Below are 57,671 nucleotides of genomic sequence, written 5' to 3' on the forward strand. Positions count from 1 at the left end.
GCGACGGTTACTGCCGGTACATTGACCAGCGTGCTCGGCGCAACCATTACCGCCGGTACGATTAACAGCGTGCTTGGCACAACAATCACTGCCGGTACACTCTCGTCAGCCGGTACTGTAACCAACTTGCTCGACGGTACCATTTCCAGCGTGCTCGGCGCGACGGTTACTGCAGGTACATTGACAAGCGTGCTCGGAGCGACGATCACCGCCGGTACACTCTCTTCTGCCGGCACCGTAACCAACTTGCTCGACGGTACCATTTCCAGTGTGCTCGGCGCGACTATCACAGCCGGTACGATCAACAGCATCCTCGGCGCGACCATTACCGGAGGGACGCTCAGCAGCGTGACCTCGATTTCGCAGCGGAACTTCATCGAGCTGGCAACGACCGGAATCACGACGGCGGATGCCTATACGCCGCTTCCGGCGAATACGACGAGCGTGCTCGGAACGTATTCCTATTTCATCGTCAATACCGGCGCGAACCCCGTGAATACCCGGGTCGAAGTCAGCGCCGACGGCGCGAACTATTTTATCGATACCACGGGCGACAATCCGCTGCCGGCAGGCTCCGTCGACGTAATCGTTCCGGCGCGCTTCCTCAAATACACCCGCTTGTCCTACCAGTCGGCAACGCCGGGGGCAGCTTCGTCCATTGATGTCTACTTCGATGCCCAAGGAACCTAACCCGTAACCGACGCATAAGATGAAAGATCAACCGGAGTACATGGCACGCCATGTGCTCTTCTTTTTCGTCCCGGGTCCATTTGCAAGGAGGATACGATATGCCTACACCGACGCTCGGAATACTTCTCATCGTGAAAAATGAAGCCGATCTGCTCCCGCGCTGCCTGGAATCCGTTTCGGCGGCAGACGAACTTATCGTGGTCGATACCGGCTCAACGGATCACTCTGCCGAAATCGCAGCGTCCTGCGGGGCGAAGATCCTGCACCATGCGTGGGCGGAGGATTTTTCAAAAGCACGCAACGCCGGGCTGGAGCTGGCCTCCACCGACTGGGTGCTCGTCCTGGATGCCGATGAAATCCTCGTGACGCCCGTCGCTGAGATCAAAGACATTTTAGCCGCTACGCCTCTCCTGGCGTGCACGGTGCGCATCGAAAACCATTTTGGGCCGAATCGCGAAGACCGGATCATTCACACCGCAGTCCGGCTGTTCCGCACCGGATACGGCTTCCGCTACAGCGGCAGGATTCACGAAAGCGTGGAGCCGTCCATCATAGGCAGCCATGGAATAGGCGCGATCGGCTTTTCTGCGGTCCACCTGGTTCATACGGGCTATCTTCCGGAACGGATGGAGCACACGCAAAAGCTTGCCCGCAACGAACGGCTGCTGCGCCTGGCGCTGGCCGAGAACCCGGACGATCCGTTTACCCGTTACAATCTCGCGGTCCATTGCTGCCAAACCGGCCATCTGGAAGATGCCGAACAGCTGCTTACCGACACGCTGGCCCGGGCCCCCATGCAAGCTTCTTACCGGCCAACGATGGTCCGCGACTTGGGAAAAATCGAGCTGGCCACCGGAAAAATTCCGCAGCTCCGCAACCTCCTGGCCGATGAGCTGCCGCGTTATCCCGACTATCCGGATTTGCACGTAATGGAGGGGCAGGCCCTGGAGAGCCAAGGGCTGCTGGAACGCGCCTTTGAAAGTTATGGACGGGCGGCCGACTGCGGAAGCAGCAACAATCCGGGCGAAAAATACGCACTGGAGCTCGGCATGGCCACCTTCCGCCCGCTCCACCGGATGGGCGTCCTTGCCCGGAGGCTGGGCCGGCACGAGGAGGCGGCGCGGCTGTTCCACCGCAGCCTTCTTGGTCATCCGCTGTACGTGCCGGCGCTGACGGGCATCGCCGATGTATTCATTCATCTTCATGCGGCCGACACGGCCATTGCCGGGCTGCTGACCTCCCTGGTTGGGACGGATTCGGCAGCAGGCTGGGCCTCCATGCTCGAAGCGCTCGATTCGATTGGCGCCTATGAGGCCATTTCGGCTTTGCCGCAGCCGCCGATGGATTTGGAGCCGCAAGCTTGGGCCAGAATCATTGCCGCCCGGATCGGGACGAATAAATATGCAGAAGCCGACGGCATGCTCGGCAAGATGTTAACTTCACGGACTGCGGATTTCGCAAACCACGCGCATAGGCTGGTCTGGCTGGAGTTATATGCCCTATCCCGATGGGACCGCGGGCTGGCTATGGAGCCGGTACCGGCCGGAGAACTCCCGGGCTTGGAAAAAACCTTCCTGCACATCGAACAAACGCTGCTGCACGGACCCACTTTACCGGAAGACCACCATTCAGGTTCGCCTCCTGCCGAATTTGTCGCCGGTTTGATCCGCCGATCCGTGAAGCTACGCAGGTATACGCTTGCCGCGGCACTGGCCGACCGTTTCCCGGGTCACCTGGCCGGTTTGGCCGAAGCGCTGTATGAGGCGGGCCGGCGGGCGGAAGCCGGAGAGCTGATAATTACCCTGGCCCGGGAAGACCAATTATCCTGCCGTCTCTGCCACTACCTCGGGGAAATGCTGCTGGACAAAGGCCATTATGCAGAAGCGGCCGGATGGTTTCAAAGGGCAAGCCGCGACCGGCCCGAAGCCGAAGGCGATGCATCCCGGATGGCGCTGGCGTTTTGTTATTTACAGCAGGCAGAGCAGGATTTGCGCGAAGCCGTGCAGCGCTTGGGCAACGACGGCGGCGGTTCTGCGCTGACCGAAGAAATAGAGTCCACGCGGCAGGCCATTCTTTTGCTGAACCGCATCCCCTGGCACACCGAATGGAGCAGCTGCCAACGGCGGGAGGGGAGTACGCCATGAACACACGGCCCAAACTGCCGATTTCCTTATGCATGATTGTGAAAAATGAAGCGGACACGCTGGCCCGCTGCCTGAAAAGCGTCGCCGGCGTGGCCGACGAGCTGATCGTCGTCGATACCGGCTCGACGGACGGAACCGCTGAGATTGCCCGGCGCTTCGGCGCGGACGTGGTGGATTATCCCTGGAACGGCGACTTCGCCGCCGCCCGCAACGCGGGACTCCGCCGGGCGAAAGGCGCCTGGATTCTCGTGCTGGATGCCGACGAAGAGCTGGACGAAAGCGGAAAAGCGGAGCTTTTGCTGTGCGCGGCGCATCCGGAGTACGAGGCGTTTTTTCTCCGCATCCATAATCACCAGGGAAAAGACCGGACATCGCCGACCATCACCGTGAACCCGATTATCCGCCTGTTCCGCAACCGCCCGGGCCACCGCTTCTGCGGGGCCATCCATGAGCAAATCGCCTCCGTGATCCTTGAACAAAAACCCGGGGCCGCGATGCATCTCAGCGGAGTTGTTGTGCACCATTACGGGTACGCCGCCGAAGTCGTCGCCAAAAAGGATAAAATCAAACGCAATATCGAGCTGCTGCAGAACGAACTGAACCGCGAGCCGGACAACGCCTTCCATCATTTCAATATGGCCGTGGAGCACATGCGGATCGGCGATTCCCGCAAAGCGCTACAGCATATCCGCCGGTCGCTGGAAACCGCTCAAGCGGACAGCAGCTTCATCCATCTTTTGTACAAATACGAAGTGCGGTGCCTGTCAGCGCTTGAAGCGTTCCCCGCGGCGCTGGAGGCCTGCGAACGCGGCATCGCCCTGCTCCCGAATTATCCCGACCTTCATCATGCCCACGGCGTGCTGCAGCTGCAGCTGGGCAATCTTGCCGCCGCCAAAAAAGCGTTTCGGAAGGCCATCGCCATCGGCGACGCGCCGCCGGGTTATCATACGGAAGCCGGGCTGGGCACGTATGCAACGTTAGGCCTTTTGGCGCGGGTATGCGAAGAGACCGGAGCCCGGCAGGAGGCCGCCGCCTTTTATGGGCAGGCAGCCCGGCGGCATCCGCAGCGGCCCTGGCCGCTGGTCGCCCGGATGATCCGCGCTTATAAAGGAAGCGGCCGCGAGCGTGACATTGCCCGCGAGCTGCAGGCCATTTGGAGCAGCGGAACTGGCTCAGGCGGTGGCCCCGTTGAAGCCGATGCCCCTTGGACTCAGGCCGCCCGGCTGCTGATTGAGGAAGGCTGCTTCGCGGCTGCCGCCGACTGGCTGGAAGGGGCGAGCGGCATGGCGGGCGATCCGGCTGAAGCCATGCGGGGCGAGCAGCGTGAAATGACACAAGGATTGCCGGTCGTTCAAGCCGGGGTGACGGACGATCCGCAGGCAGATTTGGTCGCACAGCTGCGGACGGCAGGTGCGGCTGATCCGGCCCTGCTTCTACCGGGAGATGCAGCGGCACTGCTGGAGCATCCCTTTTGGGGCGATAAGGCGCAGGACGATCCTGAAACTACGGCTAAGCTCCAGCGTGCCCGTTCGCTGACGGCGACGGCGAATGCCGTGCTGGCGTCACTGCCGCCCCATTCCGCGTATGCACCGGCTGCGGACCGCGTGCGGCTGGCGCTCCCTTTTTCCCATTCAGACTTGTAGGAGGCTCGCGCCATGGCTCTTCCCGACCTTTCCTTGTGCATGATCGTCCGAAACGAAGCGCGCCATCTCGGCCGCTGCCTGACCTCCGTCCAGGGACTTGTCCGGGAGATCGTCGTTCTCGATACCGGCTCAACGGATGAAACGGTGCAAATCGCAGAGCGCCATGGGGCGCGCATCGTGGAGCGGCCTTGGAACGACAACTTCTCCGAGCTCCGGAATTTGACGCTGCGCCTGGCCTCTTCCGCCTGGATTCTTGTGCTGGATGCCGATGAAGAGCTGCGGGACTGGGATACGGGGACACTGCGGAGGCTGATGGCCGATGAGCGGGTACACGGGTATTATTTGCCTTTTGTGCATTATGTCGGGGCGGGCGGCGACAACGCTTATGTGACCGATCAGGTGTGCCGGTTGTTCCGCAGGCATGAAGGGATCCTGTTCCGGGGGCAGATCCATGAGGAGGTTGCAGGCAGCATCCGGGAGCTTCCCGGCGGAACCGTCGCTTATGCCGATTTGCCGGTGCATCACTACGGGTATTTGAATCGGGAGCTGTCAATGAAAAATAAAACCGGCCGCAATCTCGGCTTGATCGCCGCCGCGCTGCGGCAGGATCCGGACCAGCCGATGCTGCTGTACGCGCTGGGCAGCGAGTATTACCAGGAGGGCCGGTATGGGGAAGCGGCCGATGTTTTGCTGCCGCTGCTGGACCGGATGCCCGCCGACAGCGGTTATGCCGCCGATGTGCAGCTGAAAACGGCATATGCGCTGCAAATGGACGGCCGGATCCGCGAGGCCTTGCGCGTATATGCCGCCGGCGAAGCGCGGTTTCCGGGTTTTACCGATCTGCTGGAGAGCTACGCCGTGCTGCAGCTGGACGAGGGAAAACCGCAGGAAGCCTACCGGCTGCTGCATCAGGCTATCGACGGCGGCAACCGGCGTTTCCTGTATCCCTCCTCCTCGGGCAGCGGGACCTACCGGACGCGCTGGCTGGCGGGCAAGGTCTGCGAGCGCCTGCTGCGGATCGATGAAGCGCTGGAGCATTATGAACAGGCGGTACGGCAGCAGCCGGGCTTCCGCGCCGCCTGGACCGAGCTCGTCCCGCTGGCGCTGCTGGCCAGCAGGGCGGACCGGCTTACCGACCTGATCCTTTCGCTGGGGACGCAGCTGCCGCCAGCCGTGCTCGGCGTTCTCGTTCCTGCGGCGATGAATGCCCGCGCTTTCGAATGCCTTGGGGCGCTGGCGGCGGCTCCGCAGCTTCCGGCGGCGGTGCGGGAGCTTCTCGCCCTATTGCTGGGGGCGGCGGAGGGCAGCCTGCAGTCTGAACGATCCCCGGTCGCGGCGGGGATAATAACGGATCTGGAAGCACTGCTTGCCTTGTATCCGGACGACATCGCTGTCGCCGAGTATTTGTGGGCAAGCGCGCTGGGCTGCGGCGATGACGCCGCCGCGGCCGCTTGGCTGTCCCGGCTGCTTGCAGCCCGGCCGGGACTCGCGGGAATCCACCGCTGGCTGGCGTATGCCCGCCAGCGGAACGGGCCGCCGGCGGCAGGGGCTCCGCCGCCGGTGCCTGCCCCTCCCGATCTGTCGCATGCCGTGCAGCTGCTGCTCCAGATCGGGGCCTGGGACCGCCTGCTGGACCTGCACCGGACGCTGCCGTCCGGTGCGCTCCGCTGGAGCAGGCTGCCCCAGCCTTTATGGTGCGGGCTGCTGCGCGCGCCCGCACCGGTAAAACGGAAGTGGTGCGCCGTGTACGCCGGCGCCCCCTTCCCGATCCACGGCGCCGCCGATGTGGCGGAATGGCTGCTCTATGCTGCCGTCACCTTGTCGGCAGGGGACATTCCGCAGCTTCGCGGCGCCGAGGAAGCCGCGCTCCGCCGGTATGGCGGAGCCGCGGCAGGGATTGCGCTTGCGCTTCGCGGCAAGCGGCTCGCAGCGGAAGCTTACCCGCCGCTGCCGGACTTGTTGGCTTGGCCATTATCCCCGTCTCCGGAATCCCGGATTCCCTCACTGGGCGGGCAGGCCAAGCCGGATGTTCAAACCTTGCCCTTCCTGCCGCTGCATTCCTTGCATCCATCGCTTCCCCGGGGCATACCTTTCGCTGCTCAGGCTCTGCAGCAGTATACACTAGAGAAGGCTTCCTTCCCCATGTTGTATCTGGTACGCATGGCGCTGCGCGAAAGCGGGGAGCAGACGGCTGCAGCCCCGGCCAAACAGCAAGAGTAGCGACGGGCTATTATGATCCACTTTATCTCCCGCGATATTCCGTACATTGCACTTTGTACAACGAAATCGCTCTTTTTCCGGCCAAAAGCCAAACCGTTGCATTTTGTACAACGGATTGGCTTCAAATGCCGGGAAATCAGCAATTTGGGCGAATTCCATTGCACGGAATGCAATGATATCCAAAAACAGCGGTAAATCGGCCTCATCCGTTGCACAAAATGCAACGACTGCCGATTTACCGCTGCCGATTTACCGCTGCCGATTGCGGCTGCCCTCTCACCAACCTGCTCCGCTCATCGCCTATCGCCTATCTTGCGTCCCGTTTCGTTCCCGCCAGACGCTGAGGCGGGGGTGAGGGTCCAGAAGAGAGTTGGTATGTTCCTGTCCGCTGACACCATCTGCGCTTCCCGCTCCTGCACTGCCATATCCCGCCTTCCCACTACCGGCTCCACCATCACCTATGTTTACGCCACCTGTGTTGCCGTAACCTGCGTTACCATCTGCAGCTTTACCGCCACCTATGTTTACGCCACCTGCACTCCCACCTCCTGCTCCGCCGTCACCTGCACTGCCGCCGTCTCCGCCCGGAGCAAAGCGCAGCCAGCGCTCGGCTTTGCGGCGCAGCGCTTCCGGAGGGAGCGCCCAGCCGTAATGCTTGATGCGCAGCTCGGCAAGGAAGCCGGGCAGCGCCGCATAGGACAGCGGCAGCCGCAGGCTGTCCGGGCCGCCGCAGGCTTTTTCGCTTAGGCTGCCATTCAAGTCTCTTCCGTCATTCCCCTGTCCGGCGCTCTCCCCAGGAAAAAAATAATGATAGTCCGGCAAATATCGCACCAGCGTGCGGGTATGCCGGGTATGGCGGTTCCAGTGGTCATCGTCCCGATAATGAGTAGACCCTCCCCAGAAATCGTAAATCCGAAAGCCGACCCAATCATAAACGTCCTGATTGATCAGGCGCCGCATCTCGCGTTTGGCGGCCTCCTCATAAAACTCATCCGGCCTGACCTGCAGCAGCCAATCCGGTCCGGTTGACACGGCCAGCTCCCAAAGCGCCCGGCTCCGCTCCGGTTCGCGCTCCGGCACGCCGCGGCCCGGCGGTTCCAGTCTCGACACTTTGGCGAACGACTGGCACAACCGCACGGCACTGTCTGTGCCGCCGTCGTTCAGGATGACGATGTCGTCGACAAATTCGCTGAGCTCTTCCAGCAGCTGCTCCAAATAACGGCCGGGCTCGTGCTGCAGCCGCAGCATGGCCGTCAGGCGGTTGCCGGAGATTTTACGTAACGGCTGATACGGATTCACCTTATGATCGCCTCCTTAACGCGAATCGGCCGACGCCTATTCATCGGATGACCGTCCCCGCAAACGTTGTACCGCCTCTTCCAGATCGGCCATCTCGGCAAAGAGTGGCCGGGCCTGCCGGTCCGCTCCCGCCGCCCGCAAAAAGCTGCGGATCGCGGCATGCCTCCGGCCATGCAGCAGATTCAGCGTGCCTTCGACAACCGATAGCGGAAACGCCTCTGCGCCCACGGAAGCCTCCGCCAGGCCATCGGCCGGGGAGACCGGCTTCGCATCGCCTGCCTCCGCATCCGCGGCATCGCCGCTTTCCTTGCGCAGCAGCGCCAGCGCCTGCTCCCACTGGTACGCATCGAGATAGCTCTGCAGCAGCAGCGGTCCCGCTTCCGGCAGCGCCGACCGCTCCAGAATCCGTACGACGGCGCCCGCATCTTCATTGACGCGGAACAGCTCTGCCCGCACCAGTTCGCGGTATTCCCCGCCGGCTTCCAGCCAGCGGCGCAGCTCCTCCGCTTTGGCTTTTTCAGCCGACGTAAACGCGGTAATGGCATATTGGGAAACGGCCAGGTCCAAATTGCCGTTTTTCGCTTCGATCGCCGAAAAAAAACGGTAATGCGAATGCAGGCAATCGCGGTGCCCCTGGAGCAGCATCAACTCAAAAGCCTGTTTGGCATACGGCATCGCGGCATATTCGCCCAGCAGATATAGATAGGAAGCCGCCAGATAATGAACCGCCGGCTGTTCCGGCATCTTCACGCACAACGCTTTGTAATACTCCGCGCGCCGGAGAAGCTGGATTTTTCCGTAATCCGCCGCAGCATCCATGCCCCCGGCATCTGCGGCAGCGTTTAACCTCGCATTCTCACCCGCCGGCCGCCATAACCCGGCAAGCATTCCGCGCCAAACGGCCTCATAATCCGCGAGGAACAGCAGGCGCCCCTCCCGGCGCACCAGCCCGTAGGACAGCCGTTCATCCCCGCCGAGATATACGACCCGGGAACGCCGCAGTTGCTGCTCCAGATAGATCCGTTCGGAGACGGTGGCGACGAGATCCGCACGGGCCGCCAGCAGCGAGCTGTATTTATTCCATAATCCGGCCTCCTCGCCCTCCGGACAAGGTTCGATGAACGCCACCGTATAGGCGGGACGGAGGGCCAGCAGCTCGGGCAGCCAATACGGCGAAGAGACCAGCGCGATGCAGCGCTCCGGCCCCAAATTTGCGATTTCCCCGAGAGATGCGGCCTGAATCCCGCTCTGCTGCCGTTCTTCTTCACTGAGGCTTCCGGCAAAAACAACCTCTCCGCGCTCAGGTAAAAGCTCCAGCAGCCGTTTGTAGCGGTAATCCTGCCAGGAGCCGTGGCTCAAGACGATATACTTCATTAAACGCCACCCTCCCCGCTAGCGGATGACTCTCGGACATAACCCACCGTCCAGGCGGCATGGGGAAATAGCGCCAGCCCGCGCCCCGGTTCCGCCGGACCGATCCGGCCGGGCGCGATGCCGCGGCGGTGGGCGATGCGTCCAAGCGGGACCGACCACCGGGTGAGACCCGGCGCCGGGGGAGGTTCGTTTGCCGCGGCTTCGGCCGGCAGATGGACGACAATGTCCATGCCGCTGCGCTGCAGCGCTTCCGCCAGCTGTTGTATATACCCCCGGGGATAACGCTCTTCCGGGGACAAATAGACGACCGTTTCGCTGGCATACAGGGAAGCGATCTGCTCCAGGGCATGCAGCCACGGCGGCTCGCCTCGCACGAAGATCGCCACATCGCGAACGAGATCCTGCACCGCCGGGCTTTCGCCCTCATCGCCATAACTACCCAACGGCGCCACCCGCTCATTGTACGCATCCCGCCCCGGGGCTTCCGGCCCGCAAACCCCGGCTCCCCGGCTGTTACGCACCCACACCCAGCGTATCCGTCCGCCGCCCAGCTCTGCCCGTAGCTGCTGCTGCCGCACCCTGGCGGCTTCATCGCTCCACTGCTCGTCGAAGAACACCACCGCCGCTGCGGTAAAGACGCTTCCCGGCACCGGGCCCAGCGGGACGAAAGGCTGCAGCGGCAGGGAAGACAACTCGGCAGGAAGCGGCGGGAATAATCCGGCTGGCCGCGTGTCCGGCAGCCCCCACTTCGCCAGATAGGCCCGCCGGCCTTCGTCCAGTCCCGCGGCGGTTTCGAGTTCCTGCAGCGTATGCAGGACATGGACATACGCGCTACGGCACAGCGCCAGCGAGAAGCCCAGCTGCCTTGCCCGCAGGCTCCAGTCGGTCAAAATCAGCGAACGCGCGGCCAGCGAAAGATCAAGGCCTCCCACCCGGCCGAACAGTTCCCGGCGGAAGAGCAGGCATGGACCGCCGAGCGCTTCGGCGTAAGACCAATCATCCCCGTCCGCGCTGCGCAGCCCAGCCGCATAAACCGACAGCTCACGGTCGCTGCCGAAGTGGTAACGCCCGCCTTCCTGCGGACGTTCCGCCGCGGAGAGCGGCGCTGCGAGCGCAACTCCAGGATCGTCGATCAGCGGCCAGAGCAGGGCGTCCAACCAGCCCGGGTGTACCATGACCCGGTCTTCCAGCAGCAGGACGTATGAAGTCTCTGCGGCCGCGAGTGCCGCGTTCAGTCCGAAGCCGCGCTCAAACGGAATAAACCGGAGCGCCCGTTCGTCGCCGAATGCTTCCGTAACCGCGGCAAGCGGAAAAGCCGCCTCCATCGAGACGGCAACAACCTTTATGCGAGGTTGCGAATGAAGCAGCAGGAGCCGCAGCGCTTCGGCGGCCCACTGCGCATGGCGAAGCTCCACCACAACCGTAATCCCGTCTTTTGCCGGCAGGGGCAGCATCCCCTCCCGTTCCAGATACCGGTATCTTTTGGCGAGACGCAACAGGGTAACCGAATCGTTTTGCATGCCTGCTCACACTCCTATCCGTGCTACCTATAGTGTATGAGCGCGATTTTCCCGATATCCCAGCAGAATGGGCGGCCTCGTCCGCTGCGTCTACTCTCCGCCGCTGTTTCCGGCGCTTCCCGCGTTATCTTCCCCCGAGTTCGCCGCAGGAGCATTCTCGCCGCCGGGCGCGTTGCCGCTTGGCGCGGTGTTTGTCCCCGCGTCTCCGCCGGCATCCTCTTTTTCGCCGCTGACCGAAGGTGACGGTATAGCAATGCCCGGCGCGCTGCTGCCGTTCTCTCCGACAGGCTTACCCTGATTGTCGTAGTAATACATCGGCACATCCCCGACTACCATCAGGTAGGAGACCGGGATCTCCGTATCGACGACCTGCGGTTCCATGTCAAACGGAATGACGACCGCAACCTCGGTGACGATATGAATATAGACCTCCACCAGAATCATATTGATGCCCGCATTGGTTTGGCGGGTATTCAGCTCCACCTTGACAGCCCCCTGCGGCTCGATTTTAATCGGGATGTCCGGGCCGAACGAAGCGATGAGCGGACTTTCCAGCGCCTGCCCGAGCGGGATATGCTCCGTTTTGTTCTTCAGCTCCTGCAGGGTGGACTGGATCACCTCCGCCGCCTGCGAAGTGATCCGCATATGTTCCTTGTAATTAAGCATAAAGCCGGAGATCTTTCCGGTTTTATCGGTTTTCCAGTCGATCAGCGCCTTGGCGTCGCCCCCGTCGGCTACCTGCGCGGTGATCGCCTTATTGATCGATTCGGTGGCGATCTGCTTGACGCGGATTTGCGCCAGATGGACGATAGGCGGCCGCATATGGCGCTCCACATAGCGGAGCCCCTGAAGTACCGCTAGAATCAGCACCAGGCTAAAGATCAGCCAGAACCTTCCCCGTCTCCGCGGCTTGACGCTCTTCACCACGGACGCGGCCGGTTTGTCCGCGGAACGCCCCGGTTTGTATTTCCGGCCGCTTCGTCCCGGCACGAACCTGGCCTTCGGGGCCGGCGGCCGGAACACGCCGCCGCGCGAAGGCTTTGCCCGGAAGCCCGGACTGCGCCCGGCCGGCTTTGCGAGGCCGCCCCAGCTTATTCTCGGCAGCCGCATCCGGCCGAGGCCCGGCAGCACCGCCCGGCGGCTCCCCCACTTTTTCACTCTGCCCATTTGTCGTCGTCCCTCCCAGCAGCTTGCGCTTACTACAAGGTATTCAGGCATTGGACAAAAAAGAAGAACGCCCGTCCTGTGAAGGCGGCGTTCTTTCCGATTCATATACGTTGCAAGGGGTTCTATTGCTGGATCCGTTTTTGCTTATCCTCCTGCAGATGCGTCCATTGATTGCGGACGAACACCGCAGCCATTACGACGGCAAATACGCCGTACCACAGCAGATAATCGTTCCACTCGTCCTCCGGTACGATCAGCGTCGAACCGATAGTGCCGAACAGCCAGATGTACGATAGATTTCCGAGGATGGTTCCCCAGATATACGAGCTTTGCCGGATCGGCGAAATCGCCGACATGAAATTAATAATGTTGCTGGGCATCACCGGAACCGTCCGCAGCAGCACCAGCGTCCAGCCGCCGTACCTTTCCAGAATCCGCTGCCACTTATCGTAGCGTTTCAGCTTCGCCCGCCATTTGCGGTCAAACCAGCCGTGCAAATACCGCCGGAACCCATAGTACACCAGGATGGCGCCAAGGTTACAGGCCAACCAGCTGATGACCATGCCGCCGATGACATGAAACACGGAAACATGCAGCACAATCAGAATGACCAGCGGGAAAAAACCGAAAATGCTCTGCAATATCGCAAGCGGAACGGTAACGAGCAGGATGTATGGCCCGCTCAGCCCGAGGCTCTGCAGCAGCCAATCGATCCATCCGTTCATCATTTCTGTCATCCACCCGTTCTCCTTTCCCGCGTCCCCCACCGCTCATAAACCTTCTTACGGGATCATAGCACTTCTTAGGGAGGCTGTAAAACAAATTGAACCCCGCACTTTTTATCCATTTATTTCATATCCTTTTGCTTGGTAAAATGTTATATTATCGCAGACAGCTAAATTGTCCTGGGGGGTATTGAGTTCATGGGTTTTGATCCAAATCTGTACAATTCATCCGGGTATTATCCGCCGCAGCGTTCCAAAACCAACGGCAAGGCCATCGCTGCGCTGGTGCTGGGCATTCTCTCGCTGATTGTCCCTTATGTGGGCATTCTGCTCGGCATTATTGCGATCATACTCGCGGCGATTTCCTTCAAGGAGATCCGCAGAAACGGCGAACAAGGCAAAGGCATGGCGATTGCCGGTCTGGTCTGCGCCATTATCGGCACGCTGATTTACGCGCTGCTGTTAATTTTCGTCGTCTTTGCTGTAGCCATGTACGCATAGCCCGAAAGTGCATGATCCTGTTTTATCTATAGCCGTCCGGCGCTTCCTTGCGCCGGACGGCTATTTGCGTGCATGAAAACAGCCTTTTTCAGGCATGCTATTACTTGCTTGGAACATTTTTGCGGGGATGGAGGGAACAGGAATGGAACGATTTGCTCAGTATATAGAGAGCAGACTCGGCCGGCAGCCCGACTTTAAGGCACATCGCTTTATGGTTGACTCGTCCGTTGCGGTTGTATGTGCTTATCTGGAGACGCTCGTCGACAAAGAGCAGCTGCAGGAACTGGTTATCCTGCCCCTTCTGGAGCTGCGGTTCCCGGAACCTGACTCTATGCACCCGATTGCAAGAATTCGCAGTACTTTATCGGGCAATGCTTATACCTTGGAAGAAGATCCCCGGAAATGGATCTCCGGGGTGACCTCGGGCCAATGCCTTCTGCTTATTGAAGGCGACGAATTCGGCTATCTCCTGGATATTTCCAGCTTCCAGCATCGGAGCATTGAAGAGCCGAAAGCGGAGAAGACCGTTCGCGGTCCGGGCGAAGGCTTTACGGAGAATATTATGACCAATGTCTCCCTGATTCGCAGCCGGGTCAAATCGCCGCAGCTTGTTTTTGAATCTTATACCGTCGGAGAAACGACGCAGACCCGGGTATTCCTTGCCTACCTCCAGGGGCGTCCCTCCGAGCAGCGGCTGCAGCTGTACCGCGATCGCCTTTCCTCCATCCAAACCGATGCCGTCTTCGAAAGCGCCCATGTTGAGCAATTCCTGGAAGAGCAAGAACTTACGCCGTTTCCGAAAACGCTCTACACGGAACGTCCCGATGTAGTCGGTTCACATTTAGTCAACGGGAAAATCGCCGTACTCACGGACGGAACACCATATTGCCTGATCGCGCCGGCGACATTTTTCGAATTTTTTATCAGCGCAGAGGATTATTATCAGAAAGCACTGTTTGCGACACTGCTCCGGTGGCTGCGTTTCCTGTCGTTTCTGTTATCGGTCTATACCCCTAGTATCTACATTGCGCTGACCAATTATCGGCAGGAAATCATTCCCTCGGCGCTGCTGATCAATCTGGCGGCCCAGCGCGAAGGCGTTCCGTTTCCCGCTTTCGTCGAGGCAATCCTGATGCTCCTGATGTTTGAACTGCTGCGTGAAGCGGGCATCCGCATGCCGACGGTAACCGGCCAAGCCATCTCCATCCTCGGCGCGGTGGTACTCGGCCAGGCTGCCGTGGAAGCGGGCCTTGTATCGGCGGCGATGGTCATCGTGGTCGGCATTACCTCGATCGCCAATTTTGTTTCTCCGACATTCGGCTTCGGTATGGCTCAGCGGGTACTGCAATTTTTGTTCATGTTTTTGGCAGTGATCCTGGGCTTATACGGCCTGTTTATCGGAACGCTGCTGCTGATTATCCATCTGGTTTCGCTGAAGACCTCAGGGGAACCGTATCTGTCGCCGATTGCACCAACCCTGAGAAATCGTTACCAAGATACGCTTGTCCGTATGCCTTGGTCGAAAATGAAACCGCCAAAGAGGTAGAACCCATGAAACGATACCTTGTCATGAGCATGCTGCTTATGCTGCTGACGGCCCTCCCTTTGTCCGGCTGCAGCGATTTTAATGAAATCAATAATCTCGCCTTAGTGGATATGGTCGGCGCCGATGTTGATGAGGACGGACTTTATCATGTCTACTACCAGATCGTGAATCCTAACGGGGTGGCCGGGACAAAAGCCGGGAGCGCCCGTTCGCCATTGTATACGTTTGAATTCACCGGGCACACGTGGGCTGAATTCGTAAGCGCGGCATCTCAAACGGTACCTAGGCAGCTGTTTGTCAGCCACTTTCAGGCCTATATCATTTCGGAGCGGCTTGCCAAAAAGGGATTGCAGAATTTGCTAAACGTTCTGGAGAACGACCCCGACCGGCGAATGGCTACCGCAGTTTTGATCACAAAAAGCCCTATTCGGGAGATTATGAACACTTATGTTCCCCTTGAATCAAACCCCGGCAAGGAACTGCGCAATATTCAGAAGCTGCAGTATGACGTTACGGGCAAGGGCAACAACAAATCCCAGCTTAGAGTGCTTTTGGAGACCATGGACACGTCCCAGCTTACCTTTATCTCGAATATTATCCTGAACGATCGGAAGCCTTTCACCACCACCAAACGGTTTGAAACCATCGAAGGTAACCGCGGCAATTACAGCTATACCGGCGCCTCAATCATAAAGCGCGGCCGCTGGATCGGGCAGCTGGAATCGGAGCAGTTGGTCACGCTCTTTTTCGCGCGCGGGGAAGCAAAGTCGTTTGTCAAAAGGCTGCAGGGCAAGGATGAAACAGCCAGCGTGCAAATGATCGGCAAACCAAAACGCTCCATCCGATTGGTAATGCGCGAGGGAAAGCCGATACTGCGAATGACGCTCAAACCCGAACTTCGGATGATGAGCCTAAGCACGCCTGGAAAGCTGGATACCGAGAAGATACGGCGGCTCGAGATCGCTTTCGACGAAGAGATGGAGGACGGGATTAAGCAGCTGCTACGGCTTGGAAGCAATCATCACTGGGATCTGCTAGACCTCGAAAACCGGATCAAACACAAATCTGGAAGACAATGGGCAGCACTCAAACGAGAGCCAAACGGCTGGGAGAAGACGGAAATTCAAGTTCATGTACAGTCATCCATCATAAAAGTGGGAATGATGCTGACACCATACCGGGAGGAGTAGCCAAATGGAAGCGAGGTCCATAACAAACAGACAATATTTCCTGATGGTCGTATTCTCAACGACCAGTACAGCCTTTTTCCTGCTCCCCCCCGTATTGATCGCGAATGCCGGTCCGCATGGGTGGATCGTTCCGATATGGACCGGCTGTGTCGGCATTACAGGCACCCTCTTCTGGATGTACCTGGCTACGAAATTCCCAAAGCTGAATCTGATCGAGATTTGTATCCGGATATTCGGCAGATACGCAGGACGGCTATGCGGACTGCTGCTTGCGTTCGAGATGTTTATGACCTGCTGCTGGGTGATCTACAACCTGCAGGATTTCGTGACCAATACCCAACTCAATAAAACCAATGCTTGGGTCATTGATGCGACTTTTTTACTTCTGGCCCTGTACAGTACCGTTAAAGGCATTACGAGCATTGCACGCACAGCTGAAGTTGTTATGCCCATTGTAACGATTACCTTTCTGCTGTTTTTCATGCTGGTGCTGAATACTTGGGATTGGGGGGAATTTACGCCTGCTCTCGAGGTGAACGGGGACGGTCTCTTCCGCAAGTCCAGCCTTATGATCGCTTTTCCGTTTATGGACGCCTTTTCACTCATCATGATTTTCCCGCTAGTCCAAAAAAAACCGGCTATAACCTACCTCAAGGGGACGATTTTCGCAGCCCTCTTCCTTTCCTTTATTACCTTCATCATTACCGGCTCCCTCGGTATTTCCCGGGCTACCCATCTCACTTATCCCTTGTTTACGATGGCTCAGGAACTGGAGGTCAGCGAATTTCTCGAGCATATGGAGTCTACGATTTCCTTGCTCTGGCTTATGTTCATCTATGTGAAGCTGGCATTTACCTTTTACGCCACAGTGGTGGCTTTGTCTTGTATTTTCAATATCGGCAGCCGGGGACTGATTTCGCTTCCGCTGGCCGTTTTGCTGCTCGGCTTTTCCCAAAGCATGCATCAGAATACAATTTATGATATTGAATGGGTTGCGCGTTATTTGCTGATCCATCACACTTTTTATGCCGTTATTATTCCGCTCGTGCTGATCGGCGCGTACTTGGCTTTCCGGAGGCGGCGCTTTGAATGATGCCCTTTATCTTATGCCTGGTTGCAACGGTCTGGGTGTTCACGTACTTCGTCCGAAAACGCCGGCCCCGCCGGGAGCTCTGGTTCTACGTCGGCTTATCGGCCCTCGGATTGACGCAGATCGCGCTGCTTGCCGTAGGCCATCCCCTTTCCTTGACCGCCTTTGTCGCCGGAATTATCGACCTGCTGCTCGGCCGGCGTTAAGCCTGCCTCTCTCTCCGGCCTCCTCAACCGTTGACTTGTTTTCCCAAGATGAATAGACTTATATCGAACCGATATTGGGTCCGGAGGGTGGCTTGGCAATGCAGCTCAACATTAAGAAAATCGCCGAAATGGCGGGGGTATCCGTCTCCACCGTTTCGAAGATTATGAATAACTATAACGATGTTTCGGAGAAAACGAAAAAACGCGTACTCGACATTATCGAAGAGACCGGCTATTCCCCGAACTATTCTGCTAAAGCGCTGGCAACCCGAACCTCCAATCTGATCGGCGTGATCTTCGCCGGCGAGCTGAACGCGGAGTTTACGCATCCGTTTTTCGTCGAAGTGCTGAACGCCTTCAAGAAGCAGATGGGGCTTCTCGGGTATGACCTGATTTTTTTCTCCAACGAAAAGTTCACCGGCGGCGATTATTTCGCCCGTTGCCTGCATTTTCGGGTGGACGGCTGCGTCATGATTTCCGGACAGCATATGGAGCAGGCCATCCGAGATCTCGATGACAGCGATATTCCCTGCATCGGCGTGGATCTCGAGTTAAAGGGGAAAAGATCGGGGTATGTCATGTCGGACAACGTGCAGATGACCTCGAAGGTCGTGGAGCATTTCTACCTGCAGGGCTACCGGGAGCTCGGCTTCATCGGCAGCAGCGCCGACTCGGTCATCTCGAGCCAGCGGGAAGCCGGCTACCTCGGGGCCATCGAACGTTTCGGGCTCGCCCTGAACCCGGATTGGATCGTGCATGGCGACGATTTCTTCGAAACCAGCGGATATGCAGCCATGAAAGCGATGATGGGCCGCGGACGGCTGCCGCGGGCGGTGTTCGCCGCCTCCGACCTTCTTGCGCTGGGCGCGATCCGGGCGCTGAAAGAGCAGCGGCTGCGCATTCCCGAGGACATCGCCGTTATCGGCTGCGACGACATCGAAGCGTGCAAGTATACCACCCCAACCTTGACTACCATCCGCCAAAACAAGGAACGGCTCGGCGTGCTGGCGGCCCATATGCTGTTTGACCTCATTCATAACCAATCCGAAGGCGGGTCGGTCGTCGTCGAACCGTCGCTGATCGTCCGTGAATCCTGCGGCAGCCGCTAGACGGCCCGGGGTTTACTCCTGAATACCGTGCAGCAGCCGGAAGCGCTCCGGGCTCATGCCCGTCAGCCGCTTGAATACCGCGCAGAAATAACTGATGTTCTCAAAACCGGACAAGTTGGCAATGGCATACATTTTATCGCCGCGGCGGCTGAACATCAGTTGCTTGCTCCGGTTGATCCGCTGCTGGTTGATGTACGCCATCGGGCGGATGCCCAGCGTCTGCTGGAACAGCCGGCATAAGTACTGCGGCGATACGCCGGCAACGAGCGACAGTTCCTCCAGCGTGAGCGGACGATGCAGATTCTCCTCAATAAACGTCAGGATCGGCTGCAGCCGTTTCCGGCCGGCCCGCAAACTTTCCTCCTCCAGGAAGCTCCCTTTCAGATCAAGCAGCAGCGCATACAGCCGCTTGCAGCGTCCCAGATACAACATCTGTTCCTCGCGATCCGTATACTCCAGCAGTTCCTTCAGCGCCGGCAGCAGCGCGGGCGCCTTCAACCGGCGGATGCCCGAGCCGTGAATGCCCGCATAAGCGAGGAGTGTGCTGGCTTCCCTTCCGCGAAAAGATACCCATGCCAACTCCCAGACCCGGCTGATTGGCGTATACCGGTGGTATTCGTCGGGATAGAGCACAAACACATCCCCCGGCCCGACGACCCGGCTGCGTCCCCCGACCTCCAGTTCGCCTTTTCCATCCAGCACCTGCATCAGCTGATAATCCGGAAACCCTTCCGGACGGATCACCTCGCTCTGATGGGCCCAGTAGCCGTAAGTCGTAGGGTACAGCGGCAGCGCCGGGCCGTCTTCGGCCTGGATGAATATCATTTGGCTCTCCATGCGTTCCTCCGGTTTCATATTGTGATAGGTTAAGCGAAAATCCTTCTATATTCCTTTATATTTGCAGAAGATATACTATGAATATATTTTGAGTATACTACAAGGGGATGTTTGCTGTGCGTGCAAAATGGAACTATGCGCCGCCACAAAACGGCTATCCGGAATGGAACAACAATCCGGAAATCTTTGAACTAAACCGGCTGAAGGCCCATGCCGCATTCATGTCGTTTCCGGCGGAGGAACAGGCCCGCTCCGGGAAGCCTGAAACTTCGCCAAGATACCGTTCCTTGAACGGAACCTGGAAATTTTCGTTTGCCGAAACGCCGGAGCTTCGTATCGCCGATTTTTACAAGACCGGCTTTGACTGCAGCGGGTGGGCGGAGATTGCCGTCCCGTCGCACTGGCAGCTCCAAGGCTACGATTATCCTCAATACACCAATGTCCGGTATCCGTGGGCGGAGTCGGAGCCGGAGCTGAAGCCGCCGTTCGCCCCGACGCGTTACAACCCGGTCGGTTCCTATATCCGCAGCTTCGAGGTGCCTGCCGATTGGTCCGGCCAACCGGTGTTCCTCAGCTTTCAGGGCGTGGAATCCGCCTTTTACGTCTGGGTGAACGGCGAGCTCGCCGGTTACAGCGAGGATACGTTCACGCCTGCCGAATTCGATATTACGGCCTACCTGACGGAAGGGGAGAACACGCTGGCCGTCGAGGTCTACCGCTGGTGCGACGCCAGTTGGCTGGAGGATCAGGATTTCTGGCGCCTGAGCGGCATCTTCCGCGACGTTTATCTGTACACGGCGCCGCCGGTGCGCGTAACCGACTTCTTCGTGCATACGGAGCTGGACAACCATTATGAGCATGCCGACCTGAAAGTGGAGATTCAGCTTGAGGATTACTTCGCGGCCCGGCCGGACGGCTGCACCCTGGAGGCCCGGCTCTACGACGCGTCGGGGCAACCGGTTTGGGATGATGCGGTGAGCGGACGGTTTCATTTCGCCGCGGGAAACGAGCAAAGCCTGACATTGTCGGGACATGTGAAGAATCCGCAGAAATGGAGCGCGGAATCGCCGTATTTATACACGCTGACACTCTCTCTTCTGGACGGAAACGGGCTGCTGCTGGAAGCGGCCGGCTGTAAGGTCGGCTTCCGCGCCTTCGAGCTGGACGGCGGGCTGATGAAACTGAACGGCAAACGGATCGTCTTCAAAGGCGTGAACCGCCATGAATTCTCCTGCGAGACGGGCCGGGCCTTGGGCCGGGAAGAAATGCTGACCGACATCCTACTGATGAAGCAATACAATATCAACGCCGTGCGCACTTCGCATTACCCCAATCAGCCGGTCTGGTACGAGCTGTGCGACGAATACGGGCTGTATGTCATTGACGAAACGAATCTCGAAACCCACGGCTCCTGGACCTACGGACAGCAGGAACTTGGCGAGATGAACGTACCCGGCAGCCGGCCGGAATGGCGCGAAAATGTGCTCGACCGCTGCAATTCCATGTTCCAGCGCGATAAAAATCATCCGTCCATTCTCATCTGGTCGCTCGGCAATGAGTCCTTCGGGGGGGACAACTTTATCGCCATGCATGATTTCCTGAAGGCAGCCGATCCGGCGCGGCTCGTTCATTATGAAGGGGTATTCCATTACCCGCCGTCCGCAGCCGCTACCGATATCGAATCGACGATGTACATCAAACCGCATGACGTGGAAGCTTATGCCCGGAATCATCCGCAGAAGCCCTACATTCTCTGCGAATACAGCCATGCCATGGGCAATTCGTGCGGCGGGCTGCATCTGTATACCCGGCTGTTCGACCAATATGACATTCTGCAAGGCGGCTTTATCTGGGACTGGGTGGACCAGGCAATCCGTACCCAAACGGAAGGCGGCATCTCCTATCTCGCGTACGGGGGGGATTTCGGCGAATCCCCGCATGACGGCAATTTCAGCGGCAACGGGCTGCTGTTCGCCGACCGGACCGTCACGCCGAAACTTGCCGAGGTCAAGAAATGTTACCAGAACGCCGAATGGACCGCGCTGAACGCCGCCGAAGGCCGTTTTCGGCTGCGCAACCAACATCTGTTCACGGATTTAAGCGAGTTCGACTTGAACTGGGAGCTGCTGCTGGACGGCGTTCCGGCAGCCGGCGGGCGTCTGGAATGTGCCCTGGCCCCGGGCGAAGAGGCAGAGATCGCGCTTCCCGCAGGCCTGCTCCCGTCTTTCGGGCAGCGGGAAGCCCTGCTGACCCTCTCCCTGGCGCTGCGCGAAGGTACGGCTTGGGCCGCAGCCGGCCACGAAATCGCCTGGGAGCAGTTCCTGCTTGCGCCGGGAACTCCAGGCGCAATCCCGGTTGCCGCCGGGGGAGCGCTTGCCGCCTCCGAAGACGGCGGCAAGCTGAGTATCGGCGGCGAGGGCTTCTCCGTCGCCTTCGGCACCGCCACCGGCGACTGGATCTCTTATGCCGCAGCCGGACGCGAGCTGCTGCTGGAGCCGTCCGCGCCGAACTTCTGGCGCGCCGTAACGGACAACGACCTCGGCAACAAGCTGCCGGCCCGCGCCGCCGTGTGGCGGGAAGCCGCGGCCGGACGGCAGCTCGCCGAATTCTCCTGGAGCGCCGAAACCGGCCGTGTGCGGGTGCGTTCGGTTTATCACCTGCCGACCGCGCCGGTCTCCCTGCTGACGCTGGAGTATGAAATCCGCCCGGACGGCTCCGTTGAGGTGACGGAGCAGCTGCAGCCGGGCGGCGATTCACTCCCGGACATCCCCGAATTCGGGATGCGCTTCGTGCTGGACGAGCGCTTCAGCCGGCTCGACTGGTACGGCCGCGGCCCGCATGAGAATTACTGGGACCGCAAAACCGGAGCCAAGCTCGGCCGTTATGCCGGCACGGTCAAGGAGCAATACACGCCGTATCTGCGCCCGCAGGAATGCGGCAACAAAACGGATGTGCGCGAAGCCGCCATCACCTTGCAGGAAGGCGACGGTCCAGGCAAGGGGCTGACCTTCACCGGCAGCCTGCCGTTCGAGTTCAATGCGCTGCCATGGTCCTTCGAGGAGCTGGAAGCCAGCGATCACGGCTACAAGCTGCCCGCTTCGCACCGCAGCGTCGTCAGAGTCAATTACAAGCAGATGGGCGTCGGCGGCGACGACAGCTGGGGCGCTCCGGTCCACGAGGAATTTACGTTGCCGGCCAACCGCGCCTACAGTTTCCGCTTTACGGTGTCGCTGGCGTAAGATCGCGGGGCTCCATCATTTATACTAAAAAAGACAGCTCCACACCGGCATCGGCCGGTCGTGGAGCTGTCTTTTTTGCATCGGCAAATCATTCCGGAGTCCCGCGGCGGCGTCTGCGGGAGCGCACAATCCAGAGGATAACCGCCGCCAGTACAGCAACGATCACCGCAGCTGCGATTGCGATATTCCTTACGTTCGGCACATACACGCTCAGTTCGATGGGCTGCGGATCAGCCAGCGCGATATGCCAGGTCAGCGTGTTTCCGCTTTGGCTGTCCGCATTGTTCGGGCCGTACAGATCGAGCGGCAGCGTCAGCTTGAAATCAAAGGCCAGCGTCCGCACCAGCAGCTTGGCAAGCGGGTTGTCGGACCATTGGCCTGCCGCTTTCTCCAGCATGCCGGTGTAGGCATCCAGCTTGGGCGTCACCGCGACCCGGTATTGGGTGTACAACCAGCGACGGTCCTGCTGCACGTCGGCATCGGCGATATTCAGTCCTTCGATGCCGGCCCCTAGCTGCAGATCCCGCACCGAAGCATAGGATTTGGCGAAGCGGTACTCCACCGTATCGCCATTTCGGGTCTGCTGAAGCGCGATTCCGGCAGCGGCCAGCTTGTCCTCCAGCTTATCTACCGCGCTGCCCGCAAGCGCCGCCGTCTTGGAATCGACGCGCAGCGAAGCGGCAAGCTCCAGGCCGCCGTCCCGCTTCACCGTCACCTGCGCCGTCGCCTGGGCACAGGCAGTGAGCAGCTGCAGCGCCAGCAGACACAGGAGCAGGACCGCCCAGCCTGACGATTTTCGTTTCAAGGCAGCCCCTCCTTGGTCCGGATTATTTTTTTAAATGATAAGGTACAGTGGTAATGATGACATTTCGACGATACAACAAATGCGTGCGGATGAGCAAGCTCGACTGGTTATGCAAAATATTATGCCAGCCCTTCTTCGGAATGAACTGCGGCACGATGACCGTGACCTGATAGTTCGATTCGCCGGCTTTGCGCTGCACGGTATCGATGAATTTGATCAGCGGATGGATGATGCTGCGATATGGCGAATACAGCGTCACCAGCCGGACTTCGGGATGGAATTTCTCCCATTTTTCTTCAAACACATGCTCGTCGCCCCGCTCGAATGGCACATGCACGGCAATAATCTGCTGCGGCGACAGCGACTGGGCATAACGCAGGGAGTTCTCGACTACATTGGTAATCCCGGCCACGGGCAGAATAATCACATTGCCTTCGATGTTAAGCGGAGGCTCGCAGGTTGTGACCCGAAGCTGGTCGGCCACGGCCTCGTAATGCTTGTGGATCCGGTAAAACAGCAGAATAATGAGCGGCAGGAAGATCAGCACCGGCCAAACTTGCGGAAACTTGGTCAGGAAAAACATCATCGCCACCACGAAGCTGATCAGCGCGCCCAGCGTGTTGATAATGAATTTGCCGAGCCAGCCTTCCGGCTTCTGCCGGATCCATTTCAGCATCATCCCGGTCTGCGACAGGGTAAACGGAATAAAGACGCCGACGGCATACAGCGGAATCAGATGCTCGGTCTGGCCTTTAAACGCCACGATCAGCACGATGGACAACACACCGAGGATGACGATCCCGTTCGAATACCCGAGCCGGTCGCCCCGCACCGTAAACATCCGCGGGATGAATTTATCCTTCGCCAGATTGACCGCCAGCAGCGGGAATGCGGAATACCCGGTATTTGCCGCGAGCACGAGGATAAGCGCCGTTGTACCTTGTATGAAGAAATACATGAAGTTCCGCCCGAACACCGTTTCGGCGATTTCGGAGACAACCGTCACTTCTGCGTTCGGAACGATCCCGAAATAATAGGCTAAAAAGACGATGCCGGAAAAAAGCCCGCCCAGCAGCATTCCCATGGCGGCCAGCGTTTTGGCGGCGTTGACCGGGGCCGGATGCCTGAAGTTGGGAATGGCGTTGGAAATGGCCTCGACCCCGGTCAGCGCCGAGCTGCCCGAGGCGAACGCCCGCAGCAGCAGGAACAGCGTAATGCCGGCCACCGGCGTGCCAAGCGGCGTATGCAGGCCCTCCGGAACGTCGCCGCTGAGGATTTTGATGATTCCGACGCCTATCATTACAAATACGGCAAGCACAAACAAATACACGGGGTACGCCAGAAATGAGGCCGATTCCGTCACCCCGCGCAAATTCAGCGTCGTGATCAGCACAACAAAAAAGACCGCAATGCCGACGTTATACGGATGCAGACTTTGGAAAGCGGAAGTGATGGCATCCGTTCCCGCGGACACACTTACCGCTACGGTCAATATATAATCGACAAGCAGCGAACCGCCGGCGATGAGGCCGGGGTACTTGCCCAGATTTTCCTTCGATACCACGTACGCGCCCCCGCCATGCGGATAAGCGTGAATGATCTGCCGGTAGGACAGCACCAGCGCAAACAATAAGACCAGAACGCCGACTCCGATCGGAATCGAATACCAGAAGGCGGCCGCGCCGACCGTTATCAGCACCAGCAGGATTTGTTCCGGACCGTAAGCGACGGACGAAAGGGCGTCGGAGGACAGGATGGCCAATGCCTTGATTTTGTTCAGCTTCTGTTCACCGAGTTGTTCCGATTTGAGCGGTCTGCCGATCAGCAGACGTTTTAAAGATGACAGCATGATTCCTTCACCCGACTTTTTTTAGTTATATTACCCCTCCAGGGGCAGAATAATCTCGACTCCTATTATACGCGCTTGGTTCATCTTGGAAACAAAAAAATCATAGTGGCGAATGCGGGATACAGGCTACGATTCACCATAAGTATTTTTCCATTTTTTACTTATATTGAATCTTGGGGAATGTGCTGTGGCTGCCCCTCGCTAACGGACATGAGCGCCGTTATTTTGAGAAAAACGGCCATTTCCCTCAGCTAAAGGACACCAGCGCCGTTATTTTCCCATTTCGGGTGGTTTTCAGTCGAATTCATAAAAATAACGGCCCTCAGGTCCGTTATTTTGGGAAATAATGTGTTTTCCAGTGAATAGAGGCTCTCAGGTCCGTTAGAAGCCCCTAAAAAAGCGGAAGGCCTGCGCCCCTAAACGAGCGCTGACCTTCCGCTTTATAAGCCGACGATAAGTTTTTCTCTAGAAACCGAAGTACGCTTTCGCATTGTTGTACGAAATATCCTGCACAAGCGCGCCGAGCTGCCCGTAATCCTCTGGATATTCGCCGTTCTCTACCCAGGTGCCGATCAGGTTACACAGAATGCGCCGGAAATACTCATGCCGCGTATACGACAGGAAGCTGCGCGAATCGGTCAGCATGCCGACGAATTTGCCCAGCAGCCCGAGTTCGGCGAGCGCCTTCAGCTGGCGGATCATGCCTTCCTTCGTATCGTTGAACCACCAGCCGGAACCGAGCTGGATTTTGCCGGGAATGCCTTCCCCCTGAAAAGCGCCGATCAGCGTGCCCAGCACGTGATTGTCGCGCGGATTCAGCGAATACAGAATAGTCTTGGACAGCGCATCTTGCTGCTCCAAAGCATCCAGCAGTCCGCCCAGCGGCCCGGCAAGCAGGCTGTCGTTCATCGTATCGTAGCCGGTATCGGGGCCGAGCTGCTTGAACATCACCGTGTTGTTGTTGCGTGCGGCGTTGATATGGTACTGCATCGCCCAGCCGTGCGCCTTGTACAGCTTGCCCAGGAACAGCAGCAGATGGGTTTTGTACCGCTGCTCGTCTTCCCGGCTGACCCGGCTGCCCGCTGCCGCGCGGCTGAAGATCTCCGCGGCTTCCTCCGCCGTCGCCGGTGCAAACGGCACCTCGCTCAGCGCATGGTCGGAGACGCGGCAGCCCGCCTGGTGGAAGAACGCCACCCGGCTCTCCAGCGCATCCAGCAGCAGCCCGTAGCTGACGATACCCTTGCCGCACGCTTCGCCAAGCTGCGCCAGCCAGGCCGGGAAGCCCGGATGGTTCAGCTCCAGCGCTTTGTCCGGCCGGAACGAAGGCAGCACTTTCGTCGCGAAAGAGGCGTCTTCCTTCAGCTTCAGATGGTATTCCAGACTATCCGCCGGATCGTCCGTGGTACAGATGACCTGTACTCCGGATTTCGTGATCAGCTCCCTGACCCCGAAGGCCGGCCCGTTCAGCTTGGCGTTGGCCTGTTCCCAAATGGAAGCCGCCGTCTGCTCGTTCAACACTGCGTCAATGCCGAAATAACGGCGCAGTTCGAGATGCGACCAATGGTACAGCGGATTCCCGATCGCTGCCGGCAGCGTCCGGGCAAAGGCATGAAACTTCTCTTCATCCGATCCGTCGCCGGTTATGAAGCGTTCGTCGATGCCGAAGGCGCGCATCGCGCGCCACTTGTAATGATCCCCGTACAGCCAGACCTCGGTAATATTGCGGTAGGTTTTATTTTCGTAAATTTCCTGCGGGCTTAAGTGGCAATGGTAGTCGATGATCGGCATCGGCGCCGCATACTCCTGGTACAGCTTCTCCGCCACGGCATTCTCCAGCATAAACCCTTCATCCATAAACGCTTTTGCCACTGCTTTACACCCCGGCTTTCACGTATTTATCCAGCGTTCTGCGCACGGCCCCCGGACCGGCCAGCAGCTCGTGGAACATGTCCTCGATCTTCCGCCCGAGACCGATCTCATACAGCTTCACACCGAAGAGCGCTTCATCTTCAAGAATCGCCCGCACATTCGAAGCAGTGTCGCCGAGCGCTGCGCCTTGCAGCCGGGCTTGCAGCGATTCCAGCAGCGGATCGGGGCTGAGCGCAAACGGCTGGCCTGCATCGTCTACGCCAAGCAGATAACGGCACCACACAGCGATCGCCAGCGGAATGGCGGTAAGCCGAGCCGGATCGAGGTCCTCCCTGCGGACATACGATTTGATCGTCTCGCCAAAGCGGATACCGACCTTCTGCGACGTATCGGTAGCGATCCGCTGCGGCGTATCCGGGATGAACGGATTGGCGAACCGCTCCTGCAGCACTTCGTCCAGGAACTGTTTCGGGCGGATGATGCCTGGATCAACGACGACCGGGAGCCCTTCCTTGTAGCCGATGATCTCCACCAGACCGCGCAGCGTATCGTCTTTCATCTCGTCGGCAATCAAGGTATAGCCGAGCAGACAGCCGGACACAGCCAGCGCGGTATGCAGCGGATTAAGGCAAGTGGTCACTTTCATGGTCTCAATCTTGTTGACCGTCTCGCGGTCGGTAAAGATGATGCCCGCTTCCTCAAGCTTCGGACGGCCGTTCGTGAATTTGTCTTCAATGACCAGATATTCGCTGATCTCGGCGTTAACGAACGGAGCGGTGTACGTGTTCTTCGACGTCACGATCACATCCATGTCCGTGATGCCCTGCTTCAGCAGCTCCGCCTGTACAGCTTCGGATGGGCGCGGCGTGATTTTATCGATCATGGACAGCGGGAAAGTGATTTTGGACTCGTCCTCCAGATAGTCCACGAATCCCGCTTCGACGAACCCTTTCGCCGCCCATTCCTTCGCCATCGTCACGACGCCGTTCTTCAGCTTGTCGCCGTTATGCGAGCAGTTGTCCATGCTGACAAAGGTCATCGGGTATTGCCCTTTCACGTATCTGCGGTAAGCCAGCGCCGCAACCACGCTCATCGCATGGACGGCCGTATCCGGCCCGCCGGCGATATCCTTGTCCACGATGCCGAGATACTCGCCGTTTGGCCCGGTCAGCGAGTAGCCTTTTTCCGTAATCGTAAAGCTGGCCATTTGAAGCGACGGGTTCTCGAAGATTTCTGTCAGGCGCCGGTAGTCCGCATCGCGGCTCTTGCCCGCGGCCAGTCCTTCGACGATGCTGCTGACGATTTTTTTATGGAACTCGCCGTTCGCCGACATCAGCACCAGCAGCGTCAGGTTGTCGTACGGCTTATACACCTTGTCGATCATTTCAAAATCGAACGTTTCCGCCGCGACGATCCCCGTATCGGCGATGCCGCCGTCCAGCAGCTTCTGATGGGCATTGGCTACAAACCCGCGAAAAATATTGCCCGCGCCGAAGTGGACCCACTGCGGGTTACTGCGCGTATTCTCCGCCACCTGTGCGTAGTCGAATTCCGGCAGCTTGACGCCCGCCGCCGTCCAGGCGGCCTTCTCTTGCAGACTGTTTCTGGTCAGGCGCAGCATTCAGTTCACCCCCTTGGTGTTCTCCAGGCTGTCCCACACGCCGAGCAAATACATGATGCCGAGCGCGCGGTCGTAGAGGCCGTATCCCGGACGGCAGTTTTTCTCCTCGCCCCACAGATGGCGGCCGTGGTCCGGACGGACATAACCGGTGTACCCGTTCTCGAAATACGCCTTAACGACTTCCGGCACATCGACGCTGCCGTCGCGGCCGCGATGCGACACTTCAATGAAATCGCCGTTCTCGAACACCTTGACGTTGCGGATATGGGCAAAATAAATGCGGTCATGGAATTCGCGGATCATCGCCGGCAGATCGTTCTCCGGGTTCGTGCCGAGCGAGCCGGTGCAGAAGGTCAGCCCGTTATACGGGCTTGGCACCATGTCCAGGAAGCGGCGGATCGTATCGCGGCTGCGGATGATGCGCGGCAGGCCGAAGATCGGCCAGGCCGGATCGTCAGGGTGGATCGCCATCTTGATGTCAACCTCTTCGCATACCGGAATGATGCGCTCCAGGAAATACTTCAGGTTCTCGAACAATTTATCTTCGGTCACGTCGGCATACGCAGCGAACAGCTCATCCAGTCTTGCCAGCCGCTCCGGCTCCCAGCCCGGCATCGTGAATTGTCCGGCGCCTTGCAGAATGCGGTCGACCATCTCCCGCGGGTTGTCGGTAATGGCCGCTTTTTCATAAAATAAGGCGTTGGAGCCGTCCGGCAATTCCTTGTACAGCTCGGTGCGCGTCCAGTCGAATACCGGCATGAAGTTGTAGCAGATGACTTTAACGCCGACTTTGGCCAGCTTGCGGATCGTATCGATATAAATATCGATATACTTGTCGCGGGTCGGCAGGCCGATCTTGATGTCGTCATGCACGTTGACGCTTTCCACGACGGCAGTGCTAAAACCCTTGGCCGTAATCTGGTCGGCAACCTCTTGAATCCGTTCCATCTCCCAGACCTCGCCCGCCACTTTATCGTGCAGCGACCATACGATGCCCATTACCCCCGGAATTTGCCGCACATGATCGAGCGTAATGTTGTCGTTGCCTTCCCCGTACCATCTCCACGTCATATTCATGCCTGTTGTCCTCCTCCATAGTCGCCTGTATGTTGTATACAAGATTTAAATCGATCATAAAATAGCGCTATCTTTTTGTCAACAAATTCTGCCCTGAAATCAGTAAAGGCTTAAAAACGACGCGTTATGTGGCGACATTTCCTTTTAAAACGTCATGGATTTGATGTATACTAGCAGGTAGGATCGATTATCCACCTTTTATGTAACGGTCTTGTTTTTTGAAAAAATACATGTCGTGGAGCCTAAGTTATGTCCATTAAAGAAGAAATTCTGCAGTCGCTGAAAACCGAAATTTTGAATCTGACGCTGAAGCCCGGCGCGATTTTGAGCGAAACCGTGTTGTCCGAGCGCTTTCAAATCTCCAGAACGCCGCTGCGGGACGTGCTCAAGCAGCTTTCGCTGGAGTCCTACATCGATATTTATCCGAAAAAGGGCAATCTCGTCTCTTTTATCGATCTCGAATCGGTCGAGCAGATCATCTATCTCCGCAGCGTGCTGGAGAAGGAAATCATCCGCAGCCTGTGCGGCAACCTGTCCGTCAAAGGCATTCTGGAGCTTAAGGAAATTGTGGAGAAGCAGCGGGCGGCGATGCGCGGGGAAGATGTGCTGGAGCCGTTCCTGGCCTGGGACGACGCCTTTCACAAAACGATGTTCAAGCTGGCCGGCCGCGAGTTTCTCTGGAACCTGATTCAGCAGTCGAATGTGCATTACGTGCGGTACCGCCGGCTGCATATGCTGAAACGGGAGAAGCTGGAGGGCATCGTCGCCGAGCATCGGTTCATCCTCGATTTCATGCTGGGGCAGGAGAGCGGCAACATCGAGGAGATGGTGCAGCATCATCTGCGCGACGACATCAATTCCCGGTATTTGCAGGACAATTTTGCGGAATACATCAAAAGTTAACACACGGCAGCCCCGCGGCTTCCGCTCAATGAGCGCTGGCTGCGGGGCTGCTTATTTTTCCAGCCACAACTGGTATACAAGATCAATGGTTCACGAGACGGCCGGCATAAGCGTTCCGGTATTCCGTTGGCGTCAGTCCGGTGGCTTTCTTGAACGACTTCATGAAGGGATGGCTGTCGGGATAGCCGAGCTGCTCCGCGATCTCCGTAACCTTACGGTTCGTGTCCGCAAGCAGGAATTTGGCGGTCTCCATTTTTTGCTGGACGAGGTACTGCTTGAGCGTGATCCCCGATATCGATGCGAACAATGCGGATAAGTGCTTCGGATTGTAGCCGAAATGCTCCCCGATCTCGCTGACCTTCAGAGGCTCCCGCCTCCGCCATTTAATATAATCGATGACATCGTTATAGAGCTGCTGCTTGGCCTGATTTTTGGACGGGGTTTGCCGGCGGAACATCTGGTTGTACAGCTCGCACAGAGTCGCCGTGGTCAAATAGTCGTTCAGCGTCTTTTCCCGGTACGAACGTACGGAATCCTGAAGCTGCTTCAGCATAACGGCCATCTTATCCAGGCTGCGCAGCTCGCCCATCCGCGGAAGCACGATAACGCCTTCTTCGTACCGGTGCTCTTCCTCCCCCAGTTCGACTTCCTGCCCGGCGGCATGAAAATGAAGCCAATAAAAGCTGCACTCGGACTCCCGGTAACCGAACTGCAGGGTATGCGGCGGCATCAGCAAATATTCTCCCACGTTTACGTCCAGCCGCTCCGTGCCGTTTGAAAGATAAAGGGTTCCCTCGGTCGGGACAAACAGCTCATATTCCCTGAGTGTCCGCGACAAATGGGTCCAGCCCGGTCCCTTCGTAACGAACTTGCCGGTCATGGCCATTTCCACGGGCCGCTCCAGCTGGAATCGGTAAGCAAGCATGATCCGTATTTCCTCCTTTTTCACACATTTAACTCCCCATAACGTACCAGAAACCCGGCAATGCTTCAATGCAACATCTTCCTTTTTGACACCAAATCGAACCTTCTGTTATTTACGGTAGACTGCGGCCCGCGCTACGCTTGTAAGGGCTTTAATGACGGGAAAATACGGAAGGGGTATGAACGAAAATGAAGGAGCAGAAGCTGAAGCAGCATCCGCTGAACGATTTTGCGCTGGACCGGGTCCAGCTTACGGCGGAATATCAGGGCAATGCCTTTGCAAGGGAGCTGGATTATTTGCTCAGCTACGTGCCGGACCGGCTGCTGGCCGGGTTTCGCGAGGTAGCCGGGATGAAGCCGAAAGCGAAAATTTATCCGGGATGGGAAAATACCGAAATCCGCGGCCACACGCTCGGCCACTATCTGAAAGCATGCGCGCAGGCCTATGCGCAGAGCCGGAATGAAGAGATCTACGCGAAGCTGGAATATCTCCTTCAGGAGCTGGCGGCCTGCCAGCTGGACAGCGGCTATTTGTCGGCGTTTCCGGAAACGCTCATCGACAATGTCGAGCAGAAGCGGCCGGCTTGGGTGCCATGGTACACGATGCACAAGATCATTGCCGGCCTGATCGCCGTCCATGAAGCGACGGGACTGCAAACCGCATTTGCCATCGTGAGCAGGCTGGGCGACTGGGTCGCGGATCGCACCTCGGGCTGGGACGATGAGATGCAGGCCACCGTGCTGGCCGTGGAGTACGGCGGGATGAACGACTGTCTGTACGATCTGTATAAAATCACCGGGAATCCCCGCCATCTGGAGGCCGCGCACCAGTTCGACGAGCTGCCGCTGTTCCAGGCCGTTTACGAGGGCAAGGATGTACTCCAGGGCAAACATGCCAATACGATGATTCCCAAGTTCGTCGGCGCGCTGAACCGCTATTTAACGCTGGGCGAAAGCGAAAGCTTCTATTACGAAGCAGCCCGCCGCTTCTGGGATACGGTCGTATACCATCATTCCTACATGACCGGGGGCAACAGCGAATCGGAGCATTTCGGGGCGCCTGATCTTCTGGACGCCAAACGCTCCGATATCACCTGCGAAACCTGCAACAGCTATAACATGCTGAAGCTGACCCGCGAGCTGTTCAAGCTGACCCGGGACATCAAATACGCCGACTTTTACGAGACGACGTACGTGAATGCCATCCTCTCGTCGCAGAATCCCGAAACAGGGATGACGATGTACTTCCAGCCGATGGCGACCGGTTATTTCAAGGTGTACAGCTCGCCGTTCAACCATTTCTGGTGCTGCACGGGAACCGGCATGGAGAGCTTCACCAAGCTGAATGACAGCCTGTATTTCCAGCAGGGGCATCATCTTTATCTCAACCAATACATCAGCAGCCGCTTGGACTGGCAGGAACAGCATGCAGTTCTTCAGGTCGCTGCGGATCTTCCGTATTCCGACGAGGTGCGTCTCACGCTCGAACTGCCGGAGGCGGTGGACAGCCGATTGGCACTGCATCTGCGTATTCCGTATTGGGCCCGTACCGGCATATCGGTGACGGTCAACGGTGCAGAAGTGCCGTCAGAGACCGCCGACGGTTATGCGTTGATCGAACGGATCTGGCGGCACGGCGATGAAGTGCGGCTGCGGCTGCCAATGCAGCCGTTTTATTCCCCGCTGCCGGATGCCCCGAATGTGGCCGGCTTCCAATACGGCCCGGTGGTGCTCAGTGCCGCCCTCGGCGCGGAGGATCTCCGCGAATCCCGGACAGGGATTGATGTCTCCATCCCGACAATGCACCGGCCAGTCAAAGATTACATCATTCCGCAAGGCATGACGCCTGAGGAATGGTTCGCCGGTTTCGAGCGGCATTTTGTCCGTCGGGCGGGCGAGCCGCTGGCTTTCGAACTGCGCGGCACCGACGAAGATGAACGTCTCGTCTTCACGCCGCATTACAAGCAGCATCAGGAGCGTTACGGCATTTATTGGCGCTTCCTGGCGCCGGGCTCGTCCGAACTGCAGGCGCATCTGGACCGCAGCGCGCGCGAGCAGCGGCTGCGCGAAGCCACGCTCGACAGCGTTCAGGTCGGCAACGACCAGTACGAGCTGGAGCATCAGGTACAGGGCGAACGGACCTACGCCGGAACCTGGGAAGGCCAAAACGGCCGCCGGGCCGAGGCTGGCGGTTGGTTTAGTTATGCGCTGAAGGTACTGCCGGAGGGTGAAACGACGCTTGCGGCGACGTTCGGCACGGTATGGGACAGCGGCGTTCTGGAGCTTCGCGTGGATGGCCGGACGCTGGCTACCGAAGCCTTTGAAGGCAGCTGGCGGCGCAACTTCCGGGAAGTGCTGTATCCACTGCCGGCGGAATGGACCGAAGGACGCACCGCCGTCACGGTCTCATTTCACGTGACCGGACCGTGGAACGGCATCTATGGCGTGCTGCGGACACTGAGCGCGAAGCACCTTGATTAATCGGCACTGAAAAAGGAAGCCGAGCAGTCATTCTCCATTTGCAGGAGGATTGCTGCTCGGCTTTTTGGGCTTCCTTCCTTTTTCCACAAGTAAGGGTCACGGAGGATGCCGGCAGACCCCCCAGCTTACTTACGGCCTCTCATCTTGAACGGCCTCCGGCTCATCACTGTTCATCTGGAATTTCCGGGGCGAAAGCCCGGTGATTTGCTTGAACTGCCTGCAGAAGTGCTCCACGTTATGATAGCCGCATTGAAAAGAAACTTCGGCCACGCTCAAGGTGTTGTGGAGGAGATACTCCTTAGCCAAACGGATCCGGCTGTTGATGACATCCTCCATGCAGGAGATGCCGAACGTTTTTTTGTAGATGCTCTGCAGATACCCGGGGCTGATCTGCAGGAACTGCGCCATTTTCGAGACATTCCAGCAATCGCCCGGGTCGCTCTGGATGGCCTTGCGAAGCCTTAGCAGATTATAGTACTGGGCTTTGAAGCCTTCATGGAAATAAGACTCCAGCAGTTTATTGAATAGGGTCCGGAGCAAACAATCAATCGACGACTCCTTGTAATCCCGGTTGAAATTGTGCTCGACAATCAAAAGCTCAAACAGCCGGCTGCAATAATCCGGATCATCCAGCGCAAAGGGAATGCCCAGCGGCAGGGATGTCTTGGAAACATAAGACTCATCGGATGAAAACCGGAGCCAGTCGTTGACGTACAAATCGTCGCAGGCCCGGTAAAAAATCTTCTGGTGCGCCCGGTAAAGAATGGCACAATGCGAAGGGTATTCCTTGAGTACTCCGTCTACCCAGAATTGGGCGGGGGTTTTGGTGATGACCAGGAGCCAGCATTGATGCCCTTGGGGAATATCAAAAACAAAATTGCTGTCATGCGTCGCATCCGTTTCCACATAATGGATAATATTCATCCTTATTACCTCCCGCGTCCGAGTATCTAAGCATTGATCAATAACCGGTGAGGATAGGTCATTGTTTGGCTCAAAGTGATATTTTATTATATTTCCATATTACTGAAAGCGCTAACAATACGAGAAGCTTTCTTAGACAGAAGGAGTGGTTCGAATGCGTGTCTCCCCTTATGGCACGAGAAGCTCGATACGGAAATTTCTTTACATCCTGCCCTTCATGGTATTGCTCGGTGTGTTTGCCTACTATCCGCTGTATGGATGGGTGTACTCCTTTTTTGATTATATGCCGCCTATCCCGTTATCCCAGTCGCCGTTTGTCGGTTTCAAATGGTTCCATTCCCTGGTCGAAAATCAGGTCAAGATCGACCAATTGCTGCAGGTCATCAAAAATACGTTCGGCATCAGCGGGCTCGGCATTCTGTTCTCCTGGCTGCCCATGATCTTCGCCATCTTCCTGACGGAAATCAAGGCGGTCCGGTTCCGGAAATTTATTCAGACGGTGACCACCCTTCCCAACTTCATCAGCTGGGTGCTGGTGTACTCCCTGGCCTTCTCCATGTTCTCCAGCGAGGGGATCGTCAACGGCTTTCTGCATCAGATCGGCCTGACCGATTCCCCCATTCTCTTCCTTCAGAATTCGGATCATGTCTGGATCACGCAGTGGGCCTGGGTGACCTGGAAAACGCTCGGCTGGTCGGCCATCCTGTACATTGCCGCAATCATGGGCATCGACGAATCGCTGTATGAAGCCGCTTACGTGGACGGTGCGACAAGAATGCAGGTGATCCGCCACGTGGTACTGCCCAGCATGCTGCCGACTTATTTCGTTCTGCTCATGTTGCAGATTGCCAGCTTCCTCAACAACGGACTGGAGCAATATTTCGTGTTTCAAAATGCCTTTAACAAAGAGAACATCCAGGTTCTCGATCTATACGTCTACAACCTGGCCATGGGCGGCGGCAGCTACTCCGTCTCCGTAGCCATCAGCATGCTGAAAAGCTTGATCAGCGTCGTGCTTCTCTTTTCGGTGAACGGCTTATCCAAATTGCTGAGAGGAGAGAGCATCGTATGAGCGACAATGAAATCGTGCTGGCGCCCAAACCGAAGCGCCGTTTCGCTAAGAAAAGCAAAATGCAGGTCAGCACAACCGACAAGCTGATCATGGTGATCGTCTATGTGCTGTTCTCTCTTTTCACCTTTATTTGCATCTATCCGTTCTACTCGATCATCATCAACACGATCAGCGCCAATGATATCAGCGCCAAAGGCGAAGTCATCTTCCTGCCCAAGCAAATCCATTTCCAGAATTACATCGATGTGTTCAAGATACCTGGATTATGGAATGCCTTTGTCATCTCTTTAGGCAGAACGGTCATCGGCACCTTATTGACGGTCGGCGCTTCCGCATTCCTTGGCTTCATGTTCTCCCAGGAGGATATGTGGGGCAAGAAGTTCTGGTACCGCTTCACGATCATCACCATGTTCTTTAACGCCGGTATCATTCCTTGGTATCTGACCATGCGTTCCTTGCACCTGACCAACAATTTTTTGGCTTATATCCTGCCTTCGGTTGTTGCGCCGTTCTTCATCATCCTGGTCAAAACGTTCGTGGAATCCACGCCCAAGGAGTTGCAGCAGGCGGCCGAAATCGACGGCGCCGGAACGCTGACCATCTTTTTTAAGGTGATTCTGCCGATCAGCAAACCGATTCTCGCGACGGTAGCCATCTTCTCGGCCGTCAATCAGTGGAACTCCTTCCAGGATACGCTGCTGCTGGTGACGGACAGCAAACTGTACAGTCTGCAGTTTATTCTCTACAACTACATCAATCAGGCTAGCTCGTTGTCCACCATGGTCAACCTGCAGAATGCCGGATCGACGGCCATGGCCAGCCTGGCGACCAAGCAGACCACCACGTCGATCCGCATGACCGTAACGATTATCGTGGTTGCGCCGATCCTGCTGGTATATCCGCTGTTCCAGCGCTTTTTCGTAAAGGGAATTATGATCGGGGCGGTCAAGGGGTAATCCCGGCCGCGCCGTTATAATAAAACCACTAAACATATGGGGGATGAATATGCTCAAAACCAGAAACCTGCCCAAAAAGGCGTTGTTTACTCTCGCCGCGTTAACGCTTCTGGGAGCCACCGCAATCAGCGGCTGCAGCAGCAATTCCAACAATTCCAATAATTCCAAGGCATCGGATGCAACCAACGCTTCTGCGGCGCCGGGCACCGGAATCGATCACAGCAAGCCGCTGACGATCACCGTCTTTGACAATGCGGCGAATTATCAGGGAGAGCAGACCGGCTGGTACGGAAAACTGATCAAAGATAAATTCAATATCACCCTGAACATTCTGGCCCCTCAGGTTGCCGGCGACCAGCTCTATAAGACGAGATCGGCTTCGGGCGATCTGGGCGATCTGCTCGTTATCGACAACAGCCAACTGGAAGAGCTGATTCCCGCCGGACTCATTATGGATATTACGGATAAGGTTAAAAACACGGAGTATTTGTCCAAATTCGTGGACCAGCACTTCAAGCCTTTTAACGCCGCCTTTGAAAAAGTAAATCCGGAAGGTAAAATCTACGGCTTGCCGACCTTTGTAGCGGATACCTCGCCGACGACATTCTCGGAAGAAATCCCTTATTCCAGTCCAATCATGCCTTGGGACTATTACAAAGGGATCGGGGCGCCCAAGCTGAACAACCTGACCGACCTGCTGAACGCATTGAAACTGATGCACGAGAAGTATCCCGCCACCCCGGACGGAAAACCCATCGTTCCCATTACCTTGTGGAAAGACTGGGATAACGGAAGCATGGAGAACGTACGCTGGCTGAGCAACTGGTACGGCTTTGAACAGCCCGACGGAACGACAACGATCCAGGTCAATGCCAAAGGCGACATCGTTCCGCTGATCGACGACAACAGCATGTACAAGAAAATTCTCCAATTTTATTTCGACGCCAACCAGATGGGCCTTGTAGACCCCGACTCGCCGTCCCAAGACTGGAACAAGGTGTCCGAGAAGCTGACCAACAAACAAGTGCTCCTGCTGTGGTATTCCTGGCAGCGCGGCTTCTACAACACGATTCAAAGAGGCGAGCAAGGCGACGGGAACGTAGCCGTTCCGATTGGCGACACGCATATCATTCAGAACAGTGACGCTTTTTTCGGCAACGGACGCGTATTCGCCATCGGCGCAAAAGCAAAGAATCCGGACCGCATTATGGAATTCATGGATTGGATGTCTTCTCCGGAAGGACTCCGCTACTACACCAACGGCTTTGAAGGCTTCAACTACGAAAAAACGGCGGACGGCAAATTTAAACTGACCGAAATCGGCCAGACGGCCTTCCAGGAGAATACCCCGGTTCCGGATCAATATGGAGGCGGCGGATATCAGGACGGGCAAAGTAAAATCAACAGCATGATTGTCGGCGATTTTTCGGTCGATCCGGATACCGGCGAATTCTATAACAAGGATTACTGGAGCGCCACAATCGAAGCCAATAAAACGGCGCTTACGACCGATTGGCAGAAGACGTTCGACGCCGTAAACGCTACGGACTATTACCGCAAAAACAATATGATCGACATTGTGCCGAACATCAACACCAGTCTGGGAACCGATTCCTCCGACATCAAGAACAAACGGAGCCAGATCTCCGATTATGTGAAAGACACCTCGTGGAAAATGATCTTCTCCAAAAATCAGGCGGACTTCGATCAGTTATGGACGAAGCTGAAATCCGATCTGGTCGGCCTCGGCTGGAATGACGTCCTTGCCGCAGATACGGAAAAAGCCCAAAAAATCGTTAAACTCCGGGCCGATGCCATGGCAAGCAAATAATAGATAACGGAAGGAGCTGTCACTAAGCAGATCATTGATCTGCTTAGGAGGCAGCTCCGTTTTTTTCGCTAAGAAACATAACCGAAGCCCAGAATCGTAAAGCGCTTCTGTTCATGGCCCACCGCCATCTTGATTTCAACGGTATGTTCGGCGGATTCGGGAGTATCGTAGAGGAGCAGCGCATGGCAGTGCGTCCATTGGATCTTATGGGGATCGGCGGTGCCGACGAGCCTGCCATCCACCCTGATTTCAGCGGTTCCGGCATCGGGAGAAGCCGAATCCTTATAGACCAGGATGAGCCGCCGGCCCGCCAAAGTCACCGTAAACGCCGCATTTCCCGTTTCGCCGGTATGCATCCAGTTATTCGGAAATTGCGGAGAGGCCTGCGCCTGATCATCCATTTCCGCCAGCTGCAGATCGGTATCCGTCTCCGTGAAGCTCCCCTCCGCAATCCGGATGCCGCCGGGCGTATTCAGCCGATCCAGCAGCCGTACATCCGCGAACGCATTGCCGATCACCGGGGGCTTGCGGGTGTCTATCTCCGCGGTATCGAGATCCGAAGCATCCGTAACCCGGAATAACCAGCTCAAAGCATCCGCCATGATCCGGTGTCCGGCGTTCGTCGGATGATAAATATCGTGAAAGAACTGTTTTTTGGTGATGACGCCGCCCTGCGCCCGCGTTCTGTAGAATTGCTCCAGCACGGCGTCCTTGATGCTGACCATGGGCAGCTCATAATGCCAGCCGACAGGAGCCAGCCGGTCCTGCAGGTTCCAGTTATTCTCGAACACGCTGAACAGCAGAATGACCGCGGGATTGTTGGGGCCGTTCAGCGCCTTCAATACGAGACTTTCATAGCAGACGCCTTCCGTCTCGTCATCCGCGTCATTGACGGCAAACTCCACGATCACGATATCGGGCTGAACTGTATCTTCCCGGAGTACATCCCGTTCGTAGCGGACGACCCCCAACTCGGAGGGCGTACCGCCTAGACCGGCTTTTATCAGACGCACATGGGCTGCAGAGTCTCCGGGAACAAACATGTCTTTGAATTGTTCAAAGGAGCTGTACGCATAGCAATGGGTGTGCAGGGGCTCGGCTCCCGCCCCCTGAGTAATCGAGCCGCCGATGTAGGCCAGCGTTACGGGCAATCCGTTTCTGGCTTTAGTTATCGCTGCTTTAAGTCTCCTGTTGTTGCCTTTATACAGGAGCGATTTGGCAATCATCTCCTGATAGGCCGCTGATCCGAAAGGAATGGGGGCTCCATCGTCTTCCGTGTCCTTTAAAGGAACGTTCATGGTTTCACATCCTTTTCGCGTAAAGTAAGCAGGCATCTTTCAGAAGATTCGTTTAGCCAGCTGGTATAATCCGTTCTTCCAGACCGGCCAGTCGTGGTCGCCCGGCTCCTCCAGCCAGAGATGCGGTACGCCCTGTTCCGCTAAATACGCATGGGTCCGGTCGCTGACATATTTCAGCGAATCCTGATCCCCGCAGGAAATCCAGAGCAGGCGGAGCATTTCCGCCGTCTTCAGCGGCTCCGGGGCCAGTAAATGAGGCTCCCTGGTGTTGGGTGCCGGAGAGAATGCCCCCACCCAGGCAAACCTTTCAGGGTGGGAGAGACCGATATTCAGCGCTTGCCCTCCCCCCATCGACAGCCCGGCAAGCCCCCGGTGCATCCGATCCGTATGGACGGAATAATGAGCTTCAATAAAAGGGATTAGCTCCTGGAATAAATCCGTTTCAAACCGTTCAAACGCCTGCAGCTTGTCGGGAGCAAACAGATCGCCTTCCGCTCTGTCGTTCAACATGGCCCGTCCGTTGGGAAACACGACAATCATCGGCTTGAGCAGCCCATCGGCATGCAGGTTATCCAGAATCGTCTGCGGACTGCCATGGGCATACCACTCTTGCTCGTCCCCTCCGATCCCGTGCAGCAGATACAGCACGCCATATTTCTGCACGGCGGAATAACCGGGAGGCGTATAGACCATGGCCTGCCGAATGCCGCCCACCGTTTGCGAGGGGTACTCGACTATCCGGATTGTTCCCCGGTTAATATTGTTCCTTTGGCGGTCATATCCCTCCGGCGGCGGCGCCTGCCAGCCTAACTCCTGATTATCCTTGTCCATGTGGATCCGCTCCCGTCAACAGCATTGGATTTCGCGTATAAAAATCATCGACCAGAAACTGCATAACCTCGCCCGGCGGCTTCTCCTGAAATTCAGCCTGGTCCTTAAAAGCCATGGCGAACGGGGCATCCGCCGTGCACGGCTTCCACCGGGGCATAGCTTGGCCGTTGGCGTCCTGCCCGTTGGGATCCCCTGAAGCGATGAAATTCGCCAGGTAATTGCACATCTGGCGGGCCAGGTCGTAATGCTTGCCTACAAACGGCCTCCAGCATTTCGCGAGCGTTTCGAAATAAAACCACAGATCGACGGAATGAAAGGTGCCGGGATGATCCCATCCCGGAATTTCGGCATCGAAGGTATATGCATACACCGGTGCGGAACGGCCTGAACCGCTGTTGGCCTGAACGGCAACCCGGATGGCGTATTCGATATTGCTCACCGAAGCTTTCTCCAGCATCTCCTTCAGATTCCCTGAATCCGCCCCGCAAAGGCGAAGAAACTGCTGCGCCCTGCCGCCGAATCTTTGGGCAGCCATTGCTTCAAATTCCTCCGCGCTGCCTGCCGCGGGAACACTGACAAATTCATCGGAGGTATTGCCCAGAAGTAGCGGCACGCTGCCGTGCCGGCCCTGGAGCAAGAGCCGATACGGATCTTCCGTACAATACCGGTCATCGATCACCGTCCCCCAAAATTCGCCATACTCCAGCATTTTATCCCGGACGTATGCTGCATCCAGCTTTCTGGCCTGTTCCAGGGTAGATACGCCCAAAAATTCAAAAAATCGACTGCCCTGCTTTTCCGCTTCCTTCAGCGGCTGTTGAAACGGCGGGACGGGATTGTCCGGATACACCGGAAGAAAGAGGCCGCTCATAATGACCGCCCGTTGAAACAGGCCTTCATTTTGCGGAGACGTCAGTTGGCTGAGCACGCTCCCTCCCCCGGCGGATTGCCCGCCGATCGTGATTTGATCCGGGTCCCCTCCAAAGGCGGAAATGTTCCGTTTCACCCACTGCGCGCCGGCCTGCTGGTCCAGATGCCCGAAATTCGCGGGCGCGTCAGGGGATTCCGCGGAAATCTCGGGATGGGCGAGAAACCCGAACACGTTCACGCGGTAATTTACCGTCACCACCACAATCCCCCGCCGGGCGATCCGTTCGCCGTCAAATTCCATTTCGGCGGTGTGGCCGACCTGCAGCCCACCGCCGAAGTACCACACAATTACCGGGAGCTTCTCATCGGGGCTGACAGCCGGGGTCCAGACATTGAGGTACAGGCAATCCTCGTCCATGGGAATAGCCGGATCCACCGCCCACTCCCGTGTGTAAATATTGTTGATATCAATGACAGTCGGCGCCTGCATCGAAATGGGAGCGAACGCATACGCTTCCCGTATTCCCTCCCAATCCTGCGCAGGTTGGGGAGCCCGCCAGCGGTTCTCGCCCACCGGCGGGGCCGCAAACGGGATCCCCTTAAAGCTGGTAATTCGGGGGTCCGCCGCCGGCAGCCCCCTGACCCATCCATTTTCCACGCGCGTTTCCCTTAACATGTCCCCACTCCTCCCGTTGGCCGTGCATCAGATCATGATTCAAGCGTAAACGAAGCCAAGGCTGCGCTTCCGTGTCCGGTATACGTAAAGTACAGCGCCTGTTTCCCGTCCGGTATGGCGATTTCGGCGGAATAGTCCGTCCATACATTGGTAAAGCCTACCGGGATTTCGCCGAGAACCGGCCCGTCCCAGGCCGTCTTCACTTCAAAGGCGCCTTGGCAATATCCGCGCACCTTGATATGGACCTTCCGGATGCCCTCGCACCGGTAATACTTGAACCCGGCCGTAGCGGAATCCGTCATGTTGGCGATATAGCCGGTCTCCTCGTCGCCATCCCGTCCGTCCTGGGTGATTTTCGGGAACCGGCTATCCATCCAGGCGCCGTTGCGGCCAAAACCGCCCGTGTACAGTTCTTCGTGCCTGCACAATAAATGGCAGGCCAAATAAGCCGGATATTCTCCCCGTCCCTCGAACGCCTCTCCGTCGGCCCCGCAGGAGGTAAGCTCGGCTTGGGGAATGCGGCCATCCGGCAGGAACGCAATCGGCTCGATGCAGCCCTGGCGCGAAAAGGCTGTACCATTGGTGTGCCGGTGATAAAAAACGTACCACTTGCCGTCCGCTTCAACGATGCTGCCGTGGTTATTGCCGCCGTAATACATCGGTTTGCCTGCCGGCTTGTACGTATCGATATAAAGATCGCAGTTGCTGATAATCACGCCCTGGTATTCAAAGCCTTGGGTCGGATGCTTGCTGACCGCGTAACAGAGCTCATGCATCAGTACGGAAGAGTAGATGAAGTAATAGGTATCCCCGCGCTTGCGGATGGACGGAGCCTCGAAGAACGCATGGCCTTCATACCCGGTCCCTTGGCTGTACGGCTCGCTTGGCGCAACAATCACGGGTTCTTCCGCGATGGTAAGCATGTCGGGTCCAAGCACCGTCGCCATCGCGCCGCTTCGGGACGCATCGCCCGGGGCGCAGAAGCCGGTATAGAGGTAGGTCCGTTCGCCTTCGGTCAGCACGCCGGGATCAAACTGGGGTTCGTCGCCTTCACGCTCGCCCAGCCGCGTTCCGTCGGGATATTTCACATACCCGTAAAATTGATAGGTCCCGCCGGGAGAATCGCAGACGGCGACGGAAACGACCGGAAGTTTATCGAGCACGTAATAGAGATAATAACGCCCGTCCGGTCCTACGGTCACGTCGGGAGCGTAAAGGCACATGCTTCCCAGCGGATTCAGCGGATCATCCGTAGCACGGTAGATGACGCCCTCGTATCGCCATTCGCCCAGTTGGTCCTCCGGCGCAGACCAGCAGACATAATCGTTCAGGCAGAACGCATGCCCGTTGAAACGGTCATGGGAGCCGTAGACATAGACCCGGCCTTCAAATACGTGGGGCTCCCCGTCCGGGACATATTCCCAGGAAGGAAGGTATGGATTCATTGATTTTTGGTTGGCCAATGCATGTTCACCCTTATCGTTAAGATTCTTGATTCCGCTTACATTTGCTTATCCATGTAGCAATTCGATTATAGGGAACCGGTAAGGCGGCGGTCCATGACCTAAAGCCATCTAACATTGACCGATCCTCATATCGCCGATGCCATAAAAAAGCTGCCGAAAAATCTCGACAGCTTTGAGAGAATGAATCACGCATCCCGCCGGCGGAAGATCAGCCTTTGACGCCGCCGACCATCATGCCTTTGACAAAATATTTCTGCAGGAACGGATAGACCATAATAATCGGTACCGATGCGACAATCGTCATCGTTGCCCGGACGGACAAAGGCGTTACCGAGCCTTGCTGGGAGCCGTTGGCCCCATTGATCATGCCGTCCATGCTTGTGGTACCGGCGGTGGCCGTAGAATTCTGGAGGATCTTCTGCAGCTCGTACTGCAGCGTACTTAAGTGGATCTTCGAAGAATTGTACAGGAACACGTCAAACCAGGAGTTCCACTGGTATACCCCGGAGAACAAGGCGACCGTTGCAAGCACGGGCATCGTCAAGGGGAGAACGATGCTGATGAACGTTTTGAAATCGCCGGCCCCGTCGATCTTTCCCGATTCGAGAATGCTTTCCGGGAGATTCTCGATAAACGAGCGGATGATAATCAGGTTGAATACGCCGATGAGCCCCGGAAAGATGTATACCCAGAAGCTTCCGACGAGGTTCATGTCGCGCATCAGCAGGTAGTTCGGAATCAGCCCGCCGTTAAAGTACATTGTCAGGATAAAGGCGATCGTAATAAATTTGCGCAGGACGTAATCCTGCCGGCTGATTGTGTACGCAACCATGGCCGACCCCAGTACCGTAGTGACCGTTCCGATGACCGTACGCAGAATCGAAATCAGGGTCGCGTGAAAAATCGTCGATTCTTTAAATACATACTGGTAATTCTCCAAGGTCCAGACCCGCGGAAACAGGTAAATTCCGCCTTTGATCGAATCCTGCGCGTTGTTGAACGAAACGGCAAGTATATTAATGAACGGATAGAGCGTCACGACCATCAGCAGAATCATGAAAATATAATTGCAGATCTCGAAAACTCTATCGCCCGTGGATGTTCGAATCCGGTTGGTTTTCGCCATTTCCCATCCCTCCTTCTTATTCTAGAACAGCCTGGACTCGCCAGCGCGTTTGGCAATGGTATTCGCCACGAACAGCAGAATGAAGCTGACGACCGTCTTAAACATGCCGGCTGCGATGGAAAGAGAGAAGTTGCTTTGGGCAATCCCGTATTTCAGCACGAAAATATCGATATTTTCGGAGAAGTCCACGTTCATTCCGTTGCCCAGCAGGTATTGCGGCTCGAATCCCGATTCCAGCAAATAGCCGATATTCATGATCAGCAGCACGACGACGACACTCTTGATGCCAGGAAGCGTGATGTAGCGCATCCGCTTAAACCTTCCGGCGCCGTCCATCTCGGCGGCTTCATACTGCGATGGGTCGATGGTCGTCATGGCGGCGAGATACACAATCGTATTCCAGCCGATATCCTTCCAGACCGAGCTCGCCCCGAAGATGCCCCAGAAAAAATGCGGAATGCCGAGAAACAGAAATTCCTGGCCCTTGTCGATGAATCCTGCCCAAATCAGCAGCTGATTGATAATGCCGTCCGGAGACAGCGTCGTTTGAATGATGCTTGCTGCGACGACCCACGAGATAAAATGGGGCAAATAACTGACCGTCTGCACGACGCGTTTGAATGCCACCTGCCGGAGTTCGTTCAGCAGAAGCGCCAGGACGATAGCGGTTACAAAACCAAGAACCAGGTTAATGGAGCTCATGGCAAGCGTATTGCGCAGCACCCGCAGAAACCGCTCATCCCCGAACAAAAACTTGAAATGCGCAAACCCGACCCATTTCTGATCCCGGAAGCCCAGCGCCGGCCGGTAATCCTGGAACGCGATCGTCCAGCCCCAGAGCGGCACATATTTAAAAATAAAAAGCCAGATTAAGAATGGCACCGACATAAATACGAGCACCCGTTGCTTTAGCAATTTGATGAAGAACAGCCGAATGCCGGCCGGTTTTTGCCCGGGTGCAGTTTCGGGCGTTGTCTCAGGCGTCAATTCAGGCGTTGCCAGTATTGTTTTTGTATTCATCTATTATCTCCTCCAGCCCCTGTACGGATTACCGAAGAAAAAGGGCGGCCGGCAGCCATAGCCATGCCAACGCTCCGGTCGCCCCTCATCTCATGAACCTGCTATTTGCCCATATTGACTTTCTTCTTCACTTGCTCGGTCGTCCATTTTTCATAACCGGCTGTGTCCAGCTTGTTCCATTCCTTCTCAAAATCGCCCCAGATCGAATCGAATTTGCCCGGGGAAGCCAAAACCAGCTTCGGATAGTACTTCTTGGTCAGCTCGTCTTTGTTGGTCTCCCACATCAGCTCCGGCGAATTTTGCTCTTTTACAAAGCCCCATGCCGGATACCACGGACGATCGATCGGTTTAGCGAACATTTGAGTGTAGGTCTGAGCGCCATATTTATTCAGAATTTCCTTGTCTTTATCGGTAAGGCTCATTTGGAACACTTCCGGCTGATAACCTACGCCTTTGGCATTGCCGTCGGACAGCGTCGAGTTGCCGCCGTAGCTCGGCCAGTTCCAGCTGTAATATTTAAAGCCGAACTTCTCGTTAAACGCCTCGTCGATTTTGTTGATCTGTTCTGCGGTGCGGTAGTAACGGCCTTGGTCGTTGACCTCATAGGTTTCGCCTTTGATGCCCCAGGAGAGAAGGATTTGATTTTCTTCCTTCAGCATGTTGTCGAAATATTGAATGATCCGTTCCGGATGTTTAGCGCTAACGGTAATCCCGATCCCGCGGTTGGTGACGAGACCGCCAGGGCCGTCGACGTAAGCATCCTGCGTATTTTCGTCAAAAGTAACCGGCAGCGGGAAGTAGTTGTAGCCGTCGAGCGACGGATCCTTCCGGGCCGCATCCTTCAGCACGTTCAGCGCGTTCTGTACCTGCCAGCGGTAATCGAAGAACCCGAGAACCTTATGGGAAGTCAGCTTGGCAATATATTGGTCGTAGTTATCCACGAAAGAAGCTTTGTCGAACAAGCCTTTGGAGTTAAGCTGATTCAAGGCCTGCAGCCAACGTTTCGCTGCGTCTGACCCCGAATAAGTTTTGGCTTCCAATGTGGTTGGATCAACCATTACGTTGCCGTCATTCGGATAGCCGAGCAAATGCATCGGCGGATTGGCGGTGGCGAAGAATCTCCAGTCATGGGTCAGCGACACCATGCCTGTCAGCCCTTCGTCTTTATGCTTGGCCGCATAGTTCTCAATCAGCTGCATGTATTGATCCAGCGTCTTGACTTTAGGATAGCCGGCTTCTTCAAGCACCCGGCGCTGTACCCAGAAGGCCGCAGTCGGTTCCGGATCGGGAACAAAGTCCCCTACTTGCGCGGACATTGGCAGGAAATACAGCTTGCCATCGGCGGAACGCATCTGATCCAGATCGTCGCCGTATACGCGCTTGATGTTCGGCCCGTACTTATCGATTAAATCATCAAGGGGAATAAAGGCTCCTGCGTTCAGCACTTCCTCGATGGCCGCATCGGGGATCAGGACATCGGGATACTCATTGGCTGCGATCATCGTACCGATCTTGGTGTTCAGATCGCCGACGAGGAACTCCAGCTTAAAGTTGACGCCTGTCTGATCCTCAAGCATTTTGCCGATCGTCGTTTCATTGGTATTGCCGTCCTTGGAACCGGCAACCCCGTTAAAGATGGTGTACGTAACCTTGTCCTTTTTGACTTCCTCGCCCCCGGCGTTTGTGCTTTTCGTCGCATCGGGTTTAGCGGTCGTATCCGCTCCGGCGGTATTGCCGTTATTGTTGCTGGAACAAGCAGTTGCCAATGAAGATAACAACAGCATCGCTAGACTGAGACACAGAAATTTTTTTGTTTTCAAAGCGTTTCCCCCTCGTAGTCATTTCCTTGCCTCTTTAGTATAAAAGCGATTACATTTTTTGCTTACCCGCCAGATTATAGACTCTGCTTAAAAAATTATATATCCGTTTCGCAGGGCTCGGGCGTTTGGGGAATGTGAAGCTCAATCCCCGTTCCCTCTCCCGGAGCACTGTCCACGGAGAAGCGGAAGCCGGCGCCGTAGATGATTTTGGTGCGGTAGATGACATTCTGGATCCCGATTCGTTCGCCCATGACTTCATTCGTTTCGAGATAGCTGTACAGCTTGCCGATCTGCTTGGCGTTCATCCCCGTGCCGTTGTCCCTGATCATAAAGATAAGCTCCCGCCCGGCCAGCCGGATCGTAATGTCTATCCGTCCGCCATGCTTCAGCGGCTCCAACCCATGGATGCTGGCGTTCTCCACAAAGGGCAGGAACAGCATCTTGGGGATCTTGCAGGCATATGCCTCGGGCTCCACTTCGATGTGGTAGTCAATCCGGTCCTCGAAACGGTATTTCTGGATTTCGAGGAAGCAGACGATAAACTCCAGCTCCTCCCGGACCGTAATCATGTCCTTGTTCCAGGTCAGCGAGCTGCGGAAAATCTTCGCCATGCTGTGAATCATCGTTGCGGTTTCATTCTCATCCTTGAGCAGGCTGCGCATCCGGATTGTCTCCAGCGCATTGAACAGAAAATGCGGATTGATCTGGCTTTGCAGCGCGTTAAGCTGGGCTTTGCGCCGCTCCAGCTCCAGCGATTTCTTCTGAATTTCGGCTTTGTACACATCGTCGATCAGCGATTTGATCTGCAGGATCATCCGGTTGAATTCCAGGCTCAATTGCCCGATTTCATCCCGGAAATCCGAAGCCTGGATGATTTCGAAGTTCTGGCTCCGCACTTTTTTCATATGCCGGAGAATCCGGACGATGCGGATGTTGAAGGAACGGGTGACGACCACAATGACGAAGGTCGGCAGAATCATCATGATGCAGGCGGACACCAGAATAAAGTCGCGGGATTTCTGGACCTCCCGGATTACTTCGTCCTCGTCCACCGTTCCGACGATGCTCCAGCCTTCCAGATAGCTGACGCCGCTGTAACGGCTCGAAAATTCAATCCAGTCGTTGGAGCGGAGCGAGCTGAAGAGCGTTTTATCGGCCGCCTGCCAATCGACAGCGGGATCGGTAGTGTATTCGATTTCACCGGAAGGATTAAGCAGATACACCGCGCCTTGCATATTCAAATTGGAGAAAATCTCGCCAATGTCGATCGTCTTGAAATCGATTTTGACCAGCTTCTCCTTTTTCAGGCGCCCGGAGAAATAATCCAGCTTCCGGATCAGCGAGAATCCTTCGAAACGTCCGTCTTCGGTTTCGGTGCGGATAAAAATCGGATGCGACTTGGCACTGGTCAATGCCTGCCGGTACCACTTCTCTTTTCTCAGCTCATCCGATAGGTATCCGATATTCCCCGAATGGAGAAGGGTCGTATTGTCGACGTAAATCGTCACATTCTGCAGGGATAAGGACAACGGAGTATAGTTGTTCAGCATGCGCCGCAAATACGAATCGTACGCCTCCAGATAATCCGCGGCATTGGCAAAGTCCCGGTCCAGAATCTCGTTCGTGCTCAAATCGGCGTAAAAAAACGATGACAGGCCCACCGCATTGTCCACCTGCCCGCGGAAATCGTTGCCGATCTGCTCGATGGTCCGGTCGATGTCGCGAATCCGCTGGTTCCGCACATTGTCCGTAATGGCATTGTAGAACAGAACGTTCGTGAGTATGATCGGGAGGAAGACAGAGAGGAAATAGATCACTAACATTTTGTTGCGCATGCGGATATGGTTGAGCAGCCGGTACATGAATATCCATTCCTCCTCGTGCGGTTAACGGTTCGTAATGCGATTACGGTACTCCGTGGGCGTCATTTGCTCCAGCTTCTCAAACTGCGTAACGAAATAATCGGCATTGTTGAAGCCTACGCGCTCAGCGATCTCATAGATCCGGAAATCGCTCTGCCGGAGCAGCCGCTTCGCCTCCGCGATGCGGATCTGCTGCAAATACTCGTTGAAGTAGACGCCGTAGGTCTTCTTGAACAGCTGGCCCAGATACGCAGAGTTCATATAGAACTGGGCGGCTATGCTTTTCAGCGTGATCGAATCCTGATAATTCCGGTCGACATAGCTTTTGACTTTTTGGATATCTCCCTTGCACTGGTTCTGGCATAGGCGGCCGAATTGGGCAGCGGCTTCAAGCGCGAATTCTTCGACAATCCGCATGATCTCTCCAAGCGTGATGTTCTGGTCGTACCAGCCGATGGCCGCCTCCAGGGATGACAGCTCCTTTTCGTCTCCCCCGATCCCCTGAACCGATTTCACAATGCCTAACACGCACTGGGTCAATGCCGCCTTCATCGCCTCGGGCGAAAACCGGCGTTCCTGCATCGAATGGAACAGCACGGCAATCCGCTCCTTAATTGCCTTCTCGTCCTTCTCTTCCACCGCTTCAATCAGCCTGCGGTACATATCATCCTCAAGATGCCGGTAATGCAGCGCTTCTCCTGCGATATCCCTGTATTCGATTACGCGCTGCGCAGGCTTCAAATATTTATGCTGCTGCGCCTCTTTTGCGCCGAGATAAGAGCTTTTGATCTCCTTGAGGGAAGCGGTCTTGGGCCCGGCATAGATACGGAACGGAAAAGAAAATGCACGCCGGATAAGCTCCGCCAGCTCCTCTAGAAAAGCTCTGCAGTCTCCGGAATAGGGACGGGCATATAGGTCGGGTACAACGAGTCCATACGCCCTGTGGTGTTCGTACAAAACGGGCTCAAAACCCGTTCCCGACGCGGCCTGAATCTTTTCCACGATCGTTTTGCGCAGCGTCTCCTTGCACGGCATGGAGGTCCCGTTCCACGGAAGGACATCGTTCCATTCCAGTAATGCATAGGTAAACGATTGAACCGGCTCTCCGGCCCAGGGCTCCGTCCAGGCCTCAACGTCCAGGATGCCGGATTCTCCCCGGATCAGCGCTTCGATTTGCTGCTGGCCCATCCCGGCCTGCGCGCGGATTCTGCGCCGCTTCTTCTCCTCGAGCTGTTCCTTCAGCTTGCCAAGCGTTTTTTGAAAATCCTCCTGGTCAATCGGCTTCAGCACATAATCAAAAGCGCCGTAACGCAGCGCCTGCTGCGCGTATTCAAAGTCGTTATAGCCGCTGACAATCATAAACGCCGTATCCGGGGCTTCTTTGGCGGCGGCGCGTATCAGGCCGATCCCGTCAAGAACCGGCATGCGGATATCGGTGACGACCAGATCGGGTTTATGCTCTTGAATCAGCGCTAGCGCGTCTTCGCCGTTGTCGGCTTCTCCGATCACCACGTATCCGCAGCCTTCCCAGTCGATCATTTTGATCAATCCTTTGCGTACAAACAGCTCATCGTCAACAATTAGCGCAGAAAACATCGCTGGCACCCTTCTTTCTGCCTTAGCATAAATTTTTGGTTCAGGTTTATATAATTTTTATGCGGATAGCGGAAATCCCTTCAAGCGCAACACCTATACTTATTGGGGAAAGCGCTATAATTTGTGCAGTGTCTCCCGTGCTATACTGGGGGCGAAATCAACGCCAACCACGGAGGGACTCATGAAAACGATCGAAACAGGTTCATTTTACACCCGCGAATACCGTAACCTTTTCAGCGAAATCGGCATTCCGGAAGACGCCATCCAAAGCAGGATCGGACAGGTTTGGCAGGAACTGTTCTACGGGGCACCCGATGTCCGGATTTACCATCCCCTGGGCGAGGATAAAGGCTATATTGTAGATACCGGCAATTCGGATGTCCGGACCGAGGGCATGTCTTACGGCATGATGATGGCCGTCCAGCTGGACCGCAAGGAAGAATTCGACCGTCTGTGGAACTTTGCCAAAACGTTTATGCAGCACAAGGAAGGCAAATACAAGGATTATTTCGCCTGGCACTGCAAGCCCGACGGCACGCGTTTATCTCCCGGACCGGCACCGGACGGGGAAGAATTCTTCGCCATGGCGCTGTTCTTCGCTTCCAGCCGTTGGGGCGACGGTCCCGAACCGTTCAACTATGCGGAACAAGCCAAAATTATTCTCCGCGCATGCCTGCATCAGGGCGAAGACGGCGAAGGCGATCCGATGTGGGATCCGGAGACCCGCCTGATCAAATTCATTCCGGAATCACCGTTCAGCGACCCGTCGTACCACTTGCCGCATTTCTATGAATTATTTGCCCTGCGGGCGGATGAACAAGACCGTGCCTTCTGGAAAAAAGCCGCCGCTGCCAGCCGGACGTATCTGCGGACGGCCTGCCATCCGTTAACCGGCCTTTCACCGGAATATGCTAACTATGACGGAACGCCGGCAGAACCGCAACCCCATGGAGATTATCGCCATTTCTTCAGCGATGCCTATCGTGTCGCGGCCAATATCGGACTTGATTACGAATGGTTCCGTGCCGATGAATGGCAGGTAGAGCAGTCGAACCGGATCCAGGCTTTTTTCCGCAATATCGAGGTATCCGATTACCGGCGTTACACGATAGACGGCCAGCCGTTCGAGGAACCTTCACTTCATCCCGTCGGTCTTTTGGCTACATTGGCCATGGCCTCGCTGGCTGCGGACGGTCCGGACCGGGAGCATTTTGTCCGCTTGTTCTGGGATACGCCGCTTCGGGAAGGCGAACGCCGGTATTACGACAATTGCCTGTATTTCTTCAGCCTGCTGGCCTTAAGCGGGAAATACCGCATGTACTAAAGCCGGGTTTCCTACGGCAATAAGCCGCCTTATATACAAAAAAGACCGCATCTTTCGGCAAACCGCCCGGACGATGCGATCTTTTTTTGTTTATCGGGGCAACCGGCTACTTCCGAAACTGCCAGTCATACATTTGCAGGAGCTTATTGTCTCCTTCGCCCCGGAATACAAAATATAGATCGTGAATTCCCTCCGCCCCCGTTACTTCCGCCGATAGCACCGCCGGTTGTCCTGCAGAACGGATTCCATCGGCTGCGGGTACATGAAGCGAACCGATCCGCATGCCGTCCGGGTGGTCCAGCCTCAGTTCAATCACGGACGGAGCCGCTCCGCCCATGACCGTGGCCGTAACCGCTTGGGCTCCCGGATGCCCGAAATTGACTCCGGACAATCCGATCCAGCCGCCGTCCGCCAAGGCCCCGACGACGCGTTCTTCCCCGGTCCCGCCGGAGGATGCCGGCGGTTCGACCGCGATGCCAGCGCTCCAGGCGGTCGTAGCCGCCTTTACAAGCTCATAGGGATAAAAGTATTTGATTGGCGGCACGCCTTCCAGATCGGCCTGCACTTCTTGAATGGAACCGTCTGCTTTGCTGAAGGTCAATTCATTCAGGTGGGTGGAGCGGTAGCCGTTCGGAGCGCCCATGGCTTTGGACAAAGTCTGCGCATGATAGGCGATATACCATTTATCATGGAAAGCGAATATCGCGTGATGGTTGTTGCCGCCGACGCCAAAGAAATGTCCCGGATTCTTGAGAATCGTTCCGCGGTACTTCCAAGGCCCCATCGGGTGTTCACTGGTCATATAGGCGATCTCCCCGGCAGGCGGGCAGCCTTCAGGTCTTTTTCCGGTGAAAAAATTGGAGCAATACGTAAAATAATATTGATCGCCGTACTTATTGATGCCTGCGTCCTCAAACATAAACGGCGCCGGAATCGCCCGGGCCTCGCCGACCACGCTGATCATGTCAGGCCCGAGCTCCATGACTCTTGCCGTGTTTGGCCATTCCTCCTGCCCATCCGGAATTCCTCCGCCAAAATAAATATAGGCTTTGCCGTCGTCATCCACGAAGACGGCCGGATCGAACAGCCAGGTGACCTCCGACACCCCGGGCGTCGAGCGCAGAATCAACGCCTTGCCCAGCGGATCGACCCAGGGACCTTCGGGACTGTCGCTGGTCAGCACGCCGATTCCGCTGGCGTTGTTCGCAAAATAGAGAAAAAACTTGTCCTTTCCGTCGATCGTTGTGTGCGCCGCCGCAGGCGCCCAGGACTGCGTCGCCCATGTGGCTGCGCCTTCCGGGCCGGCTGCGTGAATTTCGCCGTGATCTCTCCAGTTGATCAGATCCTCAGAGGAAAGAACCGTAATTTTGTTGATGCGGCTGTACGTGTTTTCTTTCAGCTTTCCTTCCTCATCATACTCCGGGATGTCGTGCGTCATATACAAATAGACGCGGTCCTTATGCACGAGCGCATACGGGTCAGCGCCGAATTTGTAGGAGACGAGCGGATTGCCTTTTCCCCGCTCTTTTCCGGTTGCGGGGAGTGTGCCGCCCGCATTTTTTTTCAGATTGTCCATTTCATCTTCCTCCTTGGTTGTCTGGCGAAGCGGCTACTTCCCGGAAGACAGGCTTCCCGTATATCGGAAATCATCAAAATCGGCATAACCCCCACCCTGGACCGTGGCATAATGGTACAGCCCGATCCGGTAGCCCATGAAATGGTCCAGGGTGTACTTCATTTGCAGAGGTTTGCCGATGGGTATCCAATTGTCGCCGCCTAACGAATAGAAAAATTCGGCGGTATCCGCGTTTTCGGTAAAATCGAACGCGATCTTCAAGCAGATCTGTTCCGCATCGCAAGATACGCTTTCTTCCGCAACCTCGCGGCCCAGTTCCCCGTTGCCGCCCCTGACGATACGCCGGTTTCCGGCATCGTCCATCCAAATGCCTACCGTGCCGAATTGATGCTGCAATGCCACAAGACCGGCGCGGCCGCCCGGCTGCATTCCGCCCGTTTCCAGCAGCACGGATGCGCTGCAGCGCGGCCCCTCCGTCCGCTGCGTCAACGTGTTGCGGGCATATTCCACGCTTGCCGCGGGATGCCCGGTCCGCAGCCGCAGCCAACCCGGCCGCTCCGTCAAGGACCAATGCTCGGGATCCGGCACATGGTTCCACTGCCAATTCAACGCTGGCCCGTTCCCGGCATCGTCAAAACCGTCGCTGATCACGAGCGGCTTGGCTTCATCCGCCGGCAAGGCGATTTCGAATTGCACGGGAACCTTGCCTTCCTCGCCGAATACCGGCCAATCCCCCTCCCAGCGTACCGGAACCACGCAGGGAATTCGGCCCACCGCGCCGTGATCCTGGAACAGCACGGCCGCCCATTCGCCCGCCGGCGTATCGACGATGCCGCCCTGCGCCACACCGTTGTTCCCGTAACCCATATCGTCGTCCAGGACGATCCTCCGTTCGTAAGGACCAAGCAGTTCCCGCGAGCGGTAGACGACTTGCCTGCGCCGGCGGTTGCCGTCCGTCGGCCACTCAATGAAGAATAAATAATAATAGCCGTTCAGGCGGTAGGCATGGCAGCCTTCGCAGCGCAGCCCGATATTCTCGCTTTCGGTTTCGAACAGCAAGTTATCGATCCCGCCCGGCTGATGCGCGCGGGCATCCGGCGTTAGCTCTGTGATCCGGATATAGCCATTGCCGTGAATCACGAAGACGCGCCCCTCGTCGAAGAGCAGGCTCGGATCATGATGCAGCCCGGGAAGGACCGAGCGTTCCCAGGGCCCTTTTTCAATATCCCGCGTCCGGTACACATAAAACTGCTGCATGTCGTTGCTGGAGAAGCAGGCGTAGAATACGCCTTCATGATAACGCAGGCTGGTCGCCCAGGAGCCGCTGCCGTAAATGCCCTTGCCGTCGGCCAGCCGGTGCGCGGGATGATCTTCAAAGCTGTCGTAAAGATAGCCGATGAGCTCCCAGTTCATCAGGTTTTTCGATTTCATGACCGGACAGCCGGGCATCGAATGCATGCTGGTGCTGGTCATATAATAGTCGTCACCGACGCGGATAACGCTTGGATCGGGCACATCGGCCCACAGAACGGGGTTTCTAATGACGGTATTGCCCATTTCGTCTCTCCTCCTAGGACTGGACCAGCTGCAGAATGTCCCGATATCCTTGCTTGGGCAGATGGTTGGCATCGAAGAGAAACGGCCAATTTTTCCGCCCGCGCACCGGGAAATCGTCCAGCCACGTGTAATCGTCGGCAGCGCCCCAGAAGGTTACGCAGCCGATATGCTCCCTGTATTCCAGGAACAGCCGGAAAATATCCTTATACCGCGCTGCCTGCAGCTCCAGCATTTCCGTGCTTGGCGCGGTCACATCGGTCCGGCGGTCGTCGAACCGGAACATCGAGAGATCCAGCTCCGTGACATGCAGCTTCAGCCCCAGGCTGGCATAGCGCTCGATGGCTGCGCGAATATCGGCAATCGGCGGATCGAACAAATTCCAATGCGCCTGCAGCCCGATTCCGTGAATCGGCGCGCCTTGCTCCAGCAACCGCTGCACGAGCCGGTAAATTTTCTCTCTTTTCTCCGGATCAGATTCGTTGTAGTCATTGTAAAAGAGCAAGGCCCCGGGATCGGCGGCATGCGCATATTCAAACGCTTTCAAAATAAAATCTTCTCCGGCGATATCCAGCCACTTCGAAGGGCGGAGCCATTCACCGCTTTGATCGGAGACCGCTTCGTTCACAACATCCCAGGCATAAATCCGGCCTTTGTAGCGGGAGACGACCGTATCGATATGCGACTTCATTCGGGCCAGCAGCCTATCGCGATCCGCCGCTCCGCCATTGCCGTCCTCGAATACCCAGGATGGGGTTTGATTATGCCACACAAGCGTATGCCCTCTGACCGCAGCGCCGCACGACTCGGCAAACGCCATCAGCCGGTCTGCCTCTTCGAATACATAGCGTTCCGATTCGGGATGCAGCCTTTCGAATTTCATTTCATTTTCTGCGGTCAAGCTGTTGAAATGCCGGGCCAGCAGCTCCCGCTGCGTGGACAGGGTCTGGGGGTTCACAGCCGCTCCGATGCGAAACTGCGCTTGAAAAACTTCGGATAAACCGGGTATTTCTTCGTTCTGAAGCCTGTTCATGATAGATGCGCCCCTTTCCTCTCCGCTTTGCCTTGGAAAGCCGCAGCTCCCCACATACTCAAACTGTAGCCCACCCCTTCCTCTGGAACAACCTAACAAACCATAGAACTTACCTCAAGATTTATAGAAGTTTGCCCGGTCCGGCTTTCAAACCTCGAATCAAAAAAGCCTTATGGGCATGGTAAGACGTACCATGCCCATAAGGCTTTGTCCTATTATTGTCCCGCCAAAAATTCGTCCGCCTGCCGCTTCACCTCAGCTACGTATTCGTCTAGCGCCGACGCTCGCCGGCAGATGCTATTGTGAAACCAGATACGCTTGGGCCGGCAGATTTCCAATATGTGCGCGTTGAACCGCTTGCAGATGCCCCGATATAATGGCAAGCATAAGGAGGGGACTATGAAAAAAACACAATCCTTGACCCTGATGCTCTGCTTGATGATTCTGACATTGTTTGCTGCCGCTTCTCCGGCCGCCGCGGCGCCGGCGCTGAAGCCGGGAAGCACTTCCGGCGATGTGTGGGATCTCCAGTACCGGCTGTATTCCGCCGGCTATTTCGATCAGAAGCTGGACGGCCAGTACGGGACCCAGACCCAAGCGGCTGTCATGGGATTCCAGCAGGCATACGGCTTACCGGCCGACGGCATTGCCGGCGGTCAGACGTGGCGCATGCTCCGGAAACATTCCTTGAACCTGAATGAGATGGACATTATGGCCCGCGTCATTTTCAGTGAAGCCCGCGGCGAATCGTATACCGGCCAAGTCGCGGTCGGCGCCGTCGTGATGAACCGGATTCAATCCGCCGAG

General features: G+C 56.7%; 43 protein-coding genes (1 of these 43 running past the window's edge). 18 read left to right on the plus strand and 25 right to left on the minus strand.

Translation table 11 applies throughout. From position 1 onward, the window contains the following. From BMW84_RS18685 to BMW84_RS18700, 4 genes are all read left to right on the plus strand, one after another. Window positions 1–690, plus strand: a 690-nt coding sequence (locus tag BMW84_RS18685; protein WP_139209651.1) for a DUF6385 domain-containing protein, incomplete at its 5' end; no start/stop codon positions are given. Between the two features lie 98 nt (window positions 691–788). Next, a complete protein-coding gene (locus BMW84_RS18690; protein WP_175498894.1) occupies window positions 789–2,834 on the plus strand; it encodes a glycosyltransferase in 2,046 nt (681 codons plus the stop codon). After that, window positions 2,831–4,477 (plus strand): tetratricopeptide repeat-containing glycosyltransferase family 2 protein, encoded by a 1,647-nt coding sequence (locus tag BMW84_RS18695; RefSeq protein WP_175498896.1) that lies wholly within the window; start codon window positions 2,831–2,833, stop codon window positions 4,475–4,477. The genes BMW84_RS18690 and BMW84_RS18695 overlap by 4 nt, the downstream gene beginning before the upstream one ends. 12 nt (window positions 4,478–4,489) lie before the next feature. Further along, window positions 4,490–6,697 carry a glycosyltransferase gene (locus tag BMW84_RS18700; protein WP_091071003.1) on the plus strand — a complete coding sequence of 736 codons (2,208 nt, stop codon included), beginning with the start codon at window positions 4,490–4,492 and terminating at the stop codon, window positions 6,695–6,697. Window positions 6,698–6,997: 300 nt separating this feature from the next. On the opposite strand, the gene BMW84_RS18710 is transcribed toward BMW84_RS18700, so the two are convergent. The 5 genes from BMW84_RS18710 to BMW84_RS18730 form a co-directional block, all read right to left on the minus strand. Next, complete coding sequence (locus BMW84_RS18710) at window positions 6,998–7,996, minus strand: hypothetical protein (RefSeq protein WP_091071006.1); 999 nt, start codon at window positions 7,994–7,996, stop codon at window positions 6,998–7,000. Between the two features lie 36 nt (window positions 7,997–8,032). Then, the gene (locus BMW84_RS18715) at window positions 8,033–9,370 is read right to left on the minus strand and encodes a hypothetical protein (protein ID WP_091071009.1); all 1,338 of its coding nucleotides are present in this window, start codon (window positions 9,368–9,370) and stop codon (window positions 8,033–8,035) included. Continuing rightward, window positions 9,370–10,890 carry a glycosyltransferase family protein gene (locus tag BMW84_RS18720; protein ID WP_091071011.1) on the minus strand — a complete coding sequence of 507 codons (1,521 nt, stop codon included), beginning with the start codon at window positions 10,888–10,890 and terminating at the stop codon, window positions 9,370–9,372. Before BMW84_RS18720 ends, BMW84_RS18715 begins: the two co-directional genes overlap by 1 nt. 90 nt (window positions 10,891–10,980) lie before the next feature. Further along, window positions 10,981–12,057: a sporulation protein YunB gene (gene yunB / locus BMW84_RS18725; protein ID WP_368086730.1), complete on the minus strand. Its 1,077-nt coding sequence runs from the start codon at window positions 12,055–12,057 to the stop codon at window positions 10,981–10,983. 122 nt (window positions 12,058–12,179) lie between these two features. Next, window positions 12,180–12,794, minus strand: a complete 615-nt coding sequence (locus BMW84_RS18730) for a TVP38/TMEM64 family protein (RefSeq protein ID WP_091071012.1) — start codon at window positions 12,792–12,794, stop codon at window positions 12,180–12,182. A gap of 186 nt (window positions 12,795–12,980) precedes the next feature. Between BMW84_RS18730 and BMW84_RS18735 the strand changes: the two genes are divergently transcribed. The 6 genes from BMW84_RS18735 (at window position 12,981) to BMW84_RS18760 (ending at window position 18,424) form a co-directional block, all read left to right on the plus strand. After that, window positions 12,981–13,283 (plus strand): DUF4190 domain-containing protein, encoded by a 303-nt coding sequence (locus BMW84_RS18735; RefSeq protein WP_091071014.1) that lies wholly within the window; start codon window positions 12,981–12,983, stop codon window positions 13,281–13,283. Window positions 13,284–13,425: 142 nt separating this feature from the next. Beyond that, window positions 13,426–14,829 (plus strand): spore germination protein, encoded by a 1,404-nt coding sequence (locus BMW84_RS18740; protein WP_091071016.1) that lies wholly within the window; start codon window positions 13,426–13,428, stop codon window positions 14,827–14,829. Window positions 14,830–14,834: 5 nt separating this feature from the next. Continuing rightward, window positions 14,835–16,019: a Ger(x)C family spore germination protein gene (locus BMW84_RS18745; RefSeq protein ID WP_091071018.1), complete on the plus strand. Its 1,185-nt coding sequence runs from the start codon at window positions 14,835–14,837 to the stop codon at window positions 16,017–16,019. Window positions 16,020–16,023: 4 nt separating this feature from the next. Then, complete coding sequence (locus BMW84_RS18750; protein ID WP_091071019.1) at window positions 16,024–17,112, plus strand: GerAB/ArcD/ProY family transporter; 1,089 nt, start codon at window positions 16,024–16,026, stop codon at window positions 17,110–17,112. Beyond that, entirely contained in the window at window positions 17,109–17,315 is a 207-nt protein-coding gene (locus BMW84_RS18755) for a hypothetical protein (protein ID WP_091071023.1), read from the plus strand. Before BMW84_RS18750 ends, BMW84_RS18755 begins: the two co-directional genes overlap by 4 nt. Before the next feature lie 98 nt (window positions 17,316–17,413). Beyond that, window positions 17,414–18,424: a LacI family DNA-binding transcriptional regulator gene (locus BMW84_RS18760; protein ID WP_091071025.1), complete on the plus strand. Its 1,011-nt coding sequence runs from the start codon at window positions 17,414–17,416 to the stop codon at window positions 18,422–18,424. A gap of 12 nt (window positions 18,425–18,436) precedes the next feature. On the opposite strand, the gene BMW84_RS18765 is transcribed toward BMW84_RS18760, so the two are convergent. After that, the gene (locus BMW84_RS18765; protein ID WP_091071192.1) at window positions 18,437–19,261 is read right to left on the minus strand and encodes an AraC family transcriptional regulator; all 825 of its coding nucleotides are present in this window, start codon (window positions 19,259–19,261) and stop codon (window positions 18,437–18,439) included. 116 nt (window positions 19,262–19,377) lie between these two features. Here BMW84_RS18765 and BMW84_RS18770 point away from each other — a divergent pair, with 116 nt between their 5' ends. After that, window positions 19,378–22,500, plus strand: a complete 3,123-nt coding sequence (locus tag BMW84_RS18770) for a beta-galactosidase, LacZ type (protein ID WP_091071026.1) — start codon at window positions 19,378–19,380, stop codon at window positions 22,498–22,500. An 88-nt stretch (window positions 22,501–22,588) separates the two neighbouring features. On the opposite strand, the gene BMW84_RS18775 is transcribed toward BMW84_RS18770, so the two are convergent. From BMW84_RS18775 to uxuA, 5 genes are all read right to left on the minus strand, one after another. Further along, complete coding sequence (locus tag BMW84_RS18775; RefSeq protein ID WP_091071028.1) at window positions 22,589–23,305, minus strand: DUF3153 domain-containing protein; 717 nt, start codon at window positions 23,303–23,305, stop codon at window positions 22,589–22,591. 22 nt (window positions 23,306–23,327) lie between these two features. After that, the gene (locus BMW84_RS18780) at window positions 23,328–25,154 is read right to left on the minus strand and encodes an APC family permease (RefSeq protein ID WP_091071030.1); all 1,827 of its coding nucleotides are present in this window, start codon (window positions 25,152–25,154) and stop codon (window positions 23,328–23,330) included. 465 nt (window positions 25,155–25,619) lie between these two features. Continuing rightward, complete coding sequence (gene uxaC, locus BMW84_RS18785; protein ID WP_091071194.1) at window positions 25,620–27,008, minus strand: glucuronate isomerase; 1,389 nt, start codon at window positions 27,006–27,008, stop codon at window positions 25,620–25,622. Between the two features lie 19 nt (window positions 27,009–27,027). Beyond that, on the minus strand, window positions 27,028–28,644 hold the full coding sequence (locus tag BMW84_RS18790; RefSeq protein ID WP_091071031.1) for a mannitol dehydrogenase family protein: 1,617 nt from the start codon (window positions 28,642–28,644) through the stop codon (window positions 27,028–27,030). Next, the gene (uxuA, locus tag BMW84_RS18795; RefSeq protein WP_091071033.1) at window positions 28,645–29,721 is read right to left on the minus strand and encodes a mannonate dehydratase; all 1,077 of its coding nucleotides are present in this window, start codon (window positions 29,719–29,721) and stop codon (window positions 28,645–28,647) included. 249 nt (window positions 29,722–29,970) lie between these two features. Between uxuA and BMW84_RS18800 the strand changes: the two genes are divergently transcribed. Continuing rightward, window positions 29,971–30,624, plus strand: a complete 654-nt coding sequence (locus BMW84_RS18800; protein ID WP_091071034.1) for a GntR family transcriptional regulator — start codon at window positions 29,971–29,973, stop codon at window positions 30,622–30,624. An 82-nt stretch (window positions 30,625–30,706) separates the two neighbouring features. On the opposite strand, the gene BMW84_RS18805 is transcribed toward BMW84_RS18800, so the two are convergent. Beyond that, window positions 30,707–31,549, minus strand: coding sequence for an AraC family transcriptional regulator (locus BMW84_RS18805; RefSeq protein ID WP_091071036.1), 843 nt, complete (start codon window positions 31,547–31,549; stop codon window positions 30,707–30,709). Between the two features lie 188 nt (window positions 31,550–31,737). Here BMW84_RS18805 and BMW84_RS18810 point away from each other — a divergent pair, with 188 nt between their 5' ends. Beyond that, window positions 31,738–34,029, plus strand: coding sequence for a glycoside hydrolase family 127 protein (locus BMW84_RS18810; protein WP_091071037.1), 2,292 nt, complete (start codon window positions 31,738–31,740; stop codon window positions 34,027–34,029). A 129-nt stretch (window positions 34,030–34,158) separates the two neighbouring features. Here the strand turns inward: BMW84_RS18810 and BMW84_RS18815 are convergent, their stop codons facing one another. Then, on the minus strand, window positions 34,159–34,953 hold the full coding sequence (locus tag BMW84_RS18815; protein ID WP_091071040.1) for a helix-turn-helix transcriptional regulator: 795 nt from the start codon (window positions 34,951–34,953) through the stop codon (window positions 34,159–34,161). Window positions 34,954–35,107: 154 nt separating this feature from the next. Between BMW84_RS18815 and BMW84_RS18820 the strand changes: the two genes are divergently transcribed. From BMW84_RS18820 to BMW84_RS18830, 3 genes are read left to right on the plus strand one after another with little or no spacing between them, the layout of a single operon-like run. Beyond that, window positions 35,108–36,025: an ABC transporter permease subunit gene (locus tag BMW84_RS18820; RefSeq protein WP_091071042.1), complete on the plus strand. Its 918-nt coding sequence runs from the start codon at window positions 35,108–35,110 to the stop codon at window positions 36,023–36,025. Beyond that, on the plus strand, window positions 36,022–36,981 hold the full coding sequence (locus BMW84_RS18825; protein ID WP_217646143.1) for a carbohydrate ABC transporter permease: 960 nt from the start codon (window positions 36,022–36,024) through the stop codon (window positions 36,979–36,981). Before BMW84_RS18820 ends, BMW84_RS18825 begins: the two co-directional genes overlap by 4 nt. 49 nt (window positions 36,982–37,030) lie before the next feature. Beyond that, window positions 37,031–38,812 carry an extracellular solute-binding protein gene (locus tag BMW84_RS18830; RefSeq protein WP_175498898.1) on the plus strand — a complete coding sequence of 594 codons (1,782 nt, stop codon included), beginning with the start codon at window positions 37,031–37,033 and terminating at the stop codon, window positions 38,810–38,812. A 68-nt stretch (window positions 38,813–38,880) separates the two neighbouring features. On the opposite strand, the gene BMW84_RS18835 is transcribed toward BMW84_RS18830, so the two are convergent. From BMW84_RS18835 to BMW84_RS18875, 9 genes are all read right to left on the minus strand, one after another. Beyond that, window positions 38,881–40,110, minus strand: coding sequence for an SGNH/GDSL hydrolase family protein (locus tag BMW84_RS18835; protein WP_254773041.1), 1,230 nt, complete (start codon window positions 40,108–40,110; stop codon window positions 38,881–38,883). Window positions 40,111–40,149: 39 nt separating this feature from the next. Next, complete coding sequence (locus BMW84_RS18840) at window positions 40,150–40,941, minus strand: alpha/beta hydrolase (RefSeq protein WP_091071046.1); 792 nt, start codon at window positions 40,939–40,941, stop codon at window positions 40,150–40,152. Further along, window positions 40,928–42,487, minus strand: coding sequence for a carboxylesterase/lipase family protein (locus tag BMW84_RS18845; protein WP_091071048.1), 1,560 nt, complete (start codon window positions 42,485–42,487; stop codon window positions 40,928–40,930). The genes BMW84_RS18840 and BMW84_RS18845 overlap by 14 nt, the downstream gene beginning before the upstream one ends. A gap of 32 nt (window positions 42,488–42,519) precedes the next feature. Then, window positions 42,520–43,932, minus strand: coding sequence for a family 43 glycosylhydrolase (locus tag BMW84_RS18850; protein ID WP_091071197.1), 1,413 nt, complete (start codon window positions 43,930–43,932; stop codon window positions 42,520–42,522). A 229-nt stretch (window positions 43,933–44,161) separates the two neighbouring features. Continuing rightward, window positions 44,162–45,079 carry a carbohydrate ABC transporter permease gene (locus BMW84_RS18855; RefSeq protein ID WP_091071050.1) on the minus strand — a complete coding sequence of 306 codons (918 nt, stop codon included), beginning with the start codon at window positions 45,077–45,079 and terminating at the stop codon, window positions 44,162–44,164. A gap of 21 nt (window positions 45,080–45,100) precedes the next feature. Next, window positions 45,101–46,099 carry an ABC transporter permease gene (locus BMW84_RS18860; RefSeq protein WP_091071052.1) on the minus strand — a complete coding sequence of 333 codons (999 nt, stop codon included), beginning with the start codon at window positions 46,097–46,099 and terminating at the stop codon, window positions 45,101–45,103. 101 nt (window positions 46,100–46,200) lie between these two features. Next, on the minus strand, window positions 46,201–47,919 hold the full coding sequence (locus BMW84_RS18865) for a type 2 periplasmic-binding domain-containing protein (protein WP_091071053.1): 1,719 nt from the start codon (window positions 47,917–47,919) through the stop codon (window positions 46,201–46,203). Window positions 47,920–48,014: 95 nt separating this feature from the next. Continuing rightward, window positions 48,015–49,781 carry a sensor histidine kinase gene (locus BMW84_RS18870; protein ID WP_091071055.1) on the minus strand — a complete coding sequence of 589 codons (1,767 nt, stop codon included), beginning with the start codon at window positions 49,779–49,781 and terminating at the stop codon, window positions 48,015–48,017. Between the two features lie 24 nt (window positions 49,782–49,805). Next, complete coding sequence (locus tag BMW84_RS18875) at window positions 49,806–51,377, minus strand: response regulator transcription factor (RefSeq protein WP_091071057.1); 1,572 nt, start codon at window positions 51,375–51,377, stop codon at window positions 49,806–49,808. A 181-nt stretch (window positions 51,378–51,558) separates the two neighbouring features. Here BMW84_RS18875 and BMW84_RS18880 point away from each other — a divergent pair, with 181 nt between their 5' ends. Further along, window positions 51,559–52,701: a family 8 glycosyl hydrolase gene (locus BMW84_RS18880; protein ID WP_091071059.1), complete on the plus strand. Its 1,143-nt coding sequence runs from the start codon at window positions 51,559–51,561 to the stop codon at window positions 52,699–52,701. A gap of 106 nt (window positions 52,702–52,807) precedes the next feature. Here BMW84_RS18880 and BMW84_RS18885 read toward each other — a convergent pair whose 3' ends face one another. The 3 genes from BMW84_RS18885 to BMW84_RS18895 are packed head-to-tail and all read right to left on the minus strand — an operon-like array spanning window position 52,808 to window position 56,864. Then, window positions 52,808–54,277 (minus strand): glycoside hydrolase family 43 protein, encoded by a 1,470-nt coding sequence (locus tag BMW84_RS18885; protein WP_091071060.1) that lies wholly within the window; start codon window positions 54,275–54,277, stop codon window positions 52,808–52,810. Window positions 54,278–54,310: 33 nt separating this feature from the next. Continuing rightward, on the minus strand, window positions 54,311–55,834 hold the full coding sequence (locus tag BMW84_RS18890) for a glycoside hydrolase family 43 protein (RefSeq protein ID WP_091071062.1): 1,524 nt from the start codon (window positions 55,832–55,834) through the stop codon (window positions 54,311–54,313). 13 nt (window positions 55,835–55,847) lie between these two features. Beyond that, entirely contained in the window at window positions 55,848–56,864 is a 1,017-nt protein-coding gene (locus BMW84_RS18895) for an endo-1,4-beta-xylanase (protein ID WP_091071063.1), read from the minus strand. A 426-nt stretch (window positions 56,865–57,290) separates the two neighbouring features. Here BMW84_RS18895 and BMW84_RS18900 point away from each other — a divergent pair, with 426 nt between their 5' ends. Beyond that, window positions 57,291–57,671: the 5' portion of a cell wall hydrolase gene (locus BMW84_RS18900; RefSeq protein ID WP_254773054.1), read on the plus strand. The gene runs 237 nt beyond the window's last position; the window shows 381 of its 618 coding nt (coding positions 1–381); it begins with the start codon at window positions 57,291–57,293; its stop codon lies beyond the right edge, outside the window.

It is taken from the genome of Paenibacillus sp. NFR01, assembly GCF_900111565.1.
In the GTDB taxonomy this organism is placed as follows: domain Bacteria; phylum Bacillota; class Bacilli; order Paenibacillales; family Paenibacillaceae; genus Paenibacillus_AQ.

Coding starts and splice junctions, on each gene's coding strand:
- BMW84_RS18690 (WP_175498894.1), top strand. CDS start 789: ATGCCTACACCGACGCTCGGAATACTTCTCATCGTGAAAAATGAAGCC.
- BMW84_RS18695 (WP_175498896.1), top strand. CDS start 2,831: ATGAACACACGGCCCAAACTGCCGATTTCCTTATGCATGATTGTGAAA.
- BMW84_RS18700 (WP_091071003.1), top strand. CDS start 4,490: ATGGCTCTTCCCGACCTTTCCTTGTGCATGATCGTCCGAAACGAAGCG.
- BMW84_RS18715 (WP_091071009.1), bottom strand. CDS start 9,370: ATGAAGTATATCGTCTTGAGCCACGGCTCCTGGCAGGATTACCGCTAC.
- BMW84_RS18720 (WP_091071011.1), bottom strand. CDS start 10,890: ATGCAAAACGATTCGGTTACCCTGTTGCGTCTCGCCAAAAGATACCGG.
- yunB (WP_368086730.1), bottom strand. CDS start 12,057: ATGGGCAGAGTGAAAAAGTGGGGGAGCCGCCGGGCGGTGCTGCCGGGC.
- BMW84_RS18730 (WP_091071012.1), bottom strand. CDS start 12,794: ATGACAGAAATGATGAACGGATGGATCGATTGGCTGCTGCAGAGCCTC.
- BMW84_RS18735 (WP_091071014.1), top strand. CDS start 12,981: ATGGGTTTTGATCCAAATCTGTACAATTCATCCGGGTATTATCCGCCG.
- BMW84_RS18740 (WP_091071016.1), top strand. CDS start 13,426: ATGGAACGATTTGCTCAGTATATAGAGAGCAGACTCGGCCGGCAGCCC.
- BMW84_RS18745 (WP_091071018.1), top strand. CDS start 14,835: ATGAAACGATACCTTGTCATGAGCATGCTGCTTATGCTGCTGACGGCC.
- BMW84_RS18750 (WP_091071019.1), top strand. CDS start 16,024: ATGGAAGCGAGGTCCATAACAAACAGACAATATTTCCTGATGGTCGTA.
- BMW84_RS18755 (WP_091071023.1), top strand. CDS start 17,109: ATGATGCCCTTTATCTTATGCCTGGTTGCAACGGTCTGGGTGTTCACG.
- BMW84_RS18760 (WP_091071025.1), top strand. CDS start 17,414: ATGCAGCTCAACATTAAGAAAATCGCCGAAATGGCGGGGGTATCCGTC.
- BMW84_RS18765 (WP_091071192.1), bottom strand. CDS start 19,261: ATGGAGAGCCAAATGATATTCATCCAGGCCGAAGACGGCCCGGCGCTG.
- BMW84_RS18780 (WP_091071030.1), bottom strand. CDS start 25,154: ATGCTGTCATCTTTAAAACGTCTGCTGATCGGCAGACCGCTCAAATCG.
- uxaC (WP_091071194.1), bottom strand. CDS start 27,008: ATGGATGAAGGGTTTATGCTGGAGAATGCCGTGGCGGAGAAGCTGTAC.
- BMW84_RS18790 (WP_091071031.1), bottom strand. CDS start 28,644: ATGCTGCGCCTGACCAGAAACAGTCTGCAAGAGAAGGCCGCCTGGACG.
- uxuA (WP_091071033.1), bottom strand. CDS start 29,721: ATGAATATGACGTGGAGATGGTACGGGGAAGGCAACGACAACATTACG.
- BMW84_RS18800 (WP_091071034.1), top strand. CDS start 29,971: ATGTCCATTAAAGAAGAAATTCTGCAGTCGCTGAAAACCGAAATTTTG.
- BMW84_RS18805 (WP_091071036.1), bottom strand. CDS start 31,549: ATGCTTGCTTACCGATTCCAGCTGGAGCGGCCCGTGGAAATGGCCATG.
- BMW84_RS18810 (WP_091071037.1), top strand. CDS start 31,738: ATGAAGGAGCAGAAGCTGAAGCAGCATCCGCTGAACGATTTTGCGCTG.
- BMW84_RS18815 (WP_091071040.1), bottom strand. CDS start 34,953: ATGAATATTATCCATTATGTGGAAACGGATGCGACGCATGACAGCAAT.
- BMW84_RS18820 (WP_091071042.1), top strand. CDS start 35,108: ATGCGTGTCTCCCCTTATGGCACGAGAAGCTCGATACGGAAATTTCTT.
- BMW84_RS18825 (WP_217646143.1), top strand. CDS start 36,022: ATGAGCGACAATGAAATCGTGCTGGCGCCCAAACCGAAGCGCCGTTTC.
- BMW84_RS18830 (WP_175498898.1), top strand. CDS start 37,031: ATGCTCAAAACCAGAAACCTGCCCAAAAAGGCGTTGTTTACTCTCGCC.
- BMW84_RS18835 (WP_254773041.1), bottom strand. CDS start 40,110: ATGAACGTTCCTTTAAAGGACACGGAAGACGATGGAGCCCCCATTCCT.
- BMW84_RS18840 (WP_091071046.1), bottom strand. CDS start 40,941: ATGGACAAGGATAATCAGGAGTTAGGCTGGCAGGCGCCGCCGCCGGAG.
- BMW84_RS18845 (WP_091071048.1), bottom strand. CDS start 42,487: ATGTTAAGGGAAACGCGCGTGGAAAATGGATGGGTCAGGGGGCTGCCG.
- BMW84_RS18850 (WP_091071197.1), bottom strand. CDS start 43,932: ATGAATCCATACCTTCCTTCCTGGGAATATGTCCCGGACGGGGAGCCC.
- BMW84_RS18855 (WP_091071050.1), bottom strand. CDS start 45,079: ATGGCGAAAACCAACCGGATTCGAACATCCACGGGCGATAGAGTTTTC.
- BMW84_RS18860 (WP_091071052.1), bottom strand. CDS start 46,099: ATGAATACAAAAACAATACTGGCAACGCCTGAATTGACGCCTGAGACA.
- BMW84_RS18870 (WP_091071055.1), bottom strand. CDS start 49,781: ATGTACCGGCTGCTCAACCATATCCGCATGCGCAACAAAATGTTAGTG.
- BMW84_RS18875 (WP_091071057.1), bottom strand. CDS start 51,377: ATGTTTTCTGCGCTAATTGTTGACGATGAGCTGTTTGTACGCAAAGGA.
- BMW84_RS18880 (WP_091071059.1), top strand. CDS start 51,559: ATGAAAACGATCGAAACAGGTTCATTTTACACCCGCGAATACCGTAAC.
- BMW84_RS18885 (WP_091071060.1), bottom strand. CDS start 54,277: ATGGACAATCTGAAAAAAAATGCGGGCGGCACACTCCCCGCAACCGGA.
- BMW84_RS18890 (WP_091071062.1), bottom strand. CDS start 55,834: ATGGGCAATACCGTCATTAGAAACCCCGTTCTGTGGGCCGATGTGCCC.
- BMW84_RS18895 (WP_091071063.1), bottom strand. CDS start 56,864: ATGAACAGGCTTCAGAACGAAGAAATACCCGGTTTATCCGAAGTTTTT.